The sequence below is a fragment of the Sedimentibacter acidaminivorans genome (assembly GCF_017873955.1).
In the GTDB taxonomy this organism is placed as follows: Bacteria; Bacillota; Clostridia; order Tissierellales; family Sedimentibacteraceae; genus Sedimentibacter; species Sedimentibacter acidaminivorans.
In genome coordinates this window covers 173,015-230,685 of record NZ_JAGGKS010000006.1, presented here as the reverse complement: position 1 = coordinate 230,685, position 57,671 = coordinate 173,015, and the positions used below count along the sequence as shown (strand labels likewise).

General features: G+C 30.3%; 54 protein-coding genes and 1 other annotated feature (1 of these 55 cut by a window edge). Of the genes, 9 read left to right on the top strand and 45 right to left on the bottom strand.

Annotation, left to right across the window (positions count from 1 at the left end; genetic code table 11):
- From nifJ to J2Z76_RS11265, 14 genes are all read right to left on the bottom strand, one after another.
- Window positions 1-2,211, bottom strand: partial view of a pyruvate:ferredoxin (flavodoxin) oxidoreductase gene (nifJ, locus tag J2Z76_RS11330; RefSeq protein WP_209512169.1) — the 5' portion only. Its footprint begins 1,311 nt before the window's first position; 2,211 of the gene's 3,522 nt are visible here — the first part of the coding sequence; the start codon lies at window positions 2,209-2,211; its stop codon lies beyond the left edge, outside the window.
- A 129-nt stretch (window positions 2,212-2,340) separates the two neighbouring features.
- The gene (locus J2Z76_RS11325; RefSeq protein WP_209512168.1) at window positions 2,341-2,946 is read right to left on the bottom strand and encodes a hypothetical protein; all 606 of its coding nucleotides are present in this window, start codon (window positions 2,944-2,946) and stop codon (window positions 2,341-2,343) included.
- 42 nt (window positions 2,947-2,988) lie between these two features.
- Window positions 2,989-3,522 (bottom strand): molybdopterin-binding protein, encoded by a 534-nt coding sequence (locus tag J2Z76_RS11320; RefSeq protein WP_209512167.1) that lies wholly within the window; start codon window positions 3,520-3,522, stop codon window positions 2,989-2,991.
- Entirely contained in the window at window positions 3,519-3,881 is a 363-nt protein-coding gene (locus tag J2Z76_RS11315) for a hypothetical protein (RefSeq protein ID WP_209512166.1), read from the bottom strand. Before J2Z76_RS11315 ends, J2Z76_RS11320 begins: the two co-directional genes overlap by 4 nt.
- A gap of 76 nt (window positions 3,882-3,957) precedes the next feature.
- Window positions 3,958-4,587: a nicotinate-nucleotide adenylyltransferase gene (gene nadD, locus J2Z76_RS11310; protein ID WP_209512165.1), complete on the bottom strand. Its 630-nt coding sequence runs from the start codon at window positions 4,585-4,587 to the stop codon at window positions 3,958-3,960.
- Between the two features lie 120 nt (window positions 4,588-4,707).
- On the bottom strand, window positions 4,708-5,730 hold the full coding sequence (locus tag J2Z76_RS11305) for a hypothetical protein (protein ID WP_209512164.1): 1,023 nt from the start codon (window positions 5,728-5,730) through the stop codon (window positions 4,708-4,710).
- A 51-nt stretch (window positions 5,731-5,781) separates the two neighbouring features.
- Window positions 5,782-6,165: a hypothetical protein gene (locus tag J2Z76_RS11300; RefSeq protein WP_209512163.1), complete on the bottom strand. Its 384-nt coding sequence runs from the start codon at window positions 6,163-6,165 to the stop codon at window positions 5,782-5,784.
- A gap of 71 nt (window positions 6,166-6,236) precedes the next feature.
- Window positions 6,237-7,514 carry a nickel pincer cofactor-dependent isomerase, group 22 gene (locus J2Z76_RS11295; RefSeq protein ID WP_209512162.1) on the bottom strand — a complete coding sequence of 426 codons (1,278 nt, stop codon included), beginning with the start codon at window positions 7,512-7,514 and terminating at the stop codon, window positions 6,237-6,239.
- A 96-nt stretch (window positions 7,515-7,610) separates the two neighbouring features.
- A complete protein-coding gene (locus J2Z76_RS11290; RefSeq protein WP_209512161.1) occupies window positions 7,611-8,684 on the bottom strand; it encodes a TRAP transporter substrate-binding protein in 1,074 nt (357 codons plus the stop codon).
- Window positions 8,685-8,803: 119 nt separating this feature from the next.
- On the bottom strand, window positions 8,804-10,096 hold the full coding sequence (locus tag J2Z76_RS11285) for a TRAP transporter large permease (protein WP_209512160.1): 1,293 nt from the start codon (window positions 10,094-10,096) through the stop codon (window positions 8,804-8,806).
- A gap of 5 nt (window positions 10,097-10,101) precedes the next feature.
- Window positions 10,102-10,587 (bottom strand): TRAP transporter small permease, encoded by a 486-nt coding sequence (locus J2Z76_RS11280; RefSeq protein ID WP_209512159.1) that lies wholly within the window; start codon window positions 10,585-10,587, stop codon window positions 10,102-10,104.
- Window positions 10,588-10,892: 305 nt separating this feature from the next.
- Window positions 10,893-12,167 (bottom strand): BaiN/RdsA family NAD(P)/FAD-dependent oxidoreductase, encoded by a 1,275-nt coding sequence (locus J2Z76_RS11275; protein ID WP_209512158.1) that lies wholly within the window; start codon window positions 12,165-12,167, stop codon window positions 10,893-10,895.
- Window positions 12,148-13,164, bottom strand: coding sequence for a hypothetical protein (locus J2Z76_RS11270; RefSeq protein WP_209512157.1), 1,017 nt, complete (start codon window positions 13,162-13,164; stop codon window positions 12,148-12,150). The genes J2Z76_RS11275 and J2Z76_RS11270 overlap by 20 nt, the downstream gene beginning before the upstream one ends.
- 199 nt (window positions 13,165-13,363) lie before the next feature.
- Window positions 13,364-15,211: an S-layer homology domain-containing protein gene (locus J2Z76_RS11265; protein ID WP_209512156.1), complete on the bottom strand. Its 1,848-nt coding sequence runs from the start codon at window positions 15,209-15,211 to the stop codon at window positions 13,364-13,366.
- 216 nt (window positions 15,212-15,427) lie between these two features.
- Window positions 15,428-15,682 (top strand) — a binding site (T-box leader).
- 69 nt (window positions 15,683-15,751) lie between these two features.
- On the opposite strand from J2Z76_RS11265, the gene J2Z76_RS11260 reads away from it, so the two are divergent.
- The 7 genes from J2Z76_RS11260 (at window position 15,752) to J2Z76_RS11230 (ending at window position 22,193) form a co-directional block, all read left to right on the top strand.
- Window positions 15,752-16,837, top strand: a complete 1,086-nt coding sequence (locus J2Z76_RS11260; protein WP_209512155.1) for a prephenate dehydratase domain-containing protein — start codon at window positions 15,752-15,754, stop codon at window positions 16,835-16,837.
- 396 nt (window positions 16,838-17,233) lie between these two features.
- Window positions 17,234-18,097, top strand: a complete 864-nt coding sequence (locus J2Z76_RS11255) for a prephenate dehydrogenase (protein ID WP_209512154.1) — start codon at window positions 17,234-17,236, stop codon at window positions 18,095-18,097.
- Window positions 18,098-18,240: 143 nt separating this feature from the next.
- Window positions 18,241-19,515: a 3-phosphoshikimate 1-carboxyvinyltransferase gene (gene aroA / locus J2Z76_RS11250; protein WP_209512153.1), complete on the top strand. Its 1,275-nt coding sequence runs from the start codon at window positions 18,241-18,243 to the stop codon at window positions 19,513-19,515.
- Complete coding sequence (aroC, locus tag J2Z76_RS11245) at window positions 19,493-20,593, top strand: chorismate synthase (RefSeq protein ID WP_209512152.1); 1,101 nt, start codon at window positions 19,493-19,495, stop codon at window positions 20,591-20,593. The genes aroA and aroC overlap by 23 nt, the downstream gene beginning before the upstream one ends.
- Window positions 20,578-20,862, top strand: coding sequence for a chorismate mutase (locus tag J2Z76_RS11240; protein WP_209512151.1), 285 nt, complete (start codon window positions 20,578-20,580; stop codon window positions 20,860-20,862). Before aroC ends, J2Z76_RS11240 begins: the two co-directional genes overlap by 16 nt.
- 14 nt (window positions 20,863-20,876) lie before the next feature.
- Entirely contained in the window at window positions 20,877-21,680 is an 804-nt protein-coding gene (aroE, locus tag J2Z76_RS11235) for a shikimate dehydrogenase (protein WP_209512150.1), read from the top strand.
- Window positions 21,681-21,692: 12 nt separating this feature from the next.
- Complete coding sequence (locus tag J2Z76_RS11230; protein WP_209512149.1) at window positions 21,693-22,193, top strand: shikimate kinase; 501 nt, start codon at window positions 21,693-21,695, stop codon at window positions 22,191-22,193.
- Between the two features lie 127 nt (window positions 22,194-22,320).
- Here the strand turns inward: J2Z76_RS11230 and J2Z76_RS11225 are convergent, their stop codons facing one another.
- The 21 genes from J2Z76_RS11225 to J2Z76_RS11125 form a co-directional block, all read right to left on the bottom strand.
- On the bottom strand, window positions 22,321-23,367 hold the full coding sequence (locus tag J2Z76_RS11225; protein WP_209512148.1) for an NAD(P)H-dependent flavin oxidoreductase: 1,047 nt from the start codon (window positions 23,365-23,367) through the stop codon (window positions 22,321-22,323).
- A 142-nt stretch (window positions 23,368-23,509) separates the two neighbouring features.
- On the bottom strand, window positions 23,510-24,196 hold the full coding sequence (locus tag J2Z76_RS11220) for a V-type ATP synthase subunit D (RefSeq protein WP_209512147.1): 687 nt from the start codon (window positions 24,194-24,196) through the stop codon (window positions 23,510-23,512).
- Window positions 24,197-24,219: 23 nt separating this feature from the next.
- A complete protein-coding gene (locus J2Z76_RS11215) occupies window positions 24,220-25,596 on the bottom strand; it encodes a V-type ATP synthase subunit B (protein ID WP_209512146.1) in 1,377 nt (458 codons plus the stop codon).
- 1 nt (window position 25,597) lies between these two features.
- The gene (locus tag J2Z76_RS11210) at window positions 25,598-27,370 is read right to left on the bottom strand and encodes a V-type ATP synthase subunit A (RefSeq protein WP_209512145.1); all 1,773 of its coding nucleotides are present in this window, start codon (window positions 27,368-27,370) and stop codon (window positions 25,598-25,600) included.
- A 52-nt stretch (window positions 27,371-27,422) separates the two neighbouring features.
- On the bottom strand, window positions 27,423-27,743 hold the full coding sequence (locus J2Z76_RS11205; protein WP_209512144.1) for a V-type ATP synthase subunit F: 321 nt from the start codon (window positions 27,741-27,743) through the stop codon (window positions 27,423-27,425).
- Window positions 27,736-28,743 (bottom strand): V-type ATP synthase subunit C, encoded by a 1,008-nt coding sequence (locus tag J2Z76_RS11200; RefSeq protein ID WP_209512143.1) that lies wholly within the window; start codon window positions 28,741-28,743, stop codon window positions 27,736-27,738. The genes J2Z76_RS11205 and J2Z76_RS11200 overlap by 8 nt, the downstream gene beginning before the upstream one ends.
- Before the next feature lie 25 nt (window positions 28,744-28,768).
- Window positions 28,769-29,350, bottom strand: coding sequence for a V-type ATP synthase subunit E (locus tag J2Z76_RS11195; protein WP_209512142.1), 582 nt, complete (start codon window positions 29,348-29,350; stop codon window positions 28,769-28,771).
- A 49-nt stretch (window positions 29,351-29,399) separates the two neighbouring features.
- The gene (locus tag J2Z76_RS11190; RefSeq protein ID WP_209512141.1) at window positions 29,400-29,879 is read right to left on the bottom strand and encodes a V-type ATP synthase subunit K; all 480 of its coding nucleotides are present in this window, start codon (window positions 29,877-29,879) and stop codon (window positions 29,400-29,402) included.
- The gene (locus J2Z76_RS11185) at window positions 29,880-31,862 is read right to left on the bottom strand and encodes a V-type ATP synthase subunit I (RefSeq protein WP_209512140.1); all 1,983 of its coding nucleotides are present in this window, start codon (window positions 31,860-31,862) and stop codon (window positions 29,880-29,882) included.
- Window positions 31,849-32,175 carry a V-type ATPase subunit subunit G family protein gene (locus J2Z76_RS11180; protein ID WP_209512139.1) on the bottom strand — a complete coding sequence of 109 codons (327 nt, stop codon included), beginning with the start codon at window positions 32,173-32,175 and terminating at the stop codon, window positions 31,849-31,851. Before J2Z76_RS11180 ends, J2Z76_RS11185 begins: the two co-directional genes overlap by 14 nt.
- A 586-nt stretch (window positions 32,176-32,761) precedes the next feature.
- A complete protein-coding gene (gene fabZ, locus J2Z76_RS11175) occupies window positions 32,762-33,187 on the bottom strand; it encodes a 3-hydroxyacyl-ACP dehydratase FabZ (RefSeq protein ID WP_209512138.1) in 426 nt (141 codons plus the stop codon).
- 17 nt (window positions 33,188-33,204) lie between these two features.
- A complete protein-coding gene (gene fabF, locus J2Z76_RS11170) occupies window positions 33,205-34,446 on the bottom strand; it encodes a beta-ketoacyl-ACP synthase II (RefSeq protein WP_209512137.1) in 1,242 nt (413 codons plus the stop codon).
- A gap of 70 nt (window positions 34,447-34,516) precedes the next feature.
- Window positions 34,517-35,248 carry a 3-oxoacyl-[acyl-carrier-protein] reductase gene (gene fabG, locus J2Z76_RS11165; protein WP_209512136.1) on the bottom strand — a complete coding sequence of 244 codons (732 nt, stop codon included), beginning with the start codon at window positions 35,246-35,248 and terminating at the stop codon, window positions 34,517-34,519.
- 89 nt (window positions 35,249-35,337) lie between these two features.
- Window positions 35,338-36,279: an ACP S-malonyltransferase gene (gene fabD, locus J2Z76_RS11160; RefSeq protein WP_209512135.1), complete on the bottom strand. Its 942-nt coding sequence runs from the start codon at window positions 36,277-36,279 to the stop codon at window positions 35,338-35,340.
- A 10-nt stretch (window positions 36,280-36,289) separates the two neighbouring features.
- Entirely contained in the window at window positions 36,290-37,234 is a 945-nt protein-coding gene (gene fabK / locus J2Z76_RS11155; protein WP_209512134.1) for an enoyl-[acyl-carrier-protein] reductase FabK, read from the bottom strand.
- Between the two features lie 103 nt (window positions 37,235-37,337).
- On the bottom strand, window positions 37,338-37,571 hold the full coding sequence (acpP, locus tag J2Z76_RS11150; protein WP_209512133.1) for an acyl carrier protein: 234 nt from the start codon (window positions 37,569-37,571) through the stop codon (window positions 37,338-37,340).
- Window positions 37,572-37,789: 218 nt separating this feature from the next.
- Window positions 37,790-38,899, bottom strand: coding sequence for a non-hydrolyzing UDP-N-acetylglucosamine 2-epimerase (gene wecB / locus J2Z76_RS11145; RefSeq protein WP_342455039.1), 1,110 nt, complete (start codon window positions 38,897-38,899; stop codon window positions 37,790-37,792).
- A gap of 40 nt (window positions 38,900-38,939) precedes the next feature.
- A complete protein-coding gene (locus J2Z76_RS11140) occupies window positions 38,940-39,968 on the bottom strand; it encodes a glycosyltransferase family 4 protein (RefSeq protein WP_209512131.1) in 1,029 nt (342 codons plus the stop codon).
- A 14-nt stretch (window positions 39,969-39,982) separates the two neighbouring features.
- Window positions 39,983-40,426, bottom strand: coding sequence for a ribose 5-phosphate isomerase B (rpiB, locus tag J2Z76_RS11135; protein ID WP_209512130.1), 444 nt, complete (start codon window positions 40,424-40,426; stop codon window positions 39,983-39,985).
- Complete coding sequence (locus J2Z76_RS11130) at window positions 40,404-40,937, bottom strand: low molecular weight protein arginine phosphatase (RefSeq protein WP_209512129.1); 534 nt, start codon at window positions 40,935-40,937, stop codon at window positions 40,404-40,406. The genes rpiB and J2Z76_RS11130 overlap by 23 nt, the downstream gene beginning before the upstream one ends.
- Before the next feature lie 9 nt (window positions 40,938-40,946).
- Window positions 40,947-42,005: an L-threonylcarbamoyladenylate synthase gene (locus J2Z76_RS11125; RefSeq protein WP_209512128.1), complete on the bottom strand. Its 1,059-nt coding sequence runs from the start codon at window positions 42,003-42,005 to the stop codon at window positions 40,947-40,949.
- Between the two features lie 192 nt (window positions 42,006-42,197).
- Here J2Z76_RS11125 and J2Z76_RS11120 point away from each other — a divergent pair, with 192 nt between their 5' ends.
- Window positions 42,198-42,914 carry a ZIP family metal transporter gene (locus tag J2Z76_RS11120; RefSeq protein ID WP_209512127.1) on the top strand — a complete coding sequence of 239 codons (717 nt, stop codon included), beginning with the start codon at window positions 42,198-42,200 and terminating at the stop codon, window positions 42,912-42,914.
- Between the two features lies 1 nt (window position 42,915).
- Here the strand turns inward: J2Z76_RS11120 and J2Z76_RS11115 are convergent, their stop codons facing one another.
- Window positions 42,916-43,140, bottom strand: a complete 225-nt coding sequence (locus J2Z76_RS11115; RefSeq protein ID WP_209512126.1) for a putative Se/S carrier protein — start codon at window positions 43,138-43,140, stop codon at window positions 42,916-42,918.
- A gap of 331 nt (window positions 43,141-43,471) precedes the next feature.
- On the opposite strand from J2Z76_RS11115, the gene J2Z76_RS11110 reads away from it, so the two are divergent.
- A complete protein-coding gene (locus J2Z76_RS11110) occupies window positions 43,472-46,774 on the top strand; it encodes a DEAD/DEAH box helicase (RefSeq protein WP_209512125.1) in 3,303 nt (1,100 codons plus the stop codon).
- Between the two features lie 41 nt (window positions 46,775-46,815).
- Here the strand turns inward: J2Z76_RS11110 and yfbR are convergent, their stop codons facing one another.
- The 9 genes from yfbR to J2Z76_RS11065 all read right to left on the bottom strand — a co-directional run bounded on the left by yfbR (window position 46,816) and on the right by J2Z76_RS11065 (window position 57,365).
- Entirely contained in the window at window positions 46,816-47,397 is a 582-nt protein-coding gene (gene yfbR, locus J2Z76_RS11105; RefSeq protein ID WP_209512124.1) for a 5'-deoxynucleotidase, read from the bottom strand.
- Window positions 47,398-47,432: 35 nt separating this feature from the next.
- Complete coding sequence (gene ggt / locus J2Z76_RS11100) at window positions 47,433-49,040, bottom strand: gamma-glutamyltransferase (protein ID WP_209512123.1); 1,608 nt, start codon at window positions 49,038-49,040, stop codon at window positions 47,433-47,435.
- A 37-nt stretch (window positions 49,041-49,077) separates the two neighbouring features.
- Window positions 49,078-51,309 carry a beta-propeller domain-containing protein gene (locus J2Z76_RS11095; RefSeq protein ID WP_209512122.1) on the bottom strand — a complete coding sequence of 744 codons (2,232 nt, stop codon included), beginning with the start codon at window positions 51,307-51,309 and terminating at the stop codon, window positions 49,078-49,080.
- A 137-nt stretch (window positions 51,310-51,446) separates the two neighbouring features.
- The gene (locus tag J2Z76_RS11090; RefSeq protein ID WP_209512121.1) at window positions 51,447-51,761 is read right to left on the bottom strand and encodes a DUF1540 domain-containing protein; all 315 of its coding nucleotides are present in this window, start codon (window positions 51,759-51,761) and stop codon (window positions 51,447-51,449) included.
- 86 nt (window positions 51,762-51,847) lie between these two features.
- Window positions 51,848-52,927: a DUF3810 domain-containing protein gene (locus J2Z76_RS11085; protein ID WP_209512120.1), complete on the bottom strand. Its 1,080-nt coding sequence runs from the start codon at window positions 52,925-52,927 to the stop codon at window positions 51,848-51,850.
- A gap of 151 nt (window positions 52,928-53,078) precedes the next feature.
- A complete protein-coding gene (locus tag J2Z76_RS11080) occupies window positions 53,079-54,170 on the bottom strand; it encodes a dipeptide epimerase (RefSeq protein WP_209512119.1) in 1,092 nt (363 codons plus the stop codon).
- 83 nt (window positions 54,171-54,253) lie between these two features.
- A complete protein-coding gene (gene pepV, locus J2Z76_RS11075) occupies window positions 54,254-55,630 on the bottom strand; it encodes a dipeptidase PepV (protein WP_209512203.1) in 1,377 nt (458 codons plus the stop codon).
- Window positions 55,631-55,783: 153 nt separating this feature from the next.
- The gene (locus tag J2Z76_RS11070; protein ID WP_209512118.1) at window positions 55,784-56,110 is read right to left on the bottom strand and encodes a DUF3870 domain-containing protein; all 327 of its coding nucleotides are present in this window, start codon (window positions 56,108-56,110) and stop codon (window positions 55,784-55,786) included.
- Between the two features lie 94 nt (window positions 56,111-56,204).
- The gene (locus J2Z76_RS11065; RefSeq protein WP_209512117.1) at window positions 56,205-57,365 is read right to left on the bottom strand and encodes a DUF819 family protein; all 1,161 of its coding nucleotides are present in this window, start codon (window positions 57,363-57,365) and stop codon (window positions 56,205-56,207) included.
- Window positions 57,366-57,671 lie beyond the last annotated feature (306 nt).

Genomic DNA, 57,671 nt, shown 5'->3' with positions numbered 1-57,671 from the left:
AAAGAATTTTTTACCTTTGAATCCTATAGCATCTTTTACTTCCATTTTTTCTGGAGCTGCAGCGACCTGTTCCTCCGTTAATAACATTGGTCTTAATACTGAATGTGGGCACACAAATGAGCATTGGTTACACTGAATGCATTTATTTACATCCCAGTAAGGTACATCTATTGCTATTCCGCGCTTTTCGTATTGAGAAACACCTGTTGGATATGTTCCATCCTCTACTCCATTAAATGCGCTTACAGGTAAAGAATCACCTTTTTGGGTATTCATTGGTATCATTATATTTTTTACAAATTCAGGAATTCCTTCGGTTATTTTTAATTCATCTACAGCAACTTTCCAACTATCTGGAACATCTATTTTAACAAGAGAGTTTATACCAGCTTCAATGGCACTCATGTTCATGTCAACAACATCTTGTCCTTTATTACCATAGCTTTTTATAACTGCGTCCTTTAAATATTCAACAGCATCTTCTAACGGCATAACACCTGACAGTTTAAAAAATGCTGATTGCATAATCATATTAATTCTATTACCTAACCCTAATTTTTTTGCAATATCTATTGCATTAATTGTGTAGAAATCTACATTTTTTTCAGCTATTTTTCTCTTTATTGAAGCTGGAAGTTCTTTTTCCAACTCTTCCATATTCCATACCGTGTTTAATAAAAATGTACCGCCATCTTTAATATCACTAACTAAATCATACTGATAAACATATGACTGATTGTGACAAGCAACATAATTAGCTGCATTTATGCAATAAGGTGAATGTATTGGTTCATCTCCAAATCGTAAATGTGATACTGTTAGTCCCCCTGATTTTTTAGAATCATATGCAAAATATGCTTGTGCATACTTGTCAGTATGATCTCCAATAATTTTTATCGCAGATTTATTTGCACTAACTGTTCCATCTGATCCAAGTCCCCAGAACTTACAAGCAATTGTACCTTTAGGCGATGGGTTAACTTTTTTCTCATATGCTGGAAGAGATTTATTAGTTACGTCATCCACTATACCTACTGTAAACCCATCTAATGGCTCTTCTTTTTCTAAATTATCAAATACCTCCATTACATTTGCTGGTGTAAACTCTTTAGAACCAAGCCCATATATTCCACCAACAATTAATGGTGCATTTTCTTTGCCATAAAATGCATTTTTAACATCTAAGAAAAGTGGTTCTCCTGGAGCTCCAGGTTCTTTTGTTCTATCTAGCACTACAATCTTCTCAACAGTCTCAGGTATTGATTCTAACATATGTTTTGTTGAAAAGGGACGATATAAATGTACTTCCAACATTCCATAATTTTCACCTTGTGCATTAAAATATTCAATCGTTTCTCTTATTGTATCGCAACCTGAACCCATAGCGATAATTATATTTTCAGCTTTTGGAGAACCATAGTAATTAAACAACTTATAATCTCTTCCAGTCAACTTATTAATCTCATCCATATAATTTTGTACTACGTCAGGTATTGGTTTATAGAATTTATTAACTGCTTCTCTAGTTTGAAAAAATATATCTGGATTCTGAGTTGTTCCACGAAGAACTGGATGATCAGAGTTAAGTGAATTATCACGAAATTTATTGACTGCTTCCATATCTACTAATTTTGCTAATTCACCATACTCTAGCATCTCTATTTTTTGTATTTCATGAGATGTTCTAAAACCATCGAAAAAGTGAAGTACGGGTATTCTTGATTTAATAGCAGCTAAGTGAGCTACTGCTCCTAAGTCCATACATTCTTGTACACTACTAGATGCCAACAGTGTAAATCCTGTTTGACGTGTAGACATAACATCTTGATGATCTCCAAAAATACTAAGTGCATTTGATGCTAACGAACGTGCGCTAACATGAAAAACTGCTGGAAGCAATTCTCCTGCAACTTTATACATATTAGGAATCATTAACAATAATCCTTGTGAAGCTGTATAGGTAGAAGCTAATGCCCCTCCTTGCAGTGCACCATGCAATGCACCCGCAGCTCCTCCTTCTGATTGCATTTCCTTTACAACAACTTTGTTTCCGTATATATTTTTTCTCCCTGCAGCAGCCCATTCATCAATTGATTCAGCCATTGGTGAAGATGGCGTAATAGGATAAATTACTGCCATATCTGTAAATGCATATGAAGAATATGCTGCCGCTGTATTACCATCCATTGTTTGAGTTTTGCGATTACTCATATAATATACTTCCTTTCATAATTTAATTTTATTTTATTAGAAAATAGTTTATTAGTTAATTTTTTTAAAATATATTTATATAGTTAAAATATTATAATTCAAATTTAAAACTTAGATATGAAAAGTAAATTATATACAAAATGTTTCTTGTTTTTTTCCAGAATAATCTGATATATATATTCCTCCACAATTTCTAGGTCCACATCCATCAGTTACAAGAACATAAAGATTTGTTACTTCATCTAATTTATCTATAATATCTTCGACTTTCCTACTTTTAGCTGCCTTATAATTTAAAATCATGTTCTTTAATAATATTCCTTCCGAATTTGTTCCTTCAAAAGCTATTCCTGGTCCGCCTGAAAAAGAAATCAAGTACAATCCTTCTTTTATCTTTTCTATATCTTCATCGGATGACTCATACTCTTTAAAAGGGTTTCCTATAATTCCACCGGTATTGCTATTTACTCCATCAATGCATATTGATGCTCCAACTAGAAAAGCCCAATTAGGTGACAGATAAGTTATTGCATTAGCTAATGTATAGTCAATTAAGAATTCATCTTTTGTTTGTCCAAGTTTCATTTTGCTTATGTTTTGATAAAATTTAACAGCTTCCTCTTTCATACCCCTAGGACATATTCCACCTACAATGACTTCATATCCATCCACAGTAGTTGTTTTTAATACAAATGCTTCTAATGATAATTTACTTTTCATATTATATTTTCTCATAATTAAACCTACAGTTTTCATAATTATAACATTTAATATTTCCTAGTTATTTATTACTATTTTATTTCCATATTCAGACTTAACAGCTTGTGTCATATATAAATTAATTTGTTTTAAATCTATGCAATTTTGCTCGTATGCTTTTTTAAATGCCTCTATAGCAGCCTTTGCCTCTTGAAATGGTCCTGGAACATTAATAACTAGAGTATTGTCAATGGTTCCACATATGAGTTTGCTCCACATATGTCCGTTCTTGCCATAAAGTTCTGAGAAATACTTGTCTTCTAGTATCAAATCTAAAGAGGAATGTGTAAAATCCTTTCCTAGTGTTGAACTGTATCTATGTCCACCACCTGAACCGCCTATCAATATAATTAAATCTACTTTTTGACTAACATAATTTTTAATACAATCTATTATAATATTTTCACTATCAATTAATGGCTCATTTCGAGTAATATTACAACTACCATTCATACTAAGCAGTACTTGCATAATCATAGGACTATCTGTATCCAAGACAACTCCAGATTTTAATTCATCACCAGTTGGAATAATAATAGCTTTAGAAATCACCTTTTTTGCCACCTTTCTCCCTTACATCCACCTTCAATATATTCGGGAATAGAATTTATATCTACACTTTGAATTTTTTTTACAGAAGAAAGGGCTGACAAATCGGTTATTGTAATACCTTCAGCTAAAGCAATAGCTTTAATTAAACCATCCTCTTCACGTAATATATCTTCTTCTTCAACTCCATAAACGTCCATTTCTATAGAATTCCCTGTTACACCGATAATCCGAATTACACTTTTTAATTTGTCAATGATGATTTCTTCTAGTTGTTGTATGTTTAATCCTTTAACTTCTAATCCTTTTACTTTTACAACAGTCTTGTCAACTTGTACAATTATTTTAGTATCATCTTGCATAGTAATATCTCCCTTGCTACATATATAACTAACTTATTACTGTAATTATCCAAGAATAAAATGCCTTAGAATAATTTTATTTAATATTAGAATCTTCATACTCAATTTTATTATAAAGATTATTTATTTTTATATAATCAGCTACATTTCTAGGTACCATTTCATGAATTTCCATTCTATTTTGAATTCTTTTTCTTATTAATGTAGAGGAAATTGGAATAACCGGAATATCGAATATTATTGTTTCTACACCTCTACTTTTAAATAGCTGGTCCATTTTATTAAGCTGTGCTACTTCCTTTATATCTCTTGGCGTAGTACATAACACTGCAAGCTTTGTAATTTCTTCAAATCCTACCCAATTAGTTATGGATAAAAAGGAATCTGACCCCAAGATTAAAAATAATTTGCTATATTTATAGTCAATTGATATTTCATTTAAAGTATCAACTGTATAACTTCTTCCTTCTTTTTTAAGTTCTATATCATTTAATTTAAATAGAGGATCGCCTTCACATGCAAGGCGACACATCTCGTATCTGTGTTTACCTTCCATTATAGGAATATATGATTTATGAGGAGGTACATTAGCAGGAATTATATGTATAACATCTAATCCTAGACTATTTCCGATTTTTTTTGCAATGTTTAAGTGTCCATTGTGAATAGGATTAAAAGTTCCACCAAAAATACCTATTTTTTTCATAATAGTCTTCCCCTTATGAGTATCTCTAGAAAATAATGTTATCTTGTATTACTAGAATATAAAGTCTTTTTACAAAGACGAAGAATTATATTTCTTCGCCTTTGTATATTTCTGTATACACTATACTTCTATATATTTTACCTGTACAACATCAGATACATTAAATTTAGTTGGATTATCAATGCCTGGAATTATTTCATGTGCTTTAGCAATGATTTCTTGTGGTGTTAACTCTTCCACATCTGCCGTAATCCATTCCTTAGTAAATCCTACGTCTGCCAACTCTTCTAGAGAAGCTTTCGTCATATTATCAAAGTCAGGCTTAATTTTCATGTGTCTTGCCACAGATAACACTGCAGGAGAAGCACCAATATCTCTTCCTGGAATTACTCCAGTTTGTAAAGCTTGAATAATGTATTTTGCAAGTTCTGACTTATCCGCTGCTATGACAGGAATATGGCTTTTCAAATATTTAGCATATTCTCCTGAATTGTGTGCTGACGAGCCGCATCTAAACTGTCTATGTGGCACAATACGTCCGTATTCCTCTCCTACGACCATACCAATTCCAACAGAAATAATATGTCCAGTTCCACCAACCTCTACTTTACCATCTTTCATAATTTGAAGTTGTCCAGTAATAGGATATAGAATTTCTTCCATTGTTATATAATGCATCATTTCTGTTGCAGAGTTATTATTTCCAGCCCTTCCCGTTAGAACTGCATTATGAATTGGAATTTTCTTTTTCTTTGGATCTGGCCCCATGATAAGTCTTCTGTCAGGATAAGATTTCTTCCATTGCTTTAAATGTGGTTCAGCCTGAATTAATTCTTCCGAGTATGTAACTTCAACCATTTCAAGATATCCAAAATCTTTATTAATTTTACCGTAATCTGAAGCTGCCATGCATGTCATTGACCCATCTATCATCACACCGTCACTATTTGTAGTTGTAGCTGTCATATCAAACATATTATATCCAGCTGGTCCCGGGATTGTAGCTGCTATTTTTTCACATGCTTCCAACATTGTAAGGCCACAAGCTTTTACATCTGCATAATCAATAAAAACGGCTGACATCGGAACAAAAATATCATGTAATATTCCTTCATGAATGATTTTATATTTTAATTTACTCATTTTTTCCTCCATTTTAAATATCATAATTAATTTTATATATTAGAACAAAAATTAGTGATTTCCTATAGGTGGTCTTCTATCATCTATATCCGGGCAATCGTGAATTAAAATATCTTCTGTTGGATGAAGTATGTTAATTGTTTCAAGTACTGCATGAACTGGATTTCCATCTTTATCAAATCCTCTTACAATTGCACTGTGCATTGATTCAGGAATACGTGGTATAACGGCAACTTCTACACTATACACATCTTCCTTCATTGCTAAGTCTTCAACCGCTTGTTCAATTCTTCCAGTCCTCAAAGATTGCATTTTAGCTGTTTTTAAATTTTCTAAACCCACTACTTCGCATTCTTTATAAGTAGAACCTTTTGTAGCTGCTGCTACTTTCATCTTTCTAATAAACTCAGGTAACTTTGTATGCATTAATTTCATATCTAGATACTCCTCCTAATATTTAAATTTGAAAAAATAAGTTTATATTAGACAACAAATTCAATATAATATTAATATTTATTGACAAAATTTCCATCCGTATCAAATTTAAAATCCTTTAATTCGCTTATAACTTCAATATTATCATTACTTTTTACATCTTCTAAAAGTCCTTCAGAAACATACAGCTCCTTCAAACTTAATGTATCTTTAATTCTGGCTATTCTAATTTTACTAGGATTATCACAGCATGCCGATCTTATTCCAAGCTGTATCGCTAACTTGTCGCTATCCATAGCAATTGGTATTCTTGCACCATTTATTGAAATAGCAGTGATAGCATTTGTGTACATTGCTTCCGTTTTTAATTTATTAAATATTCTCATTGTAGTAACATCCGAAAGACCAACACCATACGCATTTGACCCTGCCTCTTTTGTTGTATCTAGCGTAACAATTTTATTTATTCTAATGTCCTTGTTTTTAGTTCCTATTACTCCTCTTCCAATAACATTTGGATCCATACCATCACCGCTTATGTTTTTTCCAAGCTCATCAACAATTAATACATCTATATCATTAAATAAAAATCTAGGAAGATTTTCTTTTGATTTTTTAAGCAGATCTGGTTCAGCATATTCTATTTCATCAGTTGGTACAAATTCTATTTGGCTAGTCTCATCATATGCATTTTCTAATAATCCAATTCCAAATATTATATTTGAATGTTTCAAAGCATATCTAGCTATTGATTTCAGTCTCGGAACAGCTTTGTCTAGACCCATAGCATGCATAACTTGAGCCCCCATATGATTTCCTAAACCAATAGTTATCATTTTATGCAAACCACTTTCTATGTCGCCTTCTAGGTCAGTATGTGCTTTTATTCTGCCTAACACTATAACTCCATCAAGTTCACTAGCAATTTTGTCATAATAAACAGGTAAACCAGTATCAGTTGTCCCAAGTTGCACTACTTCCATACCAGCTTTTATTTCTGCACCTACATATTCTTCTGTAACTCCAAGACCGCGAATAAAAGTAGCCTGTCCTTCTGCATTTGCATTTCCGTGACTTCCCATGCTTGGTATGATTACTGGCGTAGCGCCTTTTTCTTTAATATTGTCACATACATATTTAACTATATCTCTAAGATTAGCAAGGCCACGACTTCCTACAGTTATACCAATTGATTGTCCTTCTTTAATAGTATCTTTGATATTGTCTTGACAAAACTTAGCATCAATTACTTCTTTAATATTTTCAATTTTTGTGTTATCAAATTGTTGGCGTATACGCACAAATTTAGGTATTTCTATACCATCAAGCATACTTTTTATTGCATCCATCAATAACCCTTCTTTCTTGAATTTGAAAAATTAAGTTATAACTATTAACTAGAAAGCCAAAAGCAGCTTTCTAGTTAATAGTTAAATTACAATTGTTTATTTAGTTTTATATTTTTCAATTGCAGTAAAATATGTATCATATACTGTTGGAGCAGTCGCTGCTTTTATTTCTTCATAAACTGGTTTAACTGCTTCAATTATTTTATCTTTTTCTTCCTTTGGTATTTCCACAAATTCAGTTCCATAATCTTCTATTACTTTAACGTATTCTGGTCCTTTTTCATCATTAACTCTATTTGCAACTTCTACAGCTTGTTTTCCTGCATCATCAACAACTGCTTTCAATTCATCTGATAATCCATCATAAAAGTCTTTGTTGATAATCCATGTATTAACTTGAAGGATGTGGTTAGTATCAACAATATATTTTTGTTGTTCATAGAATTTTTGTGCATGCACTAACTCTATAGGGTTTTCTTGTGCTTCAACAGTACCTTGCTGTAATGCTGTATATAACTCATTAAATGTTAATGGTGTTGGATTTGCTCCTAATAATGACCATGTTTGCATATGGTATTTATTTTCCATTGTACGAATTGTAAGACCTTTTAATTGTTCTAGTGTAGTTATTCTTTTATTTGTAGTCAAAGTTCTAAATCCCTGTCCAGATGCTCCCATATAATGAAAACCTGCTGCAGCATATTCATTTCCAATTGCATCCATGAATTCTGGGTCACCTAAAACCGCTCTTCCATGTTCTAACCCTTCAAATACAAAAGGTGCGTCAAATATAGTTGCAGATTTAACAAAATTAACCTGTGGCGCTGGCGAAGATACCATAGCAGTTATTGAACCGTTTTGTGTATTTTCTATTAGCTCACGATCCCCACCAAGTTGTCCAGTTGGGTAAACATTTACTACTAATTGACCTTTACTATTTGCTTCAACTACCTCTTTAAATTTGAGTGCAGCCTGGTGTGTAGAAGTTGTTTCAGCACTAACGTGAGCAAAAGTAATAGTCTTTACCTCTTCAGTTTCTGCTTTAACATCTGCTTCAGTTTTTGAGTCTTCTACTTTTGCTGTTTCAGTGTTTGTTTTAGATCCACAACCCACAAGACCTAGAATCATAGCGAATGCTACCAATAAAACTAAAATTTTTTTCATTTTCATAATTAAGCTCCCTTTATTTTTTTATATTAACACCTTATAATGGGTGATAATAGCATAAGTACATTTTATTTAATTTTCATTTCTTTGATGTATTAGTTTTCATACCACAAAATCAAAAATTATTTTCCAATTAACATTAAGCTTATTTCAGGTACGAATGTTATGAACAATAATGCAATGAAAAATGCAATAATAAACGGAATAGCTCTTTTAGCAATATCCATAACAGATATTCCAGTTAATGAACTTGCTACGAAAAGATTGATACCAATTGGTGGTGTTACAAAACCAATAGCAAGATTTACAACCATGATTATACCAAAATGCAATGGATTAACTCCGATTGCTTGTATAATTGGCATAAATATCGGTGTTAATATAAGTATTGCAGGTGTAGTATCCATGACCATACCAACAAATAACAATATTACATTTATTACCAACAAAACAGACACTTTTGTAGTAAATGTACCCGTAATAGCTGCAGATATTAACTGTGGCGCTTGCATAAATGTAAGCACTTTACCAAATACAGTGGCAATTGAAACGACTAATAAAATTGGTGCTGCAGTATTAACTGTTTCTTTCATGACCGTAGATAAATCTTTAAACTTAAGACTTTTATAGATAAATAAACTAATTATTAATGCATAAACAACTGAAATATTTGCAGCTTCGGTTGGTGTTACAATTCCACTATATATTCCTCCTAATATAATAACCGGAGTCAAAAGCGACCAGAAGCTATCTTTAAGCATAACCATAAATCCTCTTGATCTTAACTGTTGTGTATTTGCCAAAAGTTTTTCTTTATCTTCACCTTTAAATTTACAATAAAAATAAGCATATACTATCATACATAAAGCAATTAACATACCTGGTAAAACTCCTGCTATAAATAAATCTCCAACAGATGCACCCGAAGACTGACCATAAACAATAAACGGAATACTAGGCGGAATAATTACTCCTAATCCACCAGCAACAGCAATCATTGCAACAGAAAATTTCTTATCGTAACCAAGCTCAACTAATAATGGAATAGTCATAGATCCAACTGCTGCAACAGTTGCAGGTCCAGATCCTGATATAGCTCCATAAAAAAGGCATGTAATAATTGCCGCAATAGGCAACCCTGCTGTTCTATTTCCAATGAAATAAGAGAAAAAATCAAATAGTTTTCTTGATATTCCTCCCTTTGCCATTATATTACCTGATAATATAAACAGTGGAATGGCTAAAAGCGAATATGAATCTAGAGCTGTAACCATACTACGAAATGCATAAACAGAATCAGCCGGTAGTGATGGGACAAAAAAAGCCGCGGATAAAACTGTGAATCCCAATGATACTGCTATAGGTATTCCCAATGCTAAAGACACTACGAATACAATAAAAACACTTGCTATCATTTAATCTAATCTCCTTTCGACTGGTTTTTTTGTAAAAATTTCAAAATATATTTTTGTACTATTCTAAACAATACTAGGATAAAACCTGCTAGTAAACCAGTATAAACAATATACATAGGTATTTCACCTGCTGGACTAGTTTGTCCAGTTATTAATAAAGATTCAATAACAGTTATGCCTGGTCCAATCATATATGCTGCAAAAGTTAGAAAACATAAATCTGCTAATATCCCTAACCCTTTTCTTAATTTCGGAAAAAAATGCTCTAACATATCAATCCGCATGTGAGATCCATTTTTAATTCCATAGCTAATTCCAATAAATACCATCCAGATAAATAGGTATCTAGATACCTCTTCTGACCAAACTAAAGAGGATCTAAATACATACCTCATAATTACTTGAATCCCCATTATAACTACAATGCCCCAAAGGGCTAAACCCATAAGCTTTTCTTCAAAGTTTTCATCTAACCATTTCAAAACTTTCACTGGTCCGAACCTCCTCTTCCTTCTAAACAAGAATTAATTTTTTCCACTTTAAATTAATATAGCCTTTATAGCATAAGTTTTTTAGCAAGGATCATCCCCTTATATTTTAATATTTACTAAGATGCAATTAATATTGTATACTAAATATTATAATTGTATACAATACAACTGTCAAGTATATTCTATCTATTATTGTATTTGTTAACAAAAATGATGATTCTAAAATTCAGAATCATCATTTTTGTTATTTTTTTACATTATTTTTACAAGTTTTATACTTAAACATATATTTTTAATTTAATTGTTTATTTTTTGTAACATTTAGAATGTTCATTACTATTTATACTGTCTCCTGCTAGCTTCCCTGTTGAAAATGCTGCCTGTATATTATATCCACCTGTGTCACCATCTATATCTAATACTTCTCCTACAAAATATAAATTATCTATAATTTTCGACTCCATTGTTTTAGAACTAATTTCACTTGTTGACACTCCACCTCTTGTTACCATAGCAACGTTGAAATCACCAATTGATTGAACCACCATTGAATAGTTTGATAAAAGTTCTATTATTTTCTTTCTGCTTTTTTTATCTAGTTCGCTACAAATTTTATCATCAGACACATTTCCAAGTTCCATTATCTTATCAACAAAGCGCTTTGGCATATTAAGCTCCCGTATTAATGTTTTAAGATTACATTTACCTGATGAAAAAACTTTTTGTTCAAAATTCATCCTAAATTCATCATTATTTATATACTGGGTAAAATTAATTTTTAATATATCGCCTTTCAAAATGTAACGAGAATTATTTATAATAACAGGACCAGATAAATTTTTATGTGTAAATAAAAGATCACCTAAAAACTGATTTATTTTTTTATTGTCTCTCCATAATGTTATTGATATATTTTGAAATGAAATTCCTGACAATTCTGAAAACTCATAATTTTCAACATAAACTGGCGCGAGAGCTGGTGCTGTATCCACTATTTTATGACCTAAATTCTTAGCAAATATATACCCATCACCAGTTGACCCTGTACTAATATATGATTTACCACCCGTTGCTATAACAAGTATAGTACTAACAAATTGGTGATCCTTTGCTTTTATGACAAAACATCTACTTGTTTTATCGTATTGAATATCATTAACTGATGCATCATACCTTATTTCAACACTTTTTCTTTTGCATTTATTTAGTAGCACATTTAGTATATCTCTCGATTTAAGCGAGCTAGGAAACACTTTTTTATCTTCTCTAACAATACTATCAATACCTTCTGTTTTAAAAAAGTCTATTGTATCCCTATTTGAAAAGTTATATAGAGCGGGTTTCAAAAACCTCCCATTATCGCCATACTTATTTATAAAGTTTTCTATATCACAAGAATTAGTATAGTTGCATTGTCCGGCACCAGATATGAGAATCTTTCTTCCAGGTTCACAATTCTTTTCTAATACCAATACATTCTTATTATTTATTGACATGGCGGTAAATAACCCAGCTGGTCCAGCACCAATTATTATTACATCATATTTTTTAAGCATACTGTTATTCATTTCCTTCTTCATTTAAATTAGTTTCTTCCTGATTAATAATATCATTATTTTGTTCTCTTAATTCTTCTAATGCTTTTATAGAATATTTTTCTTTTATTATATCAATATCCATAGAAACTTTAACCGAATATTCTATATTATCAATATCAACGTATGTACCTGAAAAGTTAATTGTATTTTTTATACTATCTACATTGAACCTTAAATATTTATCATTAAATTCAAAGTTTAATTTACTTTCTTCTCCAGTAATAAAATTATATATTTCATATATTGGTTCTGATGAACCTGTTTTAGCTTTTTGAATTAACAAACTTGATGTTTCTGGAAATAAATATATATCTTCTGAATTTGTCTCAAAAGTACTTACTATCTTCATTGCATTAATATCTAAAATTTTCTTCTCAATTATAGAACCCTTACCTGAATCAATTAATATATATTTGCCTTGTTGTAACCATTCCCAATTTCCGTCCTTACTAAAAAATGCACTATCTATTGTAATTGGTTCACTTTTACCTACTTCCCAAATAAAAATTTGATTATAATTTTCTCCATATCCTACAGTATAAAATAAAATTATATTGTCATTTTCTTCAGTAGGTACCAATTTTATATCTTTGAAGTTTTTTGATAACACACTTTTTCTTTCTTTAATATAATTTATAATACTATTTTTATCAGTTTCTTCAAGAACAAATTTAGGTAATTCAGCTCCCTCATTTTCTAATTGTCTTAGCAAAGATTCTGCCTCATCAAGTTTTCCTACTAATAAATCATTATTTCTAGCTATACTTATATAGTCATCTTTTAATTTTTGAATCTCAACCTTTGTTTGCTCCAGTTCCCTTTTTAATTTATCATTTTCTGTCTTTGTTTCTTCAAAATTCAAGATATTAGAACTTTTATACTCCCCTGGTTTCACTCCTGTTTCTTGTGATGCAGGGAGTCTGGTACATCCAAATGCAATAAAAATTGTTATTAATAGTATTATGGCTAATTTTTTCATATTCTTCCTCCATATTATTATATATTTCAACTTTAAATATTTCTTGACATAAGTTTTGTATTTATTCCATTATACTATATAATTGATATAATTTTAATAATAAAATATATATTTTTAACAATTCATAATGCATCACTAAAACAACAAAATTAAAAAAGCAACTGAAAATTTATAATCAGTTGCCTTAATTTTAAAATTATTATTGTATCATTATGCTTACCGCAACATTCTCTCCACCTTGAGAAATTATAGTGCACATAATATTATTTCCCTCTGATATGTTCTTAATGTATTTAGTGCTCCCAGAAGTATCAAATATTTTTGTTGAATTTGAAACTCTTACATATACAAGTTCCGTTTGACCATTATCTTTAATATTTTGCATCATTATAAGCTTATCATCAATATTTACAAACACTACTTTACCTGAAAAACTTTTTGCAGTTTGTATTTCAGCAGCTTCGATAGTAACAATTTCATCACCTGAAGTATTGACATTTACTTGATAACCAAGTCTTAAATCATAAATTGTTGCATTTTTGCTACCGATATTAATTTGGACATTATTGCTAACAGGATACTCTTTTATAGTTCCAGAAGAGTTAGCTATTTTTATCTTATTTTGATTAGCAATCAATATTTCTTTTATCGTCCCGCTTAATTCCGCATCAGCCGCATTTGTATTTATTAATATCATTTCACCATATTCAGCCGTTAGAGTAACTATATCTCCAATTCTTATTTGATCGAAGCTTGAATCATCATCATTTCTCGTTACTTCTACATCGCTTGAATATTCAAATGTCATTGATTTATTATTCTGTGTAGTAAGCATTGTCAGCTTTATAGGTAAATTGGTATAGTCGATTGCAGTAATTTTACCTTCGTATTTCTGAATTCTACTTATTGAATCTATTCGATATAATACATCGTCTTTTATTCTAAGAGATATTAAATCTTTTTCTTCAAGATTCTTAAGAGCTGTTTCTTTTCCATCTAGATAGATTTTCATATCATCTGATGGTACACTATATGTAATCTTATCATTATCTTCATCAATTATAGTTATCTTAGCTGGTGATGCATAAGCAACATATGATATTTTACCTTTTATAATTTTAGTTAAGCTATCAGCTTTCATAGTTCGTGCTATTCTTTGTTCATCTATTTCACATTTTACTAATATACCTTTTTCTATTTTTGAAATTTCTACTGTTTTATCATTAAGGTATATTTTTGTACTTGAATTTACTCTGACTATAGTTGTATCTGAATTATCATCTTTAACATATATATATGATTCTACATCCCCTACAGTTACATCTGATATTATTCCATTCAGAACTGTAGTTGGTTTATAGCTTTTTATTTCAGGTTCTATACTATTTTCATCTATATATTCATATGCTCTATCTAACATTGTAGCCATCACAGCTCTTGTTATATTATCCTTAGGGTTTACATTCTTTTTAGTATCACCTGCAATTATTCCTTTATCATACATAATGTACATATATGGTTTAGCTAACTCAGATATTTGCAATGCATCATTAAAAGGTAATACAAATACTTTCTTTAACTCATCACTAAGCATCATAGCTTTTGTTAAAAGAACACATATTTCTTCTTTACTTGCTTTTTGTGATATTGTTTCATCTTTAAACATTTTCTCTAATCCGCTTCTAGAAACTATTCCAAACTCTAAAGCTAATGAAAGATTTTCAAAGGCCCAAGTATAATCTTCTGCATTAGTCATATCTTCAAGAACAGGCTCATACTCTTCAACTATTTGCTCCTTTATATCGTCATCTATATCATACAACCTCGACATCATAACCAATGATTCTAGAACAGTTACTGAATTTTCTGGTTTAAATTTACCATCACTGTATCCCGTAACAATCCCATTATTCGCAACTTTTATTATGTAATCCTTAGCCCAATGATCTGATATGTCGCTAAATGTTACAGCGCTTGCAGCAGACATAAATACCATAGAAAGTAAAACTGTAAACAACAGTACTCTCGTAAATATTTTATTTTTCATACATTCCTCCTATCCTTAATGCAGAATTTTTATTTAAATTATAACACATTATTACATATTTCGCAAACTAATTATTTATAATACTATAGTAAGAAAATAATAAAATCATACTTAATTAACTACATTTAAGACATGTTAATACACGTCGTGTAAGAATAAATAAAAAAAACTATTGACAAAATTAATAATTAATAATATTATAGTAAAAATTGATAATTAAAAGCTATGATAGAAGAAAGTAAATTTGAGGAAGCTACCAGGGAGTATTCGTCGTTGACTGCAAGCGAATATTAGAGTAATCATTTTGAAGTTCCTTCTTGAGCTCTCGGCTGAATTAAGTAGGCTTGGTCGTATTTCCTACGTTATAAGGATAGAATATCAGATTTAATCTCGTATTTGAAAAAGAGCAGCAGTTTTGCTGAATTTGGGTGGTACCACGGAATAGTTGAATTTTAACCTTTCGTCCCTATATCGTTAAAGATATAGAGGCGGAAGGTTTTTTGTTTTATATGAAGATTTAATAGAATTGAGGTAACTAAAATGTCAGATTATAATGATTTAATACAAGAAATGAACAAATATGATGAATTAATAAAAAATATATTTGAAGAAAGAATGTCGGTGTTAAAAAAGATTATTTCATCTAAAAACAACATCAATAGTAAAGATAAAACTATTATAGATAATAAAAATGAAAAATATGATTATCAATATAATCACTTTTTAAAAAATCTATTATCATTAGATAAAAACTACAAGTATTGTTATAGTCAAGAATCAGATGATATAATTAGTATTAAGTGTATTAATAATGAACTTGATATCAGAACCGTATGTTATCAAGGATTACCTTTCTCATATTCAGAAGGTGCCGCTAAATATTTATTTAAAGATAAAAAATACATAAACAAATCTTCCTTTGAAGATGTATTTAAGGAAGTGTATAATGAATGCGCTGAGGTGGGAGTTGTTCCAATAGAAAATTCTACTGCCGGATATGTCAATGATGTTTATGATTTGCTACTAAAATATGATTTATTTATAAATTATAATTATGTACGAAAAGTAGATCATTGTCTAGCTGGTACTATGAACTCTAGATTAGAGGATATAAAGGAAGTATATTCACACCCTCAGGCAATAATGCAGTGCAGAGATTATATTAATGAAAATAACTTAACTGCAATAAATGAAACAAATACTGCAGTTGCAGCACAAAAAATATATTTAATGAACAATAAAAACATTGCTTGCATTTGTTCCCCTGAAGCAGTTGAAAATTATGGACTTAAAATTCTCAAGGATAATATTAATCCAAATCAAAATTACACGCGCTTTGGAGCAGTATCAAAATATTTATTAGTTAATAAAAATCATAACCGAGTTAGCATTGTATTTACAGTACCTCACCAAATGGGTTCTCTTGAAAATGTATTATCATTATTTACTTACTACAAAGTAAATTTATCTTACATTTATTCAAGACCCGATTTAAAAAGTCCTTGGAAGTATTTATTCTACATGGATTTCGAGGGTAATATACTTGACGATAACATAAAGATAATTCTTAACCAGCTTTCAAACGAGCTTCCATTTCTTAAAATTTTGGGAAGTTTCAAAGCTTAAAATATCGGCACTTTTTATACAACTTATATAAAATTTAAATGTAATAAATAAATGTAATAAATAATTAATTTATTATTGACAACTTCAAATTCTGTGTTAAAATATCATAAACAATATTTGAAGGAGAAAATTTATAATGGAACTTATAAATAAATTTTATGTAAGTGAATTATACAGCCGTTATTTAAGTAATTATTATTATTACTTTTATTGTCGTATAAAAAAATTACATAAATATATTTATAAAGGATTAAAACTAGCGTTTTGATATAAAATTGCTTTTCTTTAGAGTAATTTTTAAATTTTCTCATTTTATAAGATACTTATAGAAGAGTCCTTTATAGGGCTCTTTTTTTATATTGTTAGTACAAAATTCAAAAATCAAGAGGTATTAAATTGAAAGCTTTAGACATATCTAATTTAAATATAACAATCGTTGGGATAGGATTAATAGGAGGATCATATGCCAAAGCTATTAGAAAAAACATAAAAATTAATAAGCTTTGGGCAATTGATATAAATATGGATGCATTGAATGAAGCTAAATATACAGGTGTAATAGATGATGGATTTACTAATTCGCAATTTCCCCTAGAAAATTCCGACATAGTAATTTTATGTACATACCCAAATATTACTATAGATTTTTTAAAAGAAAATATGATGTATTTTAAGAAAAAAGCCCTAATAACAGATACCTTGGGCATGAAAAATAAAATTGTTTCAGAAACATTAAGTGTAATTAGAGATGATCTGGAATTTATAGGCGGTCATCCTATGTCGGGAAAAGAGTCTAATGGTTACAATTATTCCGATGCTGATATATTTAAAAATGCACAATATATTTTAACCCCTAACAAAACTACTTCTAGTAATTCTTTAAATCTATTAAAACAAATAATAACAAGCATAGGCTTCAGTGATATAATTGAAATGTCTTCCCAAACGCATGATGAAAAAGTTGCATTCACTAGTCAACTTCCTCATATTATAGCATGTACTTTAATGAACAGTTCCAATTTAAATAATAATTTACAATGTGTAGGTGGAAGCTTCAAGGATGCTACAAGAGTAGCAGATATTAATTCAGAGTTGTGGAGTGAACTAATATTTGAAAACAAAGACAATATATTAAACGAACTTAATAACTTTATAGTTGATATAACCAATATTCACAATATTATTAAGTCCGATGATAAAGATAACTTAGTTTCATTTCTAAATATAAGTAAAGAAAGAAGAAAGAAGATGAATATATAACAATACTAAGTATCAGCCTAATACCAAGAACAAAATACAATCTTTTTATATCCCGTAATGTAGTAGGATATTTAGTAGATCTTTTAGTATCAACCTAAAAAACACTATACAATCTTAATAGAATTGAAAACAGGAGAACTCAAATGAAAAGCATAATAATAAAACCTTCAAAACTTAATGGAATAATAAAAGCCCCACCATCTAAAAGTTTAAGTCATAGAGCAATAATATGTGCCGCTCTATGCAAAGATGGTAATGAAAGTATAATAGATAATGTTATTTTATCAGAAGACATAAAAGCTACTATAGATGGTATGAGAGAACTTGGTGCAGAAATAAAAGTTGTCGAAAGCATTAATGAAACTTATAGCATACACGTGCGAAGTGAAAGAAATATTATTAAAAAAGCAAATATTAATTGTAGAGAATCAGGCTCAACACTAAGATTTTTAATACCACTTGGTTTAATGTTATCAGAAGAATGCACCTTTATAGGTAGTGGTAAGCTTGTAGAAAGACCTCTTGATATATATTATAAAATTTTCGAAGAGAAAAAAGTTAAATATTCAACAAACGACGGTATTTTACCTTTATCCATAAGTGGCTCATTAAAAAGTGGAAATTACGAGATTTCAGGTAATATAAGTTCTCAGTTTGTATCAGGATTATTATTTGCACTTCCTCTTACTGGATATGATTCTACAGTTAAAATAACAGATACTATGGAGTCTAAAGGTTATGTAGACTTAACTCTAGAAATTCTAAATAAGTTTAATATTAGCATAGAAAACAAAAACTATGAAGAATTTAAAATAAAAGGCAATTCGAAGTATTCATCAACAAACTACACTGTTGAAGGAGACCTTTCACAGGCTGCATTCTTCTTAGTTGCAAAGGAGATAGGTAATAGTGTAAATTGCACTGGAATTAATGCAAACACTATGCAGGGAGATAAGGAAATACTAAATGTAATTAAAAAATTCAACCGTATTGAAGCATATAGCAAAGATGAAATTATAATTGATGCTTCTCAAATACCTGACTTAGTTCCAATTCTAACAGTACTTGCATCATTAAAAGAAGGCAAAACCACAAGAATAATAAAGGCAGAGCGTTTAAGAATAAAAGAATCAGACAGATTAAAAGCAATATGTAGTGAAATGAATAAGCTTGGCGCAAATATAAAAGAATTAGAAGATGGCTTATTAATAGAAGGATTAAGTTGTCTAAAAGGTGGTGCGACCGTAAACAGTTGGAATGACCACCGAATTGCAATGTCACTTGCAATTGCAGCAACAAAATGCGAAAAAGAAATTATATTAGAAAATTATACAGCTGTAAATAAATCTTATCCACAGTTTTGGAATGATTATAAATTATTAGGAGGTGATATAGATGAGCTCAATGTTTGGAAATAAATTAAAAATAAGCATTTTTGGAGAATCACATGGAGCAGCAATAGGCGTAATACTAGATGGACTACCATCAGGTATAGAACTAGATTTAAATTATATTAATGAACAAATGCTCCGCAGAGTCCCAGGCAATAGTAACTTATCTACAACAAGAAATGAAAAGGATTTGTATAACATTTTAAGTGGTTATTTCAATGGTAAAACAACAGGTACTCCATTATGTGCAATAATATATAATGAAGACAAAAAATCAAAAGATTATGATATTTTAAAACACAATATGAGGCCTGGTCATAGCGACTATCCTGGATTTATTAAATATTTAGGATTTAATGATTATCGTGGGGGAGGACATTTTTCGGGTAGAATTACTGCACCTCTTCTATTTGCAGGAGCAATAGCAATGCAAATATTAGAAAAAAATAAAAACATATATATTGGAAGTCGTATAAAAAACATAAGTAAAATACAAGACGAAGAGATTTCAAATATAAATATAAATTCTATAAAAAATTTAAAAAATATGAAGTTTCCCGTTATTTCAGAAGACAAGTCTATAAAAATGCAATCAGAGATACTGAAGGCAAAAGAAGATGGTGATTCAGTTGGTGGAATAGTTGAAACATTTATAATAAATACGGATGCAGGTTTAGGTCAGCCATTCTTTGACTCAGTAGAAAGCAAGTTATCTCACATGATCTTTTCCATCCCTTCTGTAAAAGGAATAGAATTTGGTGAAGGTTTTAATATCACAAAAATGCGTGGCTCAGAATCAAATGATTCATACTATGTTCAAAATAATAACATCTCAACAACTAGCAACAACAACGGTGGAATAATAGGTGGAATAACAAATGGAATGCCCATAATATTTAGAACTGCAATAAAACCAACGCCATCTATATCCATTTCACAAAATACTGTAAATATATCTTCTATGGAAAACACAAACTTGCAAATATCAGGTCGACATGACCCATGTATAGTACCAAGGGCGTTACCCGTTATAGAAGGGGCTGCAGCAATAGTTATTCTTGATTTAATATTAGAAAGGGAAGGTGAATTATGCAAAATGAAATAAATTTAACCCAAATTAGAGATGAAATAAATTCTATAGATAAAGAATTAGTAAAACTTTTAGAAAAAAGATTTAATTTAGTTCTAAAAGTAGGGGAATACAAGGCAGTACGAAATATACCTATATTTGACGAAGGAAGAGAGAAAATAGTTATTGAAAAGTGTAAAAAACATCTTGATAATAAGAAATATGAAAGTTATATAGAAAGATTATACTTACAAATAATGAATACATGTAAAGATATAGAAAGAGATGAAATTAAAATATTGTAATAGAGGTGTCGATGATGGAAAATTTATATGGTTTAATAGGTGAAAAATTAGGTCATACCTACTCTCCACAAATTCACAACAAAATATTAGAGGAAACTCATACTAATGGTTATTATGGATTATTTCAAGTTAAAAGAGAAAACTTAAAAAATGTTGTTTCTGGATTAAAGACACTTGGATACAACGGTATAAATGTAACTATACCATATAAATTAGATATAATTAAATATTTAGACTCTCTAAGTCCTGAAGCTTCAAAAATAGGGGCTATAAATGTAATTAATATTGATAAAAATTGTATGGCAATAGGGTATAACACAGATTATTACGGTTTTGGAATGATGATTAACCATTCAAATATAGAAATAAAAGGAGAAACAGCTGTTATCCTTGGAACAGGAGGAGCATCGAAAGCTGTAACTCAATATTTAAAAGATAACGGTATAAAAGATATAATTATGGTTTCTAGAGACTCAAAATCGTCAAAAATAAAATATCCAGATGATAAGGTAATTATGTATAATGAATTAAATAGTGTTAATAATTGTTCCATCATAATTAATTGTACTCCTGTTGGGATGTTTCCTAAAACAAAATTCAGTCCAATTGAAAAAAAACATTTAGATAAATTTAATACTGCTATTGATTTAATTTACAATCCATCTAATACTTTATTTTTAAAGGAAGCTAGAGAAAAAGGTCTAAAAACAATAAACGGATTATACATGCTTATTGCACAAGCAGTAAAATCCCAAGAAATATGGAACGAAACAGAAATTTCAAGTAATGTTATTAATAGCATTTTGGATATATTTTAGCAGGAGGTTTACATGAACAAAAATATTGTAATTATAGGAATGCCCGGAAGTGGTAAAAGTACTATTGGATATATGTTATCTAAAAAAATTAATATGAACTACATAGATATGGACGAATATATAGAAATAAATGAAAATAAAAGCATTAAAGAAATGTTTCAAATTAGTGAAGATTATTTTAGGGATGTTGAAACTAGATGCAGTAGATCGTTAAGCAAATTAAATTCCCACATTATTGCTACAGGCGGTGGAGTTGTAAAAAGAAAAGAAAATATTAATATTTTTAAAGAAAATTGTATAGTAGTATTTTTAAACAGACCCTTAGACAACATTATGCAAGATATTGATACAAATATTCGACCTCTTCTAGCAGAAGGAAAAAATAAATTATATAACCTATATAACGAAAGAATCAATTTGTATAAAGAATATTGTGATATAGAAATAATGAATAATCGAGAAATTACATATGCCCTGGACCAAATTACAGAACTTATAGAAAATCAAAATTAAGCAATATTAACAAAAATATCCTGCTAAAACAGGATATTTTTGTTGGTAATGGTTAATTCATCGATTGATTTGAACCAAAATTATATTATATAACAAGGAGGGATGATTTGCTTTATTATAATTTATATTAATCAATAAAACTACTAATAACCTCTTTTACTGTTGTCATTTTGTTAATACTCTCAAGATTAGCACCAGAAAATATTAAGCCGTCTTTTCCTTGAACTGAATTTATTAAACCAACTGAAATGCAATATGGTATTTTATCTGCTTCACATTTTGGCATACATCCATAACACTTCTTGATTGGTTCACATCCATTTTCCAAAGCATTACTCAAAAAATTTGTTCTTATAGCTCTTGCAGGCATCCCAACAGGACTTTTAATAATAAATACATCCTCATGAGTTGCATTTATATATGCCAATTTAAAATTTTCATGCGCATCACATTCAATTGTCGGCACAAATACACTCGCTAATTGAACTCCATCTGCACCTGCATTAATAATTTCCTCCATATCCGTCTTTGTTCTTATTCCACCACCAGATATAATAGGAATTTTAACATTATATTTTTCTTCATATGTTTTTATTAACTCTTTAACCTCTATGGTTAGTTGTTTTAATGTTTTACATGTATTTTCTAATAATTCTTCACTTTTAAATCCTAAATGTCCACCAGCTAGTGGTCCTTCTACAACTACTGCATCTGGAAGTCTATCTTGCTTAAGCCAACTATTTATAATTATTCTAGCTGCTTTTGCCGAGGAAACTATAGGAGCTATTTTAGTATTGCTATCCTTTACCAACTTAGGCAATGTAATAGGGAGTCCAGCACCAGAAATAATTAAATCTATTTTTTCTTTTACTGCCTCTTTTACATACAGTTCATAGTTATTCATAGCAGCCATTAAGTTCATTCCAATAATGCCCTTACTTTTTTCTCTTGCTTTTCTTATTTCGCTTCCTAAAGCCCTAAGGTTTGCCTCAATAGGGTTTATAGAAAAGTCATGTTCTCTAAATCCAATTTGTACTCCTGAAATTATACCGATACCGCCTTCGTTTGCAACAGCCGACGATAAGTTAGACAACGATACACCTACACCCATACCACCCTGAATAATAGGTATTTTTGCAGTTAAATCACCTATTCTAAGTTCTGAAAGTTTCATAAGTTTTATCTCCTAATATTTCTAATTGCAATTATTTCGATAGTCAAAGTATATACTAATAATTATCGTTTTGTCAAGAAATAATTAGTATATATACAGATATTACAAAGGGAAATGCATTGCATTTCCCCTGTTGTATTTTTTATTTATATTCTTCAAAAGCAATTCTATCTTGTTCTTTTTTAAGCTTAATTGCTTCAGCTAGCATCATATCTTTAACTTTCATCAACCTTGTTTGATTTCCTCTTTCGTTTTCATCAAGCTTCATTTGAATATACTTGATAGTTTCTTGAAATCTAGGAATCATAACATATTCTAGAGCATTAACTCTTCTTCTTGTTTTCTCTATTTCCGCAGCAAGAAGCTGAACTTCCTTTTCTAAAGCAGCTAGCTTTAACATAATAGGAAAAATATCTGAAAGGTCTGCTATAGCACTATCTAACTCACCTGATGTGCTTGCAAATCCATATGGATATATGTTGGATGTATCATCTGTTGTAGTTGTAAATTCAAATACAGGAACATCAACGCTCATTATGTTTTTATTACCTACTTCAATAGAAACACCTTGCTTTGGATACATTAGAGCTTCGTCTAAAACCTCTGATGACATAACAGCACTCGCTATGATGAAATTTGAATATACATCTGCAAGCTGCTTTTCAACCTGTTCTCTTAAGGTTTTATTTTCTCTGGCAAGCTCTAAAAACTGTCTCATAAGCTCATCACGCTTGTCTTTTAACATTTTGTGACCCTTAACAGCCACTTTCAAACGCTTTTTCAGAGAGGTTAATACCATTCTGGTTGGATTTACATTTAACCTTGCCATACTAACACGCTCCTTACTTTAATTTATTCTTTATTAGGAAGATATTTTTCTATATACTCATCTCTAATACGTTTAAGTTCACTTTGTGGAAGTAAAGTAAGGAGATTCCATCCTACTTGTAATGTTTCTTCTATAGTTCTATTTGTTTCATATCCTTGAGATACATATTCTTTTTCAAATTCATCTGCAAATTTAGCATAATGCTTATCTGTATCAGAAAGTGCTGCTTCACCAAGAATAGCCATCAACTCTTTGCTTTCTTTACCTCTAGCATAAGCTGCAAACAACTGATTAAGTACATCTGCATGGTCTTCTCTTGTTTTGCCTTTGCCAATACCTTTATCCTTTAATCTTGAAAGTGATGGTAAAACATCTATTGGAGGTGTAATACCTTTTCTAAATAACTCACGAGATAAAATTATCTGTCCTTCTGTTATATATCCAGTTAAATCTGGAATTGGGTGAGTTTTATCATCTTCTGGCATTGACAATATAGGAATCATTGTTATAGAACCTTCTATATCACGTTTTTTACCTGCACGCTCATAAATAGTTGCCAAGTCTGTATACAAATATCCAGGATATCCACGTCTACCAGGAACTTCCTTTCTTGCTGCTGATACTTCACGAAGAGCTTCAGCATAGTTTGTAATATCTGTAAGGATTACAAGAACGTGCATTCCCTTTTCAAATGCTAAGAACTCTGCTGCTGTAAGAGCCATACGAGGCGTTGATATACGCTCAATAGCTGGGTCATTGGCAAGGTTCATGAACAATACAGTTCTATCAATTGAACCTGTTCGTCTAAAGTCAGATATAAAGAAGTTTGCTTCCTCATATGTTATACCTATAGCTGCAAAAACAACTGCAAAGTTACTATCCGTACCTAAAACCTTAGCTTGACGAGCTATCTGTGCCGCAAGGTTTGCATGTGGCAAACCAGAGCCAGAAAATATAGGTAGTTTTTGTCCCCTTACTAATGTATTTAATCCATCTATAGCAGAAACACCTGTTTGTATAAATTCAGCTGGATAATCACGAGCTGTTGGATTCATTGGAAGTCCATTTATATCCATTCTTTGTTCTGCAATAATTTCTGGACCATTGTCTATTGGTCTTCCTAGTCCATCAAATACACGACCAAGCATATCAGATGAAACTGCAAGTTCGATACCTCTTCCTAAAAATTTAACCTTACTTTCAGCTAAATTTATTCCAGCAGAGCTTTCAAATAATTGAACTAAAGCATTAGTTCCATTGATTTCAAGAACCTTACAACGTCTCATCTCTCCATTTGGCAACTCTATTTCTCCAAGTTCATCGTAAGTAACATTTTCTACATTTTTTACAAGCATCAAAGGTCCTGCAACTTCGGCAATGGTTTTATATTCTTTAATCATGTTATTCAACCTCCTTGCTTGCTAAAATATTTTCTATATCTTCATACATTTGTTTATTTATATTATTATAAGATTCTTCTATTTTTTCTTCTTCTATATATTTAAATCTTCCTATTTTTTCTCTTATTGGAAGGTCTGCTAAAGCTTTAAAATCTACACCATCTTTTATTGCTTCCATGCTCTTGTTGAAATATCCCATTATTAATTTTAATAACTTATATTGCTTATCAAGAGATGTATATGTATCTACTTCATGGAATGCATTTTGATGCAAATAGTCTTCTCTAATAGACCTTGATGCTTCTAACTTCAATTTATCTCCATCAGACAATGAATCAACACCAACAAGCTGAACTATCTCGTTCAACTCTGCTTCTTCCTGCAACAATCTCATTGTTTCTAACCTTAATTTAGACCAATCCTTTGCTACATTAGCATCATACCATAAATTCAATCTATCAACATACAATGAATAACTTTGTAACCAATCAATAGCTGGGAAATGACGTTTATATGCCAAAGATGAATCCAAAGCCCAGAATACTTTAACTATACGCAATGTTGCTTGTGAAACTGGTTCAGAAATATCACCACCTGGAGGTGAAACTGCACCTATTGCGGAAAGAGTTCCTTCTCTTCCCTCTGATCCTAAACTTATTACCCTTCCTGCTCTTTCATAGAATTGAGCAAGACGTGATGCTAAATAAGCAGGATATCCTTCTTCGCCAGGCATTTCTTCAAGACGTCCTGACATCTCTCTAAGTGCTTCTGCCCAACGTGATGTTGAATCTGCCATAAGAGCAACAGAATAGCCCATATCTCTAAAGTATTCTGCTATTGTTATACCAGTATATATAGAAGCTTCACGTGCAGCAACTGGCATATCAGATGTATTAGCAATCAACACTGTTCTTTTCATAAGTGATTCGCCACTTCGAGGGTCTTTTAATTCTGGAAACTCCATCAAAACATCTGTCATTTCATTTCCACGCTCGCCACATCCAATATAAATTACTATGTCTGCATCTGCCCATTTTGCAAGCTGATGTTGTACAACAGTTTTACCACTACCAAATGGTCCTGGCACTGCTGCAACTCCACCCTTAGATATAGGGAATAGTGTATCTATAACCCTCTGTCCTGTTACTAGAGGCATTTCAGGAACTAATTTTTCTTTATATGGACGACCTTTTCTAACTGGCCATTTTTGCATTAAAGTTAAATTAGCATTCTCTCCATTTTCTTTTTTTACAACACATACAGTTTCCTCTACTGTATAACTTCCACCCTTTATTTCTTCAATCGTACCGCTTATTCCATAGGGAACCATGATCTTTTGCTCAACTATAACTGTTTCCTGAACTGTTCCGATTATATCTCCTGCTTGAACTTTGTCACCCTTTTTAGCTGTAGGTACAAACTCCCACTTTTTAGTTCTGTTAAGAGCTGGAACATTTATTCCTCTAGTTATATTTGGGCCTGCTACCTTTTTGATTTCAAACAATGGACGTTGAATACCATCATATATTGTTTCTATAAGACCAGGTCCAAGTTCTACCGAAAGTTGAGCACCAGTTGTTTCAACAGGAGCCCCAGGTCCTAAGCCTGATGTTTCCTCATATACCTGAATTGATGCCATTTCTCCACGCATCTCTATAATTTCGCCTATTAATCCTTGTTCGCTTACACGCACAACGTCAAACATATCGGCTTCTTTCATGCCCTCCGCAATAACTAGAGGACCAGACACTTTTACTACTCTTCCTTGGCTCATTACTTCAATCACCTGCTTTCACTTTTTGTTAACCAATATTCTCACTTAATACTTAATTGTTGTCAAATAATATATCGGCACCTACAGCTTTTTCTACTGCTTTTTTAATATTTGAAACACCGATACCTAATGTTCCATCTAACCCTGGTATTGGAATAATCGCAGGTATTCTCATACCTTTATATTCATTTATTTCATCTATAATACCATTGCAAATTGTTTCAGTAATGTAAATAATAGCGTAGTCATCTTTCGCAATTTTATGCAATGTATGTTTAGCCTCATCTGCATTTGAACAATCAAATACATCTAATCCAACTGCCCTGAAACCTTGCACACTTTGTTTATCTCCAATAACACCTATTTTATACATATGTCTCTCTCAACCTCCCTCTAATAAGTTCAGAAGGTATTCCAGCAAGCTTTCCTGCCATTATAATTCTTGCCGACTTAATTTCATTTTCTTTTGCAATTAAATAACCAACAAGTGGTTCTATTCCATACGAAATAAATTTAGCCGTTTTAATATGTTCTATTATTTTATTATCACAAAGTTTTTCAAGTGTTGTAAATTTTCCTGTTTCTTTAAGATCATCAGTTCCCTCAAGAAAAACATCTCCAAATCCAAATGCTGCTAAATCTTCTGAGAATTTTTCAAAAGGTTCATCATATGATGAAACGAATGATTTTTGAGGTATTTTCCCTCCAACAATAAATACTTTTGAAAAGAAATCCCATGATTTTCCCATTTTTTTAAGCCTTACGAATGTTTTAATATTAATTGTATCTATTAGTATCTTTAAATAGTCAATAATAAATTGATTATTCAACTCTTCAGCGGATTTAAACATCTCATCATAACAATATTTATCAAAAACAATATCTATTATCTGAGGATCCTTATTTTTGGGAAAATTATCGATTACTTCATTTAAAGCATTTCTCATGTTTTCTGTTAATACAGTAAAATCTCTTTCTTTTACAGCGTATTTGAGCATTTTAACATCAATCGTTCCTGTGTCAACTAATGATTGAGTTGCTTCAATACCTAAAAATTCTGCCTTCATAATTACCTTCAAATTATGATAATCATATGTATACAAAAACATTTTAAAATTATTTAATTCAGGAGCAATAGACATAATAAAATCATAAGTTTTCTTATGCTCTTCCTCTAATAGTTTTTCAAAATCTCTAGGCGCCACTTGCTCTTTTGCATTTCCATATTCACAATCATATAATACTTTTAATGCATCCTCGATAGTCCTTGCATCTATCATTTTTCCTACCCTCTCGTGAGAAAGCATGTTTTTTTCAACACTCCTCACAAGTGCTGTAGAAAATAAATAATCTGTATCTTTAATCTTTGCCAAAGCCATTCCTCCTCTCAGGCAGGATTTATTTAAAAAGCTCATTTGCTACTTCAAAAGTAAGCCCCTCTCTTATAGAGCTTAATATCATTTCAAAAGTATTGTTCACTTCAATATCCCCATTTCTGAGTATAAATCCACCTTTTGTTTGAACTGTACTTTTGCTTAATACTACTTTGTCAACATTTAAATTTTCATTCACAGCTTTGACAAGTTTTTCGCCGATTTTTTTCCTGTCTTCATCATTAAGAATTATTTCGCCTTCGCAATTTGGAATTTTTGAAATTTCTTCTACAAGATAATCAATATACTTATCTTCTGACATTGTTGAAATCTTTTCAAGCGCTTTATCAAAACTTTTTTTAACTGAATCCTGTTTTGCGGCAAGTATCATTTTTCTTTCCTGAAGCTTACCTGCAGATATTTTTCTACTTTTAATTACATCTATCTCTGCATTCGATTTTTCAGCTTTATCACTAATAATTAAATCAGCCTCTTGTTTTGCCTTATTTATTATTTCTGCACCTTGGCTTTCAGCTGTTTTTATAGAATTTTCAGCATAATTATTTGCTTCACTTAAAATCTTTTGTGTTATATTTTCAACGCTCATTGTTTCACATCCCTACTATAAATTTTGATAAATCAATAATATAAATAATTTAGATTGCAATACCATTAATTATAAGGAAAGAAATTAGAAGCGCTAAAACTGCATATGTCTCAACCATAGCTGCATAAACCATAGCTTTTGCTATTTGTTCTGGTTTTTTTGATATAAGCATAATACCTGATGCACACACTTTTCCTTGGTGTATAGCCGAAACAATACCAACAACTCCAATTGGAAGTGCTGCAGCAAGGAAATATCCACCTTGTACAGCTGTTAAGTCTGCCATACCACCACTCAAAAATCCTATTTTATTTAAAATTATAAAAGCTATTAAAAGACCATATATACCTTGTGTTCCAGGCAATGCCTGTAAAATCAAAGTTGATCCGAATTTTTTTGGATCCTCAGCTAAAACACCTGATGCAGCCGAACCTGCATAACCAATACCTATTGCGCTACCACAGCCAGCAAGTGCTGCAACTGAGGCACCCAAAATTGCTAAAAAATTTCCTGTTGTAAAAAGTTCCATTTAAATTACCTCCTTGGTGATTTTAATATATTTTGTTTTTTTCATTAGCGGATTAAACATATCTCCGCCACCTTCGTAGAACTTGCCAAAAAATTCAACATATTGCAGTCTTGCTGCATGTACGAATGATCCAAGTCCGTTTATTGCAATATTGAATGTATGCCCAAATATTAAAACTACTATTAGCAAGATTGAACCGAATATTCCATCGCCACCTAGAGATCCTAGCACGCTAATTACTGACGAAATAACTCCTGTTGCTAATCCCAGTGCTAACAATCTAGAATAAGACAATACATCACTTAAATAACTAGTTATATCATATAAACTCAATATACCGCTAAGCAATTTAGAAAAGATATTTTTCTTTTCTCTTCCCTGTGTTAAGATTAACCCAATTGCAAATATAATAGACATCCATCTACCTACAGCCGCTGAACCTGGTATAACAGAGTTTCCAAATAACCATAACGCAAGACCTATAATTAACCCATACCAGAACCCTACATCAAACAATGCTTCCCAAGGATGACCATCTCTTACAATTATATAAGCTTTTACACCCATACCTATGAAAAGATGAATTATACCAATTATAAAAGAGAATATCAAAAGTGTCATTGGTTCATCTATAGGATTAATCCAAATTGGTTTAATTACAAAGTCTGTATGAAACATTACTTTTGCAATAGCAGTTATGGCATCACCAAACCAACTTCCAAACATTACTCCCCAAAACATAGTTGAAATGCCACAATAGAAAAACATGCTAAACATTTTTTTCGTGGTTCCCTCAATATTAAATTTCTTTAATATAACATAACAACCAATTGACATAATTAGTCCATACCCTACATCCGCGAGCATAAGTCCAAAAAATATAAAATAAAAAATAGACATTAATGCTGTTGGGTCAACATTTGTTGAAGAAGGTAAACTGTATAATTCTGTTATAGACTCGAAAGGTTGAACAAAAGAACTATTGTCAAGAAGTATTGGATATTCCTCTCCTTCTTGTGGTTCTTCAAATTCATACCAACACTCATATTTATTAAGAACACTTTCAACGCTTTTCTTGCTTCTTTCTGGAATCCATCCATTAACATAAAATGTCTTTTTAGTCTTTAACATACTATTTAAAACTTTTAACTTGTCTCTTTCAATCAACAAATAATCGTAAAGTAATTGAATATCACCTTTATTCATAACAAATGTTGAAATTTCTGACTCAACACTAGATTTCTTTTCAGAAATAACTTTAATTTCTTGTTCATATTGTACAATATTATCTGCAGCAGTTCCCTCAATATCTTTAAAAATAACTGCATTAAATCCAAATTGTTTTAAAACTTCGTACACATCTTCTTTTTCAGTTTTTACACAAAGTATTGATAGGTAATTTTGATCTTTATCACTACCTATTAAATTAACGACACAATTCTTTGACTTCTCTTCAATTCTTGACTTTAAATTTTCTACACCTAAAATATTTGGTACTACTCCTATAAATATGCTCGTATAATTTGTTTCTCCTAGTTCAATAGGAATACTATAACCTACCCAAGGTTTTAAACTAATTATATTAGCTGTAATTTTATTTTCCTCAGTGATAAGGTCATTCAATTCAATAATAAGTCTAAAAATATGTTCTACTTTTTCTTCTATTTTATCCTTACTACTCAACGTTTTCTCAAATTCTCCCGAAGAAATAATTTTTCTTGTTTTAAAAATAGGACTTTTAGAATTATCATATTTTTCAAGACTTTCAATGACTGTATTAATTTTAGAAATTTTAGAATCCAATTTTAATACTTCATTTTCATTTCCATCTCTTTCAATATAAGAAATCCAATCTGGATCAGTGAGTTTAGAATCTTGTGAACTAATTTCAACAATACCTAAATCCATTAGCTCGCTAATCAGTTCTGCTTTAACAGTTCCAAGACCTATAGCACTGATTTTATTCATTCTAACTATTGACATTTGTTCTCACTATCCTTTCCAGAATAATTGATACAGCATTATCCATATTTGATTCTGAACTTGTTAAAACTTCTTTACATTTAATTTCAGCTTCTTTTATAATTTTGTCATAAATAACCTGTGCTTCGGATTCTGCAACCTTAACTACATCCGATTTACTTGATTCAGCTTTTATCACAGCTTCATCTAATATACGTGATGCTTCAGCATTAGCATTAGAAATAATTTGCTTTGCCTGCTGCGAAGCTTCTTTTTTTATTAATTCAGCCCTATCCTCTGCCTCCTTTATTTGCTTCAATATTTCAATAGACACTATATATCACCTCTTATCATAAAAATTTAAAAACAACTATCTTGCAATAATAATATTTATTAATTTATATAAAATTATAAGCATAAATTATGCCAATAATTAAAAATATATAATTTATGTTGATTTTTCAAACAAAACAGTTTTAGAATAGAAATTCAATTGTAGAATTTAGTTTAAAATTAAAGTATGTAGCATGCAAGTTTGGACATGCATATGAAATTTAAATCTCGAAACTTGCAATTATGTCGATTCTTACCATAATAAAACTAAATGTATTATTTGTCAATAACTAAAAAAATATGCTGAATATAATTATTATATTGTATAACGTTTGCCTTGTTATTTAATAAATAAATTTTTATATATAATTATTTAAATAAGCCCATTTGCAAAATTAAATTCAGAATACAAAAATATACTTCTACTACAGATCAATCCTATAATAAAAGTTTTTATATAAATTTATAATCATGATTATACTATATAAATAAACAATATGATTAGTATTATTTCATTCACTAATCATATTGTAATATATATTTCGCAAATTGCAAGTATTAAATTGTTTAAAAAATGTCATTATTATTTATTCGGCGCAAAAAATTAGTTCTGCTTCAGCTGCAACATCATCGCCAACATAGGCTAATGCAGTACCTACTCCAAAGCTACCCTTCATTTTTACTATTTCTGTCACAAGCTTTAAAGTATCACCTGGAACTACCTTTTTCTTAAATTTGACATTTTTTATACCACCAAAATAAACAGTTTTATTTTTATATTTTTCTAATGATAATATTGCCACTGCACCAGTTTGTGCTAATGCTTCTACTATAAGCACACCAGGCATTACAGGATTTCCTGGAAAATGACCTTGAAAAAATTGTTCATTTATTGTAACATTTTTAATTCCAACTGCTCTTTTTCCTTCTTCAAGTTCAATAACTTTATCTATTAATAAAAAAGGATATCTATGGGGTAATATTTTCTGTATATCATTTATATCGTAAACCATTTTCCCTCCTAAACACACTACTTGTTATTGTATTTTTTAATAACTAATGCTGCATTATGTCCACCAAACCCTAGTGAAGTAGAAAGGGCATATTCAATCTCTTTTGCTCTTCCTTCATTAGGAACATAATCTAAATCACAATCTGGGTCAGGATTTAAGTAATTAATCGTAGCTGGAATAAACGAATCCTGTAAAGCCTTTGCACAAATTATTGCCTCTACTGCTCCAGCCGCGCCTAACATATGTGCCGTCATAGATTTAGTTGAACTAACTGGGATTTCCTTAGCCTTTTCATTAAATATCTTCTTAATTGCTAATGTTTCAAATTTATCGTTGTATGGAGTGCTTGTTCCATGAGCATTAATATATCCAATTTCATTAGTTGTAATACCTGCATCATCAATTGCATCTTGCATTGACCTCGAAGAACCCTCAGCACTTGGATCAGGTGAAGTTATATGATAAGCATCACAAGTTGATCCATAGCCTGCAACTTCAGCATATATTTTAGCACCTCTTTTAATTGCATGATCATATTCTTCAAGTACTAAAATACCCGAACCTTCTCCCATTACAAAACCATCTCTATCTTTGTCAAATGGTATTGATGCTCTATTTGCATCTGTTGATGTAGATAAAGCAGTTAGTGAAGTAAATCCTGCTATAGATGCTCTTGTTATAGCTGCTTCTGTACCTCCTGCTAACATAATGTCACATATTCCATCTTTAATTCTCTTATAAGCTTCACCAATTGCATTTGAACCAGAAGCACAAGCTGTAACTGGACAAAAATTTATGCCTTTAGCTTTATACTTTATTGCGACTATTCCTGATGCAATATTTGGAAGCATCATAGGAATAAAAAATGTTGAAACTCTATCCGGACCTTTTTCATTCAATTTTCCGATTTCATCTTCAATAGTTTGTATGCCACCAACTGCACTACCAATTATAACTCCAAATCTTTCATTATTAATAGCATCAATGTTTAATCCTGAATCTTTTACAGCTAACTCTGATGCTGCTACTGCAAATTGACAGTACCTATCTTGTCTCTTAGCTTCTTTCTTTTCCATATAATTTTTAGGATCAAAATCTTTAACTTCTGCAGCTATTTTAACAGTATAGTCAGTTGTATCAAAAGCTTCAATTTCACTTACACCGCATTTTCCTTTTTTTACATTTTCCCAAAACAATTCTACGCCTGATCCTATTGGGCTTATTACACCTGCGCCCGTAATTACAACTCTTTTTTTCATTTAAATTTTACCTCCATATTATCAACAATTTAAACAATCCTTATATAATTGTTCATCCATTGTTCAATGCCTACATATAAAATCCACCATTTACAGAGAGAACCTGACCGGTAATATATGAAGACTTATTTGATATTAAAAACTCTACTGCATCAGCTATATCACTTGGGGTACCTAATCTTTGTAATGGTATATTCTTCATCATATTCATCTTAATTTCTTCAGGAATTTTATCAGTCATTTCTGTTTGAATAAATCCAGGTGCAACAGCATTTACAAGTATATTTTTCTTTGCTAGCTCTCTTGCCATAGACTTAGTCATACCAATAAGACCTGCTTTTGATGCAGAATAATTCACTTGACCTGAATTTCCCATTAATCCCACAACTGATGAAATATTAATTATTCTTCCATGTTTTTGTTTCATCATTTTCTTTGCTATATGTCTAGAACAATTAAATGCTCCTTTTAAATTCGTATCTATAACTTGATCAAATTCATCTTCTGTCATCATTGCTAATAAATTATCTCTTGTTACACCAGCATTATTTATTAAAACATCAATTTCTTTGAAATTTTCATATGATGTATCTATAAGTGTTTTTGCATCATTAAAGTCTGATATATCACACTTCACAACTATATTTTTTGTTTCCTTATTTATGAAATTATTTATTAACTCATTCATTGCATCTGTATTATTCTTATAGTTTAAAACAAGATTATAACCAATCTCATTTAGCCTATGTGCAATAAATGCACCTATGCCTTTTGAAGCTCCTGTTATTATAGCAGTTTTCATAATTTTATCCTTTCCGAAAATAATACATATTAATATATTCTATTGTTTTTAAATACATTAATCCTAAAAATTTAGACAACCATATTTTATTATGAATATGATAATTCTAAATATTTTTCTAATGTACTAATATTTTCTATATTCAAAAATTTAACGCCTCTATCTATCTTCTTTATAAATCCACAAAGTGATTTACCAGGTCCAACTTCAATAAATGTATCTACACCATCCGCTATCATTTTTCTCACACATGATTCCCACTTAACTGGATTATAAACCTGCTTTTCTAGTTTATCCGCAATTTCGCCTTCATTTCCATAATACTCTGTATCCACATTTGAAATAACTTCACAAGTTGGTTTTGTAAAACTTATTTTATTTAAATCTTCCTTAAGCTTTATACCTGCTGGTTTTAACATTGAAGTGTGAAAAGGAGCGCTAACTTGCAACTTAACTGCTTTTCTTATATTAAAATTCGAAGATTCCTTTAATGCATATTCTATTGCAGCATTTTTTCCTCCAACAGCAATTTGACCAGGACAATTAAAATTTGCTGGTTCAAGCAAGTCACAATTATTTGTTACATACTTACAAAATGAAATTGCATCTTCGTCTGTACATCCCATGAGAGCAGCCATACCGCCTTCTCCCACAGGTACAGCAGTTTGCATATAATTACCTCTGTTAAAAACAAGTTTAACTGCAGTTTCAAAATCCATAGTATCAGCTGCTGTTAATGCTGCATATTCTCCAAGGCTTAGTCCTCCCATAACTATAGGGTTAGTACCTTTGTTTTTTCTAATTATTTCATATATCGCCATGCAAACAGTTAATATTGCAGGTTGAGTAATTTTAGTTTCACTTAATTTTTCATCCGGTCCTTCAAAACATAATTTTGTTATATCAAAACCTAATGCTTCATTTGCTCTATTAAAAATATCCTTACTTTCTCTAAAATTATCATAAAATTCTTTTCCCATTCCTGCATATTGTGCGCCTTGACCTGGGAAAACAAAAGCTGTTTTATTCATTTACATCCTCCTAAAAAACAAAATCTTTTACATTTTGAATAATATTTTCTGCCTCACAAAACATTTCCAAAATAATATCTTGACATGTTTGTTCCTTAATTACCAATCCAGCTATTTGACCAGACATTACTGAACCATAATCAACATCACCTTCGACTGCTGCCATATATAGTCTTCGTCTACCTAAATTTTCATACTCCTCAACAGGTGCGTTTTTTTTATCTAAGTCCTTAAATTGATTAACTAGTTTATTTTTCAAAACTCTAACTGGATGACCAGTAACTCTTCCTGTAACAGCTGTATCTGTATCTTTTGCTTTTAAAACCTTATCTTTGTACTTCTGATGTACATTGCATTCTTTTGCCGCTAGGAACCTAGTTCCAACCTGTACTCCTTGTGCACCAAGAGAAAGTGCAGCAACTATACCTCTACCGTCAGCTATTCCTCCAGCTGCAATTACTGGTATATTTACAGCATCAACTATTTGAGGTGTTAAGCACATTGTTGTAATCTCGCCCACGTGACCCCCAGATTCAGTGCCTTCACATATCAATGCATCTGCCCCAATCTTTTCTAAATGTTTAGCATATGCCACTGATGGAACAACTGGAATAACCTTTATGCCAGCATCTTTCCACATCTTCATATATACCCCTGGATTTCCTGCACCAGTAATAATAATTGGAACTTTTTCTTCAGCTAATAAAATACTTATTTCCTTTGCATATGTATTTAATAGCATAACATTAACCCCAAATGGTTTATCTGTAAGTAACCTGATTTTATCCAATTCTTTTTTTAATTCCTCAGGCGGGTTATTACCTGCAGCTATAACGCCTAGCCCTCCTGCTTCAGAAACTGCTGCTGCAAGGTTTGCATCTGAAATCTGCGCCATACCACCTTGAAAAATAGGATATTTAATATTTAACAAGTTGCATATTTTTGTAGTTATCATATATAACTCCTTGTATCAATTGATTTCTTTTAAAAAAACGAGAAGTATAGTTATAAATTATACATCCCGTTTTAATAGTTAATACTCTTTATATCAAGTATTTTTAATTGTTTTTTTTATTATCGATGTAATTTACTATGTCTTGAACTGTAATAAGTTTAGCATAATCTTCTTCTTCTATTGTTACATCACATTCATCTTCTAATTTACTGATTAGTTCAAATAGGTCTAAAGAATCAGCACCTAAATCTTCTTTTATTTTGCTTTCAAGCTTTATATCTTCCTTTTCAACATCTAATTCATCTTCTAATATTTCTACTATTTTTTCAAAAACCATAATTTCCTCCATTATAAATACATAAATTGTAATTTGATACTTTTATATTTTGTACTGCTACTTTTTTGATTATCTTTTATATCAAATATCAAATATTTTGATAATCGAAGTATAATACAAAAAAAATAATTTGTCAATATATTTTTAACAAATAGTTTTTTAGTATATTTAATAAAAATAAACCTGTCGAAATATTTACATACTTGACAGGCTTATTTTTATAACATTCTTTTCTTTATTGCATCTACTATATACTCTGCTGCTCTTCCATCACCATATGGATTCACAGCATTTGCCATTTTCTTATATTCTTCTTCACTATTAACTAGTATACTTACATATTCATATATTGTATTTTTATCTGTTCCTGCAAGTTTAGCTGTACCTGATTCAATGCCTTCTGGCCTCTCTGTTTCTTCTCTTACTACCAGTACAGGTTTACCTAGCGATGGTGCCTCTTCCTGAATACCTCCAGAATCTGTTACAACAAGATAACATTTAGACATTAAATTCGTAAACGGAAGATAATCCAATGGCTCAACAAGGTGTACTCTATCTTTATTTCCAAGAATACTTTGTGCTATTTCTCTTACCTTAGGATTAAGATGCATAGGATAAATAACTTCAACATCTAAGTTTTCATCAACAACATCCCTAATTGCAGAAAATATATTTTTCATAGGTTTTCCTATATTTTCTCTTCTGTGTGAAGTTAAAAGAATTACTTTTTTATTTTCAAAATCTATACTATTAATTAGCTCATCATCAAATTTATAATCTTTATCTATTACCCATTGTAATGCATCTATGGATGTATTACCAGTTATAAATATTTTATCTTCTTCATAGCCTTCACGCAATAAGTTTGATTTAGAATTTTGCGTAGGAGCAAAGTGAAAATTCGTCAATACTCCTGTTAGCATTCTATTTGCTTCTTCAGGATATGGTGAATATAAATTCCCACTTCTAAGTCCTGCTTCTACATGTCCTATTTTTACACTATGATAAAAAGCTGCTAAAGCACCTGTGAATACCGTTGTCGTATCACCCTGAACTAATATCAATTCTGGTTTAAATTCCTCTATTACACTTTCAAGACCAGTCAAAGCTCTACATGTGATCTGCGTTAAAGTTTGACCACTCTGAAATATATTCAAATCATAATCTGGCTCTATATCAAATATTCTTAAAACTTGGTCCAACATGTCCCTATGCTGTGCTGTAACACATATTTTTGTTATAAAGTTTTCATCTTTTTTAAGTGCCTTTACTATTGGTGCCATCTTTACAGCCTCAGGACGAGTACCAAATATTATAAGTACCTTAATTTTTTCCATAACAACCTCCCTATTCAAAATAGTAAAACAATTATTTCTCTAATTTTTTAGCAAATAATCCTATTTTATTTCCTAGATAAAGAACTATAACAATTACAAATCCAACTACAATTATTCCCGTTGCTGGGTCTGAATCCGAAACAATAACAGCTGCTAACCCAAGCATCATACTAATTAGATACATAACTAAAACTGTTTGTCTTTGATTTAAACCCTTTCCCATAAGCTTATGGTGCAAATGATCCTTATCTGCTTCCATTATTGGTTTTTTATTGATAAATCTTCTTATTATTGCAAATGTTGTGTCAAAAATTGGCAACCCTAATGCAAAAATTGGTACTACTAAAGTAACTGCCGCAACACTTTTAACCATCCCTAGTATTGCTGTAACTGCCAGCATATATCCTAATAAAAGCGAACCTGTATCACCCATGAATATTTTAGCAGGGTTAAAATTAAATGGCAAAAATCCTAACGATGCACCTGCTATTATAGCACATTGCATTACAATAAAATCATAGCCCTTTATAGCAGCTGTAAATAGAAGTGTCGTTGCAGCTATACTAGCAACTCCAGATGCCAAACCATCTAAACCATCTATTAAATTAATTGTATTTGTAATCCCCACTATCCAAAATAAAGTTATCGGTATAGTAAAATCTCTTAATAAACTCATTCCAGTATTAGATAAAGGATTGGTGATAAAATGAATTTTTACTCCACCCTTTATTGCAATAGCTGCCGCCACAATCTGCATTATCAATTTTATTTTTGCAGGCATACCATACATATCATCAATGATTCCTGTAAGTACAATAATTGTTGCACCTATCATAATTGATATATTTGTCTCATCTTGTGGCATATATACAAACATACAAGCCATTATTGCCACATATATTGCTATTCCACCAAAATAAGGCATAGGTTTATTATGAATTTTTCTCGCATCCTTGGGAATATCTAAAGCTCCAACCTTAAATGCAAGCTTTCGTGCTAAAGGTGTAAGCAAAAAAGATATTATTAATGCCGAAAAGAACGCTATATAATTATTATTCATCATTAATCCTCTTTTTATATTTTTGTTTCTATATTCATAATTTTATCTACACGAATTCCATGTCTACCGCCTTCAAACTCTGTCGTCATCCATGCATCGACTATTGATAAAGCTAAACCACTTCCTATAACTCTATTGCCTAAAGCTAACATATTAGCATTGTTATGCTTTCTCGACATTACAGCCATATATTCATTAGTGCATAAGGCACATCTAACTCCGCTTACCTTGTTTGCAGCCAAAGAAATTCCAATACCTGTACCGCATATAACTATGCCTCTATCCACCTCTTTAGATGCCACCATTTGTCCTGCTTTTTCACCATAATCAGGATAGTCTACTGAATCCAAACTATAAGTTCCTATATCTATTACTAAATACCCATTTTTTTCTAAATATTCTTTTACAATTTCCTTTAATTCAAAACCACCATGATCACATGCTATTACTACTTTCATCAAATCCTCCGTTATATTTCAATTTACTAATACTATTTACTATTTTATTTATTTCTGCCTCTATTTCTTGCATACTTTGTTCATAAACATTATAATCCATTCCATATGGGTCGGCAATATCCAAATTGTTCCTGTTTTCCTTTTCACCACTTATTTTCTGAGTAAATTCCTTTAAAGTAAACACCCTAGGAAACATGAACTTTTCCACTTTCTTCTTATTTATATAATCACTTATTATATTTTTATGAGATACTGTCATAGTTAATATTAAATCAGATTGGAAAATAATATCATCTGTTAGTTGTCTTGCTCTATGAGATTTTATATCTATACCTTTATTTTCCATCACTTTTATAGACTTCTCATTTGCAATCTCTCCTTCAAATGCACTAATTCCTGCTGATGATACATTTATATCCATTTCATTTACTTCTTTTAGCTTTTCTTTTAAAATTCCTTCTGCCATACTGCTTCTACATGTATTTCCCGTACAAACAAATAATATATTCATATTCCTCACCTATACATTAATTACTTTTCCTGCCGCTTTTCCTAGCCTATTCATAATTGCTTTACCAAGACCTTTTTCATCAACTGACTCTGCTAGTATTACATCCATTCCTAATTCATCAAATTTTCTTAAATCTCTAAATAAGTTGGACGAGATAGTCAATAAATTATTTCTATCTCCTACACAAATTGTATTTTTGCCAGTGTAATATTTTTCCGTTTGTAAAGTTGACATTATTCCTATATTCCTGCCTTCTAACTCAAATTTTTCATAATCCTGTACAATATTATCTACTATATTTTCTATACTACCTTTATACATTATGACATCAGCTTTAGGCGAATAATGTCGATATTTCTGACCTGGTGATTTAGGTATGATTTTTTCATCATTTTTAATAATTGCAGGATCATATTCACACTTTCCCAATACTTTTACAATATCTTCTATTGTAACTCCACCTGGTCTAAGAATCATTGGTATTTCTGTAGTCATATCTACAACTGTAGATTCTAAACCTATATATGTACTTCCACCATCTATTATCATATCAACTTTTCCCATCAAATCATCAATCACATGTCCTGCCTCTGTTGGACTTGGCTTGCCTGATGTATTTGCACTTGGAGCTGCTATTGGTTTTTTGCTCTCTCTAATAAGTGCTAGTGCTATTTCGTTGATAGGTAACCTAATTGCAGCAGTTTTAAGACCAGCTGTAATTTTATCAGACAAAATACCTTTTTTATTTAATATCATTGTCATTGGTCCAGGCCAATATTTATCTGCTAAAACTTTTGCTTTTTCAGGCACTTCAGATGCTAAATCATATAAATCACTAAAGTTTGCTATATGAACTATTAGCGGATTATCCTGAGGTCTACCTTTTGCCTTAAATATTTTATCAACAGCTTCATCATTTAGAGCATCTGCGCCTATGCCATATACTGTTTCTGTTGGAAATACAACTGTACCACCATTATTTATTATTTGAGCAGCTTCTTTTATTATGTCATAATCAATATTATTAGGGTCAACTTTAACTATTTTAGTTTTTATATTTTTATCCATTGTTATCCTACCATTTCGATTGTTCTTATACTATTCAGTTGTTGCATAATTGTCTATATGAATTATATACCACAAGAACAATATGTACAAGGAGATTTTAGTTTAATATTACTTAATTACATATTGTAAACATATACTTTATTATTGAGGAATCTTAGGGAGGGAATTAATTTGAATATATTGAACTTTTTTATGACAGGATTTATTATTGGAGGTATAGGAACATGTTTAGGAGGACTTCTATCTATATTTATACGCAATCCAAGTGATAAAGTTGTATCGTGCTTATTGAGCTTTTCAGCAGGTATAATGCTGTCTATAATTTCATTTGATCTTTTACCAAAATCATACGAGGTAAGTGGATTTTTTATTGTCACACTAGGTCTATGCAGTGGACTTCTAATAGTATTTTTTGCGGAAGAAATTATACCTTTTAAAAAAATAAATAAATATGCAGGCAGAAAGCAAGATTTCTTTAAGATGGGAATAATTATAATGGTAAGCTTAAGTCTTCATAATTTCCCTGAAGGTGTGGCACTTGGTTCTAGCTATGTTTATTCAAGAAGTATAGGAATAAAAATGGGCGTATTAATTGCTGCACACAATATTCCTGAAGGAATGACAATTGGTGTTCCACTTATTATGGCTGGAGTTTCACCACTTTACATATTATTATTAACGCTATTAACTGGACTTCCAACAGCTTTTGGTGCTGTCTTAGGAGAGGTTCTTGGTCATATATCAGAATATTTCATTGGTTTTTGTTTGTCTGCAGCAGCAAGCAGCATGCTCTATGTTACAGTTAGTAAATTAATACCTGAGGCTGATATTCTTCACAAAGGTAGAATTAAATCTGTTTTTCTTTTGATAGGGTTTATATGTGGTTGTTATTTATCATTTGCATCATAATTTATATTTCTGTATAAATACGACTATACTCTAGTTTGTGCATATTTATAATATTTTGCAATTCATTATTATCAGCTATATCAAATCTAACGCATAATCCACAGCTAGAACTAATACTGCGTGGAACTGGAATAATTTTAATTTTTATATTGAGTTTTTTTATTGCTGTTTCAAACTTCATGGCGTACGAAACTGATTTAAAGGTAATATAACCATATTGCTCCATTTTTATTTTCCTTTATTTTTAGTTTTTTTAATTAATCTTATGTCGCAGTGCGCATGAAATACTCACTAAACGATTAATGATTACTTAACATTTTCCACAATGCACATTTTATCCATAATATATTTGATTATATCAATAATAATTTTTACAGTCTAATGAAAAAATATTATTAAACTTTTTTTACTATAACTTTTTGTTATATATTATTATTTTAATTTTGCAACAAACTATTTGTTAATTTTACATTTTATTTAAAATTAACTATTTAAATGGACTCAAAATTGTTATATAATATTCTATTAAATGAACAAATGAGAAACAAGGAGAACAAATGGAAAAAGTTAAATTTAACATAAATGATATACGAGGTTTTGCAACTAATCCTAAAACATTTGCTAAGGGATTAGATTATTATAATAAAAATCTAGTTTCACATATAAATTATAAAAGGAAATATGATCCAACGCTTGAGGAACAAATTAATATATATTCAACAAAGGTAAAAGGTCATTACTATTCATCTTATGACATATCCATAACGATTGATAGTGATGGTGATATTGCTGATTTCGAATGTAATTGTCCAGCATTTTTAGAAAGCTCAGGTGGATGTAAACATATAATTGCAACTATGCTTAAATTATACCACAAGCATGATTCAAGACAAGTTTCCTTTGTAACTAATTTAGATTTACTTAGACAAAGTAGAACACAATCAACTATTCATAACCATCAACTTGAAGATTTAATTAGTATTTTTGAAAAAAAAATAACTGAAAGTGTGAAAAATGAGTTTAATGAAGGCTCCATCTACCTCAAACCAATTTTGTTTATTTCTGAAAAGGATGCAATTAGCATAGAGTTTACAATTGGTGATAATAGACAATATGTAGTAAAAGATGCATACACACTAGCTAATTGTATAAAAAACAACACATATGTCAAATATGGCAAAAGTTTAGAATTTAATCACGAAGTATCAAAATTTGAAAAGAATTCCCAACCAGTGGCAATTTTCTTAAGAGATGAAGCAGAAACATACAGACAAATTATAGCTAAAACCCAAGGAACATTTAATTCATTTAACATAAGCGGGCGTTATTTTAAAATTCTTCCCTTTTCAATTGACAGTTTTTTTGACTTGTTTGAAAACCAAACATTAGAATGTAATGGTTACAATTATAAATATGATACTATTACATTTAAGAACAAAGACCCTGAAGTAGAATTTTATATAAAAGAAGAAGAAGAGAAATATTATTTTACAACAGATTTATTTATCACTTTTATGTGTTCCTCTAAAAATTATACTTATATAATATCTGGCGACAGTTTATATAGGTGCTCAAAAGAATTTACAAATATTGTTCTTGCTGCAGTAAATAAAATTATGGTGCAGCCATCAAAAACTATTAAACTTTCTAATGATTATATGGGTAAATTTTGTTCTGCTGTAATACCTCAAATATCTAAATATGCCAAAGTAACATCTGAATTTGAGTTAATAGACAATTTTAAAATTCAGCCTCTATCAACGAATATTTATCTAGACACAAACAGTCAGGGTTTTATTTATGCTAATATTGTGTTCAATTATGGAGATATAGAAATAAACCCATTAAGAAAATCCACAACAGATAATTCTATCGCCAGAGATTTGGTAGAAGAAGCTAAAGTAGAAGCAGCAATAGAAAATGCTGGATTTAGAAAAACATCTGTTAAATATTCAATGACTGATGAAAATAATATATATGAATTTTTAACCTCTGGTATAAATATTTTAACCAAACTTAGTGAAGTAAATGTTAGCGATGATTTTAAAAAAATAAATATTAGATATCCAAAATCTATGTCAATGGGAGTTAGACTAAAAAGCAACTTAATTGAAATAGATATTGACAAGCTCGAATTTGACCCTGCAGAACTTAAAGATATCCTTAGTACCTATAAAAGAAGAAAAAAATACTTTAGGCTAAAAGATGGTTCATTCTTAAATTTGGATAATGACTATTTTAGTACAATGGAGAAACTAGTTGATGATTTGAACATATCAAGCGAAGAACTTGAGTCAGGGCATATTCAAATTCCAAAATATCGTTCATTGTACTTAGACAGCTTAATTAAGAATAATAGCTGGGTCGAAGCACAAAGAGAACAAAATTTTAAAGACATGATTAGAAATATCAAGGAATCTGATGAAACTAATTTTGAAATACCAAGTGAATTAAATCATATATTGAGAAACTATCAAAAAACAGGATATAAATGGCTAAAAACTTTATCTATGTATTCATTAGGTGGAATTTTAGCAGATGATATGGGATTAGGAAAAACTCTTCAAATAATAAGCTTATTATTATCAGAAAACAACAATAGTGTTATTGATAAAAAACCTTCAATAGTTGTTTGTCCTACTTCTTTAGTATATAACTGGAAAAGTGAAGTAGAAAAGTTTTCTCCTAATATAACAACTTTAATTATTTCTGGTGTTGCAACTCAAAGAAGTCAACTTATTTCACGAATAAACAATTATGATTTAATTTTTACATCTTATGATTTACTAAAAAGAGATATCGAATTATATGTAAATACTGAATTTAAATATTGCATATTAGATGAAGCTCAATATATAAAAAATTCAAAAACTCAAAATGCAAAAGCGGTTAAACTTATAAAAAGTGACGTTCGTTTTGCTCTAACTGGTACGCCTATTGAAAATTCTCTAGCTGACCTTTGGTCAATTTTCGATTTTATTATGCCTAGATTTCTTTTAAGCTATAATAAATTTAAAGATAAATATGAAATTCCAATTGTAAAATCAGATGATAAAGATTTATTAAATAGACTTCACAAACAAATAACACCATTTATACTAAGAAGACTCAAAAAAGATGTGCTAAAAGAGCTTCCTAACAAAATTGAAACTGTATCCTATGCTCATATGGAAAACACACAAAGAAAACTATATACTGCAGAAATAATGAAGTTACAAGAAGAGTTCAATAATGAAGTGTCTGAACATGGTTATGAGAAAAGTCAAATTAAAATACTTGCAATGCTCACTCGACTTAGACAAATATGTTGTCATCCATCCCTTTGTTTTGAAAATTATAAGGGAAGCAGTGCAAAGCTTGATTTGTGTATGGAAATTATAACAAATAGTATCGAAACTAATCACAAAGTTTTAATTTTTTCACAATTTACTTCCATGTTAAAAATAATAGAACATCAATTGCAAAGCATGTCTATAGATTATTATAAACTTACTGGATCAACTAAAAGCGAAGAAAGGCTAGAATTAGCAAATAGATTTAATTCAAATAATGTACCTGTTTTTTTAATTTCATTGAAAGCAGGAGGAACAGGTCTTAATTTAACTGGTGCAGATGTAGTTATACATTTTGATCCATGGTGGAATATAAGTGCGCAGAATCAAGCCACAGACCGAACCCACAGGATAGGTCAGGAAAATAAAGTTCAAGTATTTAAGCTTATAGCAAATGATTCTATAGAAGAAAAAATAGAGAAGCTTCAACAAAATAAAAAAGATTTAGCAGAATCAGTAATTCAAAAAGGAGAGGTTATAATTAATACCCTATCCCGTGATGAAATAAACAACTTATTTAAATTGTAAACAAAAATGCAATGGGGACTGTCCCCATTGCATTTTTGTTATTACATTTCATCTAGAGTTAAGTTGTAACCTTCTATAAATTCATCCATAAATATGTTTACATCTTCTCTGTTCATATTATTTATATCTTCTAAAATTGATTGTTTTGCTTTTATGAATTCCTTGTTACCTGATTTTTCTTCTTCTAAACACTTTATATAAGCACTTATTTTATCAGCAGCTTTAATAGTTTTCCATATCTCAATTTCTTCATCCTTTGGTATTAAAATGGGTTCAAACTCTTTGTAAAAATCATCAGGCAATAGATTTAAAAGCCTTTGATTAGCAGAATGTTCCACATCTTTATAAGCAGTCTTTATGTTTGAATTATAATATTTTACCGGCGTAGGCAAATCACCTGTAAATATTTCTGATGAATCATGATATATGGAATATAAAACAATTTTTTCTGGGTTAACATTCTTGTTCAACCTATATTTTTGTATAATAGCTAAAGCGTGAGCCAACACTGCTACTTCTAAGCTATGTTCTGACACATTTTCTTCTTTTGTATTCCTCATTAAACCCCATCGATTTATATATTTCATTCTAGATATAAACGCAAAGAAATTAGATTTTTTCATATATAGTCATAGTCTCCATTTTACTATTTATTACACTACCACATTGCGATATGTCCATCGCATCTGTGCTCTGTTCCGCCACAAAGAGTTCCATCTTCAGTTCTAATAATAACCTGACCTCTTCCAAACGGAGATTCATCTGGTTGTATTTTTATATCGTGTCCTCTTCGTAATAAATCATTTACTATATGCACTGGAACCCCATATTCTACTTCAAATGATTTTTCCTTAACCCACTGCCATCTTGGAGCATCTAGTGCTTCTTGTGGGTTCATATTAAAATCAATCATATTTGTAACTACTTGAACATGTCCTTGAGGTTGCATGAAACCGCCCATTACACCAAATGGACCAATTGCTTTATTATCTTTTGTTAAGAATCCTGGTATTATTGTATGGTATGTTTTCTTATGAGGCATTAGGCAATTATCATGCTCAGGGTTGAAACTAAAATTATGTCCTCTGTTTTGCATTGCTATACCTGTTTCTGGAATTACAATTCCTGAACCAAAACCCATGTAATTGCTTTGTATATATGAAACCATGTTTCCTTCTCCATCTGCGGTACATAAGTATACAGTTCCACTTCCGTTAGGTTCACCTGTCGTAGGCATAAGTGCACTATCAGTTATAAGAGATCTTCTTTTTTCTGAATATTTGTCAGATAGCAACTTATTAACTTCTGTTTTCATATTATTCTTGTCTGTGATATATTTCTGACCATCTGCAAATGCAAGTTTTATTGCTTCCATTTGTTTGTGATATGTATCTGCACTATCCTTTTTGTTAAAGTTAAAACCCTTCAGTATATTTAGTGCCATCAATGCAACTAATCCTTGTCCATTAGGTGGAATTTCCCATACATCATATCCTCTGTAATTTACACTAATTGGTTCAACCCATTCTGATTTATAACTAACTAAATCTTCCTTAGTTAAGTATCCATCATACTTTTTAAAGAAATAATCTATTTTATCCGCTAACTCGCCTTTATAAAATGATTTTGCATTTGTTCTTCCTATTGATTCAATTGTATCTGCATGATATGGTAACTTCCACAACTCACCAAATCTAGGCGTTTTTCCTTCTTTAGTAAAAGTTTCAAACCAATACTTAAATTCTTCACCTTTAGCTTCATTTTTATATTTGTTGTAAGCTATATCCCAATTTTTCTTAACTGTAGTAGAAACAGTAAAGCCTTCCCTAGCATATTTTACAGCAGGTTCTAAAGTTTCAGAAAGATCTAGCTTTCCAAATCTAGATGATAACTCCGCCCATGCAGCTGGAACTCCTGGGACCATCACTGGTACAACGCCATACTTAGGTATTTCATTTATTCCTTTTTCCTTTAACTTTTCAATAGAAATACTATTTGGTGAATATCCGCTGGAATTTAAGCCATGCAGCTTTTCATTAATCCATACTAATGCAAAGGCATCTCCACCTATTCCATTTGAAGTAGGTTCGACTACGGTTAAGCAAGCAGCTGTAGCAATAGCAGCATCTATAGCATTACCACCCTTTTTTATTATTTCCAAACCAGCTTGAGCTGCTAGGGGATGTGATGTTGCCACCATCCCCTTATGTGCATAAGCCACATTTCTTTTCGATGGATACTTGTATTCAAGTGGGTTATAATTCATTTCGTATGCTCCTTATAAATTTGTCAAAATTATATTTTTATTTTAAGTCTAACTCATTTACTTTTTCATTATTATTAATATTATGAACTTGCATTTTATTTTCAGAAAAAGTATATAAATAATCTCCAATATAAATAATTCTTTTTATTTCATTTTCATAGGTATATTCACTTTTTATATTTTTCATATGTGTTATTTCTGTTTTTAATTCCACTTTACTAGAATTAATATTATAAACATATGCTCCAATAAAATTATTTATATAATTGTCACCTGCTCTAGAAATTGGGAACGCCATAATCTCCTTATTTAATGAAAACATCAAAGCTTTATGATTATATAATAACTCAGAATATGTTCCACTTTTCCCAATTATATCTGTTGCTATTTCCTTAGGTTTATTTACATCACTCACATCAAACAGTGAAATTTTAAATCCTCCTGTACTAGTTCCACCCCACTCATTTTGTACAGTTTCATAACCAAAACCAAGAATATGAGTTTCATCAACAGGATGAAGATATGTACTGTACCCTGGAATTTTTAAATATCCAAGAACCTTTGGGTTGTTTGGATTTGATGTATCTATTACAAACAAAGGATCTACTTGCTTAAATGTAACCATATAAACTTTATCACCCATAAACCTAGTTGAATATATTCTTTCCCCTGGTGCTAATCCTTCTAGTTTCCCTATTATATTTAAACTATCATTTAAAATATAAATGTTATTTTTTGATTCGTTCTGGCCTGTTTGCCATACTTCACCTATTGTTGTAGCTATTCTTAATAATCCATCAGTCTCATCCATTGAAAATTGATTAATAATATTTCCCGGTACTTTACCTTGTCCAACAGGATTTATATATCCATCCTTTAAACCAAATTTATAAATAACAGTATTAACACTGTAAATTGGATTATATAAATCAGTTGATTTTGATTGTGACTCATATAAAAAATCAGTAACCGTAGCATATAAATTATTTTTTGAAACAAATATTGATTCTGTTGAACCAATATATACATCTACATCAGGTTCTGATTTTTTATCATCTAGATTTATTCCCACTGTTATCATATATTTTGAATCAACATAATTTGGAAAATATTTTATTTTATCAAATCCTATTTCTGTTTTTTCATTTGTTATACAATCAGTATAAGTTGGAAGTGGTATGTTTATATTATTGTCATAATTACCATAATAACCTAAATTAAAATACTTTGTTGTAACAAGATATAAATTATTATCTATCGTTCTCCCTGATGTATAATTTCCATCAAATAAATATTCTCGTTCCAAAACAGGTTTTTCAAGATTTTCTATATTATAAATAAGAACGTTACATCTAACATCATAATATGTTGGAGGTACAATACCTATTTTCAATGTTTCATCATTTTGCTTATATATATGATAATAGTTATTTTGACCTATTACAACTAATTTTTTTTCAGTTATATAAATTTCATTGATATCCATGTTTTCCGGTACATCAACTTGTGATATTATTTTAGGATTTAATGGATTTGAATCTATTATTTTCACTTTGTCGTATGACTTTATGAAAATATGCTTTCCATCATTTTTTACAATATCTCCTTCTTCAACACCTTCAACCTGATTATTAGTATTTGAACTGTCACTTCCAGATGCAGTAGGAGCTTCTGCAGCTGATTCGAATGCAGCATCTTCTGTTTTTTCCATCACCATTGGACGAATCAAACCAATATAATTGTAAATTTTAGAGTTATATTCTAAAAGAGCAATCAAATTATCTTTTGTCCCGACAGTTGGAATTATGTTTTTATTAACACGAACCGATTTATATTTAGTAATGTATACACTGTTTGTCTTTTCATCCCATCTAATATCATGGCCCAAAGTTTCACTAATAAACCTAAGTGGCGCAAAAGTTCTACTGTTTATCATCTTAGTTGGACTATCAATATCTTTAATTTCACCATTAACCAAAACTTTATTTTTATTTAGCATCATTTCTATTTCATTATTTTCATCCTTTATTACTGCCTGCATGGTATTTTTATTCCAATCTACCTTCGCATCCAGTTTTTCAAAAACACCTCTAAGCGGAACCAACGTTCTTCCATTTTCTAATATAGGGTTTGCATCAAATTCAACTTTTTCATTATTAACATAAACTGTAATAAAACATTCATCTTCTGCAAATACAGATACACTGAAACATAATGCTAAAATCAAGGTTAAAGCAATTATTTTTCTTAAAAACTTATTATTTTTCATTAATTTCACTCCTCTCTTATACTTTTATAGACGGATAAATTTTCATTATGTTCCAAATAATTATACTATAATTTAATAAATTTATAAATAAAAATATGATGCTTGAAAATTCAAGCACCATATTTTTATAAGCTTATCTAATCATGAAATTTAAATGTACTGCAGCAAGTTTCAACTGGACCTTTTGCATTTTTTCCATTAACTAAAATATCTGTGGCATCACATCTTTTTTCTTTATTGTATACACAGTTAGTCGCAGCACAAGATATTTCAGTACTTTGTCTTGGTTTATCTACAGAACTCATCATACCTGGCTTTTGTTGTATAAAAGTATCGCAATTTGTTGTTCTACTCTCAAAAGCTTTTTTACCATCAACTTTTATAGCTGGTGCAGTACAACCATTTGTTCTATTATAAAAGCAATTTGTAACTGTACAACCTATTTTTGACATTACATAATCTCCTTTCATTTATGGTTTAGTTATTTTATCCCAAAAATGAAATATTATTATATTGAATACAACATTTAATTTGAATATTATTGTTTGTTCCTTTGCATTGCCACCAATAAATCAACCATTCTACCGTAACTTTTTACTCCGTCTACTTGATTATTTGCTTTTAAATACGTATTATTTACATTATGTGAGATTTTTGCAATCCTAGTTTGAAACTGTTCCCAGTATGTTGATGTGTACGCCATATCTAATTTAACATCTTTTGAATATTTCTCATATAATTGTACAAAAGCATGGTAATCTTCTAAATAAAGTGCATTCATGCTATATGTTAAGGCAAGCATAGTTCCACTATAAGCAAAATCATCATATCCAGAACTAATGCATGTTAAATATGAAACAAAATTAGCTTCGTCTTCCCTCATAAAACCTCTCATATGGACAAGTTCATGACACATTGTCGCAGGAATTTGATATGAAGGTATATCAACGTTTACATTTGATTCAAATGTGAATGGAAAAAACACCCCAGTTATTTGGGTATAGGACATTGCTCTTGAAAATAGAATAGGTTTTGGTCTAGGATAATTACCTTTAAGTACATCATAACTGTTTGAAATACTATTAAACGAATATTGCACCCTCCTAGATGTTTCATAAATATTATCATCACTTAAAGCTGCAACACCATTTGTATCAGAACCTATTTTTTTTCTATATTCATTTGCATCATTAATTAAATCATCGCATAGCTGTATAAGCTCCTGTTTTGATGATTTTTTTATCTCGAATCCGCTATAAGCTGTAAACTCATACCTATAATAATTCATACCGCAAAATAATACAAATAGAAAATACAGCAAAGATACTACAACGCCTAAGTTAATAATATAATTTTTTAGCAATTTAATTGTCTTTTTTATCAATGATTTTATAAAGGTCAGCACAGTATATGATATTAATAAAATAACACTTAATATCAATAGAATTTCAGCAATCGAAAAAGGAAAAAAGCCTGTTACAAATCCAATACTTTGAGCAAATACTGGATATATTTTAATAGAATAAAATTCTGCAAAATTTATATTATATTTCGCAATTTGTGTCAAAATAAAGGCTATTGGCATTAATAAAATAATCATAAGTCTTTTATTTTTCATATAATTAGTATCTGCCTCTTCAATATATTTTTATTTTATTATATACCAATCCATAATTATTTAAAAGAATAATTTGAATAAATACGCAAGTACTATCTAATTAATAAAACCTACACTAATTTTTAAAAAGTGTAGGTTTTATTATTTTACATTAGTCCAAATATCTTATTCCATTAACTTTCTTTATTCCAAGACCTGGTGCATCATTTAATGTAATCTTAAATTCATCAAATATTGCTCCCCCTTCTACAGGATCTTCGCTGCAAAGTACTGGGCCATCTAAATCTATTTTAGTTATGATGCTTTTAGCTGCTGCTAAATGTACTGCTGCATTTACACTTACTTTTGCTTCTAGCATACATCCTATCATACATTCCACTCCATATACTTCTGCTATAGAGCAAATTTTAAGTGCATTGTGTAAACCACCTGTTTTCATCAATTTTATATTTATATAATCAGCTGCTCTATTTTGAAGTATTGTTAAAGCATCTTTAGCTGAAAATACACTTTCATCTGCTAAAACTGGTATAGAAATATTGTCAGTTACATATTTTAGACCTTCTATATCATGTGCTTCAACAGGTTGTTCAACGAATTCTATGTCTAAGCCTGTATCTTCCATTTTCCTTAAAATTTTAACTGCTTCTTTTGGCTTCCACCCTTGATTTGCATCAATTCTAAGCTTAACATCGTAACCAATAGCATTTCTTATAGCTTTCATTCTCTCTAAATCCATTGATGCGTCTTTGCCCACTTTTATTTTCAATGTATCAAATCCTCTTCTTATAGCATCCAAACTATCCTTTGCCATTTCTTCAGGATCATTTACACTAATAGTTACATCAGTAATTATTTCTTTTTTATATCCACCTAACATTTTATAAAGAGGAGCATTGTATAATTGTCCATATAAATCATATAACGCAATATCTATAGCTGCTTTTGCACTAGTGTTTTTTACTAATGATTTATCTAGTTTAAGCATTATTTCTTCAAAATTTTCTATATCCATTCCTATGATGCTTTTAATTATGTGATCTTTAAGTGCTCCTATTATAGCTCCTTTAGTATCTCCTGTTATTACGCCTGTTGGAGGCGCTTCACCATATCCAACATTCCCTGTATCCGTGTGAATTTCAACTATAATATCCTCTACACTATTTACTGTTCTCAGAGCAGTTTTAAAAGGTGTTTTTAATGGTACCGAAATTTCACCTATTCTAATATTTGTTATTTTCATTTTTATTGCCTCCATAATTTTAAATATTTATATAATAACTACCATATACTAAAGATAATTATGACTATATTTTTTTATAAAACCTAATTTGCCAGCTCTTTTATAGCTGCCGCCATTATTTGAACATTCTTTATTAAAGAATCAATCCCTATATATTCATCGGGTTTATGTTCTACCATAGGTTCACCTTTAAAAATCGGACCAAATGCAACTACATTTTTCATAGCTTTTGCATAAGTTCCACCACCTATTGAAATCAAATCAGCCGTATCTCCGACCTTTTCTTCATAAACTTTTTGTAATTTCTTAATAAATTCTGTTTCAGGAGAAACATAAAGACTTTTTTTATGTCTTAAAAAAATCTCATTAAATTTACCTAATTCCATCTTATTTTTAAATATTTCAATAAAATCTTCATATGTTTTTGTAACTGGATATCTCATATTTATATCTATACTTATTTCATCAGAATTTCCTAATACAACCCCTAAATTAAATATAAATTTACCAGATATATCATCTTCAAGATTAATTCCTAAGTTTTCACCATTTAAGTCTAAACCTATATATTTGTTAAGAAAATCTATTAATTCTTTTGTATCCCCTGTAAAATTTAATTTGCCCAAAAATAATAACAAATGAGAGATAGCATTTTTACCATTCTCAGGAGTACTTCCATGAGCTGAAATACCATAGGATTTAATTAATAAACATTCTTCATTTTCTTCTATCACTATTCCTTCTAAGTTTTCTGCTAATTTTTTAATATCTTTAATACCATTTTTCAACATCGTTATTGAAGCTTCTGCATAATCAGGTACTACATTAGCGGCAATTCCACCCCTAATTGATTTTAAAATAATATTTCCCTCTTGATTTAATTTTCTTTTATATTTACATGTAACAATTCCTTTTTCTCCATTTATTATGGGATATTCAGCATCAGGAGTAAATCCACAAGCTGGCATTTCTTCTCCTTTTTCTACATAATGCTTTACACACTGGCTTCCTGTTTCTTCATTCAATCCAAAAAATACTCTTACCCTTCTCTTTAAAGGAATATTTAAATCTTTAATAGCCTTTAATGCATATAGAGCACCAATAAGAGGTCCTTTGTCATCAGTAGTTCCTCTTCCATATATCTTTCCATTATGAATTTCAGCTGCATATGGAGGATAAGTCCATCCCTCGCCCTCAGGTACTACGTCTAAATGTCCTAAAACTGCTATCATTTCATCTCCAGAACCATACTCTGCATAACCTATCATGTTATCAACATTTACCGTTTTAAAACCTAAAGACTCTGATAGTTCTAGACAATGCAATAAAGCATTGTGTACTCCTTCACCAAATGGCATTCCATTTTTTGCTTCCTCTTCTACACTTTTTATCCTTACAGAACTTTGTACACCTTCAATTATTTCATCTTTCATACCAAGTATTTTTTTATCTAACAAAATATCACTTCCTAATATTTATTATATTTACAACTCAAATTGTTTCTGTTTGTTTTTCCATTATAAAAAAAACCAGCAAAAACAAGAAGCTTGTTTTTGCTGGGTTTCATTTACTCCGACATAGTTATGCTAAATCATATAAATAAAGCAGCTATATTAATAATATTTCTTCTTAACATCAAGATACTTTTTCAAGGCATCTTTATATGATACCATTATAGCTTTTTGAGATGTTCCATGATATCGTCTTTTAACTACATTTTCTATATCTTTTTCAAAGTCAATAATATTTCTTCCTACGAAAATTTTTTTAACAAAATTTTCAGTAATACTAATTGTATGAATACATCCAACATCTACAATCTCATCATTTTCTACATTAACTTCAAAACCCATATAAAAAGAATTATATATTACAGTTATAGCATTATCCATATTAGTTCTTGATTCGCCTATAATATAAACTGTATTGTTATCACTCATGACATCACCCTATTTAATTTTATATTAAATGAAAAGTATTTTCAAGCCTTATTTGTAAATAACATATTGTTTGTCTTGTCTTAATGAATCATTTTTACATTATAGATAATATTTTACCTACTATTAATCCTCCACCGGTACCAACAACATAACCCATCATAGCCATAAGTACTCCTATAGGTATAAGTGCCTCACTGTATGCTGCAGCAAGAATTGGTGCTGAAGCAACACCACCGATGTTAGCAAGACTAGCTACACCACAAGTAAATAAATCTAATTTAAATATTTTAGCTATAATGATTAATACCAATCCGTGTATACCAAGTATCATAAAACCTGATACAATATACAATGGTGCTTGAGCAAGTTCAGCAAAATTAGCTCTTGAAGCAATTAATGCAACAATTGTATAAAGCATTGTATTTGATATCTGTGATGAACCAGGAATTTTTGCAATTGGCATCATGGCTCCAATAACTCCAGCTATAGTTACAATAATTACAGTCCATGTTGTTCCAGATAGAAAATCTGAATGAGGAAGTTTTCCACCTATAAAAGTTGCTACTGCTGCTATAAACAAGCTTGTTCCTAAAAGTAAAATTAAATCTGAAAATTCTATATTCTTTCTTACTTTTTCCTGATCTTTTGCAAGTTGTTCTCCAATTTCATCTATTACAGATGTATCTGCTTTAGTCCATTTTGCAAATTTTGATGCATAAGGTACTAATGCTAATAACATCATAACCCATATTGAATAATTTATAGAATCCATTAATAGTGCATACCCTAATTTTGCATCAGATACATTTAAGGCTCCTTGAACAGCAACCATGTTACCTGTTCCACCCATCCAACTTCCACATAAAGCTGCAAAAGCTTTCCATGTTTCAGCTTCATACAATCCTTTAAATACAAAATAAGTAACAATAAATCCTATTCCAATACTTATAGCTGCTCCAAAAAACGCTAACAACATCTTAGGACCAAGTTTTAATATTTTTCTTAAATCACATTTAAGAAGCATTAAAAATATCATAGCTGGAAGCAAATTGCCCTTAAGTGCTTTATAACTTGCATTTACTGAATCCGTTTTCTCCCACAGTCCAAAAGTTGAAAATAACATAGCTACTAAATAAATCACTACAACTGCAGGTACATATTTAAAAAATTTACCACCATATTTCTTCTCTACCCATACTGTTAAACCAGCAAAGAAAATTAAAAATGCGACATACGTAAAACCACTAGTAATCATAAATTTCCTCCTTAATTTTTTTAAGATTGTTACAAACATATAAAATTTTTATAACAACCTTCTATTATTTATATTAAAAATACTTACCACATAACACGTAATAAATATTTTTATTTTTATAAATGACTTCTAGAATAAATTAATTTCCAAACTAATATCGTTTTCTTAAAGTTTTATTTAATTTATATTACTAATATATATTGGTAATATTATCTGTATTTCTATAAATATTATTAACATAAATAAACAAAAAAAGGCCAAATAAGTAACTTTACTATTATTTGGCCTCGTCCACGATGATGTTTT

Bases quoted from the DNA above. Each gene is read 5' to 3' on its own strand.
- J2Z76_RS11085 (WP_209512120.1), bottom strand. From the start codon at position 52,927: ATGAAAAATAAAAGACTTATGATTATTTTATTAATGCCAATAGCCTTT.
- J2Z76_RS11275 (WP_209512158.1), bottom strand. From the start codon at position 12,167: ATGAAGAAGGAAATGAATAACAGTATGCTTAAAAAATATGATGTAATA.
- J2Z76_RS11230 (WP_209512149.1), top strand. From the start codon at position 21,693: ATGAACAAAAATATTGTAATTATAGGAATGCCCGGAAGTGGTAAAAGT.
- J2Z76_RS11295 (WP_209512162.1), bottom strand. From the start codon at position 7,514: ATGGATGCAATAAAAAGTATGCTTGATGGTATAGAAATACCTAAATTT.
- J2Z76_RS11285 (WP_209512160.1), bottom strand. From the start codon at position 10,096: ATGATAGCAAGTGTTTTTATTGTATTCGTAGTGTCTTTAGCATTGGGA.
- fabZ (WP_209512138.1), bottom strand. From the start codon at position 33,187: ATGGTTTACGATATAAATGATATACAGAAAATATTACCCCATAGATAT.
- fabK (WP_209512134.1), bottom strand. From the start codon at position 37,234: ATGATAACTACAAAAATATGCAACTTGTTAAATATTAAATATCCTATT.
- J2Z76_RS11080 (WP_209512119.1), bottom strand. From the start codon at position 54,170: ATGAAAATAACAAATATTAGAATAGGTGAAATTTCGGTACCATTAAAA.
- J2Z76_RS11190 (WP_209512141.1), bottom strand. From the start codon at position 29,879: ATGGAACTTTTTACAACAGGAAATTTTTTAGCAATTTTGGGTGCCTCA.
- fabG (WP_209512136.1), bottom strand. From the start codon at position 35,248: ATGAAAACTGCTATAATAACAGGAGCTTCAAAAGGCATAGGTGCATTT.
- J2Z76_RS11110 (WP_209512125.1), top strand. From the start codon at position 43,472: ATGGAAAAAGTTAAATTTAACATAAATGATATACGAGGTTTTGCAACT.
- yfbR (WP_209512124.1), bottom strand. From the start codon at position 47,397: ATGAAAAAATCTAATTTCTTTGCGTTTATATCTAGAATGAAATATATA.
- J2Z76_RS11095 (WP_209512122.1), bottom strand. From the start codon at position 51,309: ATGAAAAATAATAAGTTTTTAAGAAAAATAATTGCTTTAACCTTGATT.
- J2Z76_RS11195 (WP_209512142.1), bottom strand. From the start codon at position 29,350: ATGAGCGTTGAAAATATAACACAAAAGATTTTAAGTGAAGCAAATAAT.
- J2Z76_RS11305 (WP_209512164.1), bottom strand. From the start codon at position 5,730: ATGAGTAAATTAAAATATAAAATCATTCATGAAGGAATATTACATGAT.
- ggt (WP_209512123.1), bottom strand. From the start codon at position 49,040: ATGAATTATAACCCACTTGAATACAAGTATCCATCGAAAAGAAATGTG.
- J2Z76_RS11300 (WP_209512163.1), bottom strand. From the start codon at position 6,165: ATGAAATTAATGCATACAAAGTTACCTGAGTTTATTAGAAAGATGAAA.
- J2Z76_RS11215 (WP_209512146.1), bottom strand. From the start codon at position 25,596: ATGATTAAAGAATATAAAACCATTGCCGAAGTTGCAGGACCTTTGATG.
- J2Z76_RS11125 (WP_209512128.1), bottom strand. From the start codon at position 42,005: ATGGATAAAAATATAAAAACTAAAATAGTTAAAGTTGACCCTAATAAT.
- J2Z76_RS11270 (WP_209512157.1), bottom strand. From the start codon at position 13,164: ATGAAAAAATTAGCCATAATACTATTAATAACAATTTTTATTGCATTT.
- J2Z76_RS11205 (WP_209512144.1), bottom strand. From the start codon at position 27,743: ATGTATAAAATAGGTGTTATTGGAGATAAACAAAGTGTGCAAGGTTTC.
- J2Z76_RS11140 (WP_209512131.1), bottom strand. From the start codon at position 39,968: ATGAATAATAATTATATAGCGTTCTTTTCGGCATTAATAATATCTTTT.
- J2Z76_RS11070 (WP_209512118.1), bottom strand. From the start codon at position 56,110: ATGAGTGATAACAATACAGTTTATATTATAGGCGAATCAAGAACTAAT.
- J2Z76_RS11130 (WP_209512129.1), bottom strand. From the start codon at position 40,937: ATGAATATATTATTTGTTTGTACGGGAAATACATGTAGAAGCAGTATG.
- aroA (WP_209512153.1), top strand. From the start codon at position 18,241: ATGAAAAGCATAATAATAAAACCTTCAAAACTTAATGGAATAATAAAA.
- J2Z76_RS11260 (WP_209512155.1), top strand. From the start codon at position 15,752: ATGTCAGATTATAATGATTTAATACAAGAAATGAACAAATATGATGAA.
- J2Z76_RS11115 (WP_209512126.1), bottom strand. From the start codon at position 43,140: ATGGAGCAATATGGTTATATTACCTTTAAATCAGTTTCGTACGCCATG.
- J2Z76_RS11185 (WP_209512140.1), bottom strand. From the start codon at position 31,862: ATGTCAATAGTTAGAATGAATAAAATCAGTGCTATAGGTCTTGGAACT.
- J2Z76_RS11210 (WP_209512145.1), bottom strand. From the start codon at position 27,370: ATGAGCCAAGGAAGAGTAGTAAAAGTGTCTGGTCCTCTAGTTATTGCG.
- aroE (WP_209512150.1), top strand. From the start codon at position 20,877: ATGGAAAATTTATATGGTTTAATAGGTGAAAAATTAGGTCATACCTAC.
- rpiB (WP_209512130.1), bottom strand. From the start codon at position 40,426: ATGAAAGTAGTAATAGCATGTGATCATGGTGGTTTTGAATTAAAGGAA.
- J2Z76_RS11120 (WP_209512127.1), top strand. From the start codon at position 42,198: ATGACAGGATTTATTATTGGAGGTATAGGAACATGTTTAGGAGGACTT.
- J2Z76_RS11315 (WP_209512166.1), bottom strand. From the start codon at position 3,881: ATGCAAGATGATACTAAAATAATTGTACAAGTTGACAAGACTGTTGTA.
- J2Z76_RS11225 (WP_209512148.1), bottom strand. From the start codon at position 23,367: ATGAAACTTTCAGAACTTAGAATAGGTGATTTAACTGCAAAAATACCT.
- fabF (WP_209512137.1), bottom strand. From the start codon at position 34,446: ATGAAAAAAAGAGTTGTAATTACGGGCGCAGGTGTAATAAGCCCAATA.
- J2Z76_RS11065 (WP_209512117.1), bottom strand. From the start codon at position 57,365: ATGATTACTAGTGGTTTTACGTATGTCGCATTTTTAATTTTCTTTGCT.
- fabD (WP_209512135.1), bottom strand. From the start codon at position 36,279: ATGAATAAAACAGCTTTTGTTTTCCCAGGTCAAGGCGCACAATATGCA.
- J2Z76_RS11220 (WP_209512147.1), bottom strand. From the start codon at position 24,196: ATGGCAAGGTTAAATGTAAATCCAACCAGAATGGTATTAACCTCTCTG.
- J2Z76_RS11240 (WP_209512151.1), top strand. From the start codon at position 20,578: ATGCAAAATGAAATAAATTTAACCCAAATTAGAGATGAAATAAATTCT.
- aroC (WP_209512152.1), top strand. From the start codon at position 19,493: ATGAGCTCAATGTTTGGAAATAAATTAAAAATAAGCATTTTTGGAGAA.
- J2Z76_RS11325 (WP_209512168.1), bottom strand. From the start codon at position 2,946: ATGAGAAAATATAATATGAAAAGTAAATTATCATTAGAAGCATTTGTA.
- nadD (WP_209512165.1), bottom strand. From the start codon at position 4,587: ATGAAAAAAATAGGTATTTTTGGTGGAACTTTTAATCCTATTCACAAT.
- J2Z76_RS11265 (WP_209512156.1), bottom strand. From the start codon at position 15,211: ATGAAAAATAAAATATTTACGAGAGTACTGTTGTTTACAGTTTTACTT.
- J2Z76_RS11290 (WP_209512161.1), bottom strand. From the start codon at position 8,684: ATGAAAATGAAAAAAATTTTAGTTTTATTGGTAGCATTCGCTATGATT.
- J2Z76_RS11090 (WP_209512121.1), bottom strand. From the start codon at position 51,761: ATGTCAAAAATAGGTTGTACAGTTACAAATTGCTTTTATAATAGAACA.
- acpP (WP_209512133.1), bottom strand. From the start codon at position 37,571: ATGGTTTTTGAAAAAATAGTAGAAATATTAGAAGATGAATTAGATGTT.